Source organism: Burkholderia sp. APQ4-4ca (assembly GCF_057837105.1).
The window spans coordinates 7,512-59,304 of the sequence record NZ_JBYQCG010000135.1 but is presented as its reverse complement, the minus strand read 5'-3'; the positions used below and the strand labels follow the sequence as shown (position 1 = coordinate 59,304).

The following is a 51,793-nucleotide window of genomic DNA, read 5'->3' as shown; positions in this document are numbered from 1 at the left end:
CGAGCAGGACGCCGTAGAGCACTTTTCTCTGCATCATTTTTCCTTGCCGAAGAGGCCCGCCGGGCGGAACAGCAGCACGATCGCCATGATCACGAACACGACGGTGGCCGACGCTTCGGGATAGAACACGCGCGTGAAGCCTTCGATCACGCCGAGCAGCAGGCCCGTGACGATCGAGCCGAGGATCGAGCCCATCCCGCCGATCACGACCACCGCGAACACGGTGATGATCATCGGCTGGCCCATCAGCGGCGACACCTGGATCACCGGCGCGGCCAGCACGCCCGCGAACGCGGCGAGCGCGACGCCGAAGCCGTAGGTGAGCGTGATCATCATCGGCACGTTCACGCCGAACGCCTCGACGAGCTTCGGGTTCTCGGTGCCCGCGCGCAGGTACGCGCCGAGGCGCGTCTTCTCGATCACGAACCACGTCGCGAGGCACACCGCGAGCGACGCGACGACCACCCATGCGCGATAGTTCGGCAGGAACATGAAGCCGAGGTTGGTCGCGCCGGACAGCTGCGACGGCACGTCGTACGGCTGCCCCGACGATCCGTAGATCGACCGGAACACGCCTTCGACGACCAGCGTGAGGCCGAACGTGAGCAGCAGCCCGTACAAGTGATCGAGCTTGTACAGCCAGCGCAGCATCGAGCGCTCGATCGCGATCCCGAATGCGCCGACCACCAGCGGCGCCAGCACGAGCATCGCCCAGTACGGCAGCCCGAAATACGACAGCCCCATCCACGCGAGCATCGCGCCCAGCATGAACAGCGCGCCGTGCGCGAAGTTGATCACGTTGAGCAGCCCGAAGATCACCGCGAGCCCAAGGCTCAGGATCGCGTAGAACGAGCCGTTGACGAGCCCGAGCAGCAACTGGCTCAGCATCGCCGGCAACGGAATGCCAAAGATTTCCATCGACTTAGCCGTCAGAATGAGTTTCGTTGCGCGCGCAACTTCCTTGCGACGCGCATGCGGGCGGCGCAGCGGGCACGTCGCTGCGGGCGCCACCGTGCGGCGCGCCCGTGCGCGCCGCTATGCGATGCCTACTTCCACAACGCGCAGCGCGTCTCCTGCTTGGTGCCGAACGCCTGTTCGCCCGGAATCGTCGCGAGCACCTTGTAGTAGTCCCACGGCTCCTTCGATTCGGACGGCTTCTTCACTTCCATCAGGTACATGTCGTGGATCATGCTGCCGTCCTGACGGATGTAGCCCTTCGCGTAGAAGTCGTTGATCTTCATCTTCTTCAACTCGGCCATCACCTTGTCGGAGTCGGTCGTGCCGGCGGCCTGCACGGCCTTCAGGTACGTCGTCACCGACGAGTAGTCGGCCGCCTGCAGGCTCGACGGCATCTTCTTCATCTTGCCGAAGTAGCGCTGCGCCCACTGGCGCGACGCCGCATCGCGGTTCCAGTACCAGCTGTCGGTCAGCACGAGGCCCTGCGTCGTTTCGAGGCCGAGGCTGTGCACGTCGTCGATGAACATCAGCAGCGCGGCGAGCTTCATCGTCTTCGTGATGCCGAATTCCTTCGCGGCCTTGATCGAGTTGATCGTGTCGCCGCCCGCGTTCGCGAGGCCGAGGATCTGCGCCTTCGACGCTTGCGCCTGCAGCAGGAACGACGAGAAATCGGAGGCCGACAGCGGGTGGCGCACCGTGCCGAGCACCTGCCCGCCGTTCGCCTTCACGACGTCCGACGTGTTCTTCTCGAGCGCCTTGCCGAACGCGTAGTCGGCCGTCAGGAAGAACCACGTCTTGCCGCCCTGCTTCACCACCGCCGAACCGGTGCCCTTCGCGAGCGCCATCGTGTCGTATGCGTAGTGGACCGTGTACGGCGTGCACTGCTCGTTGGTCAGCGTGTCGGCGCCCGCGCCGATGTTGATGTAGACCTTCTTCTTCTCGGCCGCGACCTGGTTCATCGACAGCGCGGTGGCCGAGTTCGTGCCGCCGACCAGCAGGTCGAGGCCGCCGCGGTCCATCCATTCGCGCGCCTTCGACGCGGCGATGTCGGCCTTGTTCTGGTGATCGGCATAGACGACCTCGATCGGCTTGCCGAGCACCTTGCCGCCGAAGTCCGCGACCGCCATGCGGATCGCCTCGAGACCGCCCTGCCCGTCGATATCCGCGTAAAGCCCCGACATGTCGGTGATGAAGCCGATCTTCACGGTATCCGCCGCGTGGGCGGCGCCGGCGGTGAACGCGGCGGCCGCGAGCGCGAGACAGGCCTGTGCGAGGGTCTTCATTTTCATTGACGTCTCCTGTTGTTCTGATGCGTTGTGGTTGTTCGAGGGCCGCCACGGCTAGCGGCAAGGGGAACGAGGCGGCATCACACGCCGAGCAGGTCGTGCAGGGTCGGCATCTTGCCTTCCAGTTCGGATGCGCGGAAATGCTCGACGATGCTGCCGTGCTCCATCACGTAGAAGCGGTCGGCGAGCGGCGCGGCGAAGCGGAAATTCTGTTCGACCATCACGATCGTGTAGCCGCGCGCCTTCAGCGCGACGATCATCCGTGCGAGCGCCTGCACGATCACCGGCGCAAGGCCCTCGGAGATCTCGTCGAGCAGCAGCAGGTTCGCGCCGGTGCGCAAAATCCGCGCGACCGCGAGCATCTGCTGCTCGCCGCCGGACAGCCGCGTGCCCTGGCTCTGCCGGCGCGACGCGAGGTTCGGAAACATCGCGTAGATCTCGTCGAGCGACATCGCGTGCTCGCGCGGCCCGATCAGCGGCGGCAGCATCAGGTTCTCCTCGCACGACAGGCTCGAGAAGATCCCGCGCTCCTCCGGGCAATAGCCGATGCCGTAATGCGGGATGCGATGCGTCGCGAGGCCGATCGTCTCGTGGCCGGCAACCTTGATCGACCCGCTGCGGCGGCCCGTGAGGCCCATGATCGCGCGCAGCGTCGTCGTGCGGCCCGCGCCGTTGCGGCCAAGCAGCGTGACGACCTCGCCGCGATGCACGGTCAGGTCGACGCCGTGCAATATGTGGGATTCCCCGTACCAGGCCTCCAGGCCCGTGATTTCCAGCGCAGGCGTACCGCTCTCGACGCCGCTCAATTCGCGTTCCTCCCGTTCGCTGTGCTTCATGCGTGCGCCCCCGCGAGCGCCGCGTCGGCGCTGCCCATGTAGGCTTCGATGACGAGCGGATTCTTCGACACTTCCGCATACGAGCCTTCGGCCAGCACCTCGCCGCGTTGCAGGACGGTGATCGTGTCGGAGATTCCCGCGATCACGTTCATGTTGTGCTCGACCATCAGGATCGTGCGGCCGTTCGCGACCTTCTTGATCAGCGCGGTCACGCGGTCGACGTCCTCGTGGCCCATCCCCTGCGTGGGCTCGTCGAGCAGCATCAGTTCGGGCTCCATCGCGAGCGTCGTCGCGATCTCGAGCGCGCGCTTGCGGCCATAGGCCAGCTCGACGGTCGGCACGTGCGCGAAATCGGTGAGGCCGACCTGCGTGAGCAGGTCCATCGCGCGATCGTCGAGCCGCTTCAGCGTGCGTTCGCTGCGCCAGAAATGGAATTCGGTGCCGAGCGCGCGTTGCAGGCCGATGCGCACGTTCTGCAGCGCGGTCAGGTGCGGAAACACGGCCGAGATCTGGAACGAGCGGATGATGCCGCGCCGCGCGACCTGCGCGGGGCGCTCGTCGGTGATGTCGATGCCGTTGAAGACGATCTGGCCGGCCGTCGGCGTCAGAAATTTGGTGAGGAGGTTGAAACAGGTGGTCTTGCCCGCGCCGTTCGGCCCGATCAATGCATGGATCGCACCGCGCCGCACACGCAGGTTGACGCCGTTCACGGCGGTGAAGCCCCTGAATTCCTTCGTCAGTCCGCGTGTTTCCAGAATCGTGTCGCCGAGAATCATGTTCCCTTCCGTACGAAGTCAGGCGAAGCACCGGGAAGCCTGGCGCAAGCGGCCGCGAACAGGTCAGCGGATCAGCCGGCTGCCCCGGGCGCCGTGGTACGCCTCGAGGGTGGTCTCCCGCGCCGACGCGTATGCACATTGCGGGACATTGTCGCGCCGTTGGTGCAGTGCAATCATCGGGATTTGCACTTATAGGGGTCGCCGCCATATCGGGCGCGACGGCGCGCGGTTATTCACCGTGCTTTTTTGATACGTGCATCATCACGCGTTGACCTGCGGCAGGACCCGGCACGCACGCGACGAAAAAAGCCGCGCGACGGCGCGGCTTGCACGGATCTCGCCGTTCGCGCGCAGGCGCCGGCGGCTTGTTTCGCATAGCGAATCAGCGGGCGTTCGCATGACGGCCCGCTGGCGCGCGGATCAGCGAGCCGTCATGCCGCCGTCGCCGCGGCCTCGGTTCGGACCGACGTCGTTTCGCGCGCCGCACGGCGGTCGGCACGAATCATGTCGCTCGCGCGCTCGGCGATCATCAGCGTCGGCGAATTGGTGTTGCCCGACGTGATGAACGGCATCACCGATGCGTCGACGATCCGCAACCCCGCGATGCCGCGCACGCGCAGCCGGCCGTCGACCACCGCGCGCGCGTCGTCGGCGCGCCCCATCCGGCAGGTGCCCACCGGATGGAAGATCGTCGTGCCGACGACGCCGGCCGCGTCGATCAGTTCGGCCTCGGTCCGGTACCGTGTGCCCGGCAGGATTTCCTCGGGGCGATAGCGCGCGAGCGCCGGCGCGGATGCGATCCGGCGCGTGAGGCGCAGCGCGTTCGCGGCGACGTGACGATCGTGATCGGTCGACAGATAGTTCGGCGCGATCGCCGGTGCGCTGCCCGGATCGGCGCTCGTGACGTGCACGCTGCCGCGCGAGGTCGGCCGCAAATGGCAGACCGACGCCGTAAACGCGTTGAAGCCGTGCAGCGGCTCGCCGAAGCGTTCGAGCGACAGCGGCTGCACGTGATACTGGAGATCGGGGCGCGTGAGCGCGGGATCGTCCGGATCCGATTTCGCGAACGCGCCCAGTTGCGACGGCGCCATCGACATCGGCCCACGCTGCAGCAACGCATATTCGGCGCCGATCATCAGCTTGCCCCACCAGCGTGCGGACAGCGTGTTGAGCGTGCGCACGCCATCGACGCGAAACGCCATCCGCAATTGCAGGTGATCCTGCAGGTTTTCGCCGACGCCCGGCAGATCCTGCACGACGTCGATGCCGAGCGCCTGCAGCCGCCGGCCATCGCCGACACCCGACAGTTCGAGCAGTTGCGGCGAATTCACCGCGCCGGACGTCAGCAGCACTTCCGAGCGCGCCCGCGCGACGTAGTCGGTGCCGCCGCCGTGGTACTCGACGCCGACCGCGCGCCGCCCGTCGAAGATCACGCGCTGCGCATGCGCGCCGGTGATCACCGTCAGGTTCGGGCGCGCCATCGCGGGCCGCAGGAACGCCTTCGACGTATTCCAGCGCACGCCGCGCTTCTGGTTCACTTCGAAGTAGCCGACCCCGGCATTGTCGCCGCGGTTGAAATCGTCGGTGGCGGGAATGCCGGTCTGCTGCGCGGCCTGCGCGAACGATTCGAGGATCTCCCAGCGCAGCCGCTGCTTCTCGACGCGCCAGTAGCCGCCCGTGCCGTGCGCGTCGCTCGCGCCCGCATGGTGATCCTCGCTGCGCTTGAAGATCGGCAGCACGCTGTCCCACGACCAGCCGGCGTCGCCGGTTTCCTGCGCCCAGTTGTCGTAGTCCTCGCGCTGGCCGCGCATGTAGATCATCCCGTTGATCGACGAGCAGCCGCCGAGCACGCGGCCGCGCGGATACGACAGCGCGCGGCCGTTGAGCGCCGCCTCCGGCTGCGTCTTGTACAGCCAGTCGGTGCGCGGGTTGCCGATGCAATACAGATAGCCGACCGGGATATGAATCCAGTGATAGTCGTCCTTGCCGCCCGCTTCGAGCAGCAGCACGCTGATGTCGGGATCCTCGGTCAGGCGGTTCGCGAGCACGCAGCCCGCGGTGCCCGCGCCGACGATCACATAGTCGAATTCGCCCTCGAGCGTGCGTTGAGTACTCACGGCGTGTCTCCTGTCGGCTCGGGTCAACGCTTCGCGCTTACCTGAGCCGCATGCTTCGCGGTCGGCCCGAATGAGCGCTTCAGCGCTGACTCCGGCCCCCCGTGCGAAGCTCGTTGTTGTGTACCGCGCGGCGCGGTGCCGCGCGTCATTTCCAGCATAGTGCGTCGCATCGCGCGCCGCGCCTGCGGCCCCGCGCGCCCGACCCGATGAAGCGTACTCCCGCGCGCGGCCACCGATCCAATGAGTTATGCTGAACTGCGTTATAAGCCGCGCTCATATCACGACGATGGATCTCACCCTGCTTCGCGCGTTCGCGACGGTCGCCCGCGAAGGCAACCTCACGCGCGCCGCCGTGCAGCTGCATCTGACGCAGCCGGCCGTCAGCCTGCAGATCAAGCATCTGCAGGAAACGCTCGGCGTCGTGCTGTTCACGCGCACGTCGCGCGGGCTCGCGCTCACGCGCGACGGGCAGACGCTGCTGCCGCACGCGGAGCGCGCGCTCGCCGCGGCCGCCGACGTACAGCGCGCCGCTGCCGCGCTGCGTCACGAGGTGCGCGGCCGGCTGCGGATCGGCACGATCCTCGATCCCGGTTTCCTGCGGCTCGGCGGCTTCCTGCGCGCGCTGGTCGAGACCCATCCGCAGATCGAAACGGCGCTGCGCCACGGGATGTCGGGCTGGGTGCTCGAACAGGTGCGCGCGCAGGCGCTTGACGTCGGCTACTACATCGGCCGGCCCGAGGACGATTCGCCGCGCGACGGCGCGCTGTTCCACACCGTCACGCTCACGCGTTTCGAATACCGCGTGCTCGCGCCGGCCGGCTGGAAGGAGCGCGTGCAGCGCGCGCACGACTGGCGCGCGCTCGCCGCGCTGCCGTGGATCTGGACGCCGCCGGCGTCCGCCCACCACCGGCTGCTGTCGCGCCTGTTCGCCGCGGCCGGCGCGCAGCCGGCGAAGGTCGCCGAGGTCGACCAGGAGCAGTCGATGCTCGATCTCGTCAAATCGGGGATCGGGTTGACGCTCGCGCGCGATTCGACCGCGCTGGCCGAGGCGCACGCGCATGCGCTGACGATCGTCGAACGCGTGACGGTGCCGACCGAGCTGACGTTCGTGACGCTCGCCGAGCGACGCGACGAGCCGGCGATCGCGGCCGCGCTCCGGCTGATCGAGGCGCAGTGGGCGATATGAGGGTTGCTGATGACGATGCGGCCGGTGACGCAGCGGGTTTCGGCACCTGACGCATGCCGCGGCTCGCCGTCACGAGCCGAATCGCGCGCCCCGCGTCGTGTCGCCGCGCCCCGTCCGCTCGTCACGCCACCATCGCAGGCTTTTTGCTAGATTGTGCGTTCGCACACCGCGAGACCCCGATTGAAGGAGACCCGCATGGCCCGCAACATCGAGATCAAAGCCCGCGCCCGCGAATTCGACCGGCTGCGCGAACGGGCGGCGCAGCTCGCGACCGAAGCGCCGCTCTTCTACCGCCAGCAGGATTTCTTCTATGACGTGCCGCGCGGCCGGCTCAAGCTGCGCCGCTTCGAGGACGGCACGCCGGCCGAGCTGATCTTCTACCAGCGCGACGATCGCGACGGCCCGAAGGCGTCGTACTACACGCGCAGCCCGGTGACGAACCCCGACGCGATGCATTCGCTGCTCGCGACCGCGCTGACCACGCGCGGAATCGTGACGAAGGAGCGGCACGTGTACCTCGCCGGCCGCACGCGCATCCACCTCGACCGCGTCGACGGTCTCGGCGATTTCATCGAGCTCGAAGTCGTGCTCGGCCCCGACGACGACGAAGCGGGCGGCGAAGCCGAAGCGCACGAGGTGTTCGGGAAACTCGGCGTGGCGCAGGACGATCTTGTCGCGGTTGCGTACGTCGATCTGTTGAACGCCGACGCGCAGCCCGAAACGGTCTGATCGAGCCCATCGAAGGCGGTACGTCGTGCCGCCTTCAGCGCCGATGCCGCGGCTGCCTCCCCGTCACGCGGCACCCGGCGCCAGATGCGCGAGCGGCAGCGCACCGTTTCGCTTGAAGGTCGTCAGTACGATGTTCGAGCGCACGCTGTCGACGCCCGGCACCCGCATCAGCTTCTTCATCACGAACTGCGACAGCGCGTTGAGATCCGGCGCGACGATTCGCAGCAGGTAGTCGGCATCGCCCACCACCGCATGGCATTCGAGCACCTCGGGCAGCACGTCGATCTGCTGCTGGAACTGCTCGATGATCGAATCGCCGTGATGCTTGAGCTTCAGGCTCGTGAACGCGGTCACGCCGAGCCCGAGTTTCTCGGGCCGCAGCATCACGCGATAGCCTTCGATCACGCCGGCCGCCTCCAGCCGCTGCAGCCGCCGGCCGATCTGCGACGGCGACAGCGGCACTTCCTCGCCCAGCTGCTGATGCGTCGCGCGACCGAAGCGCTGCAGCACGTCCAGCAGCGCAAGATCGAAGTGGTCGAGTTCCAGCATGAGCATTCTCCGCATTGATTCGTAATTTGATGCGCGATTATCGCATCTTCCGACGAATAAACGCCAACTATGCGCCCAATCCGCGCACAGCCCGCTCTACACTTGCATGGTCCCCACTACAGCGTGCAGAGCCTGATCATGTCCACCGTCGTCACCGCGAAACTGCAGGAACAGTTCGACGCGGGCCTCGAAACCCGCGCCGATTTCACCATCGACCAGCCGCTGCATCGCTACGGCCAGGTCGACCACGCGGTGTGGAAGCAGCTCTATGCGCGCCAGTCGGCGCTGCTGCGCGGCCGCGCGTGCGACGCGTTCGTGGCCGGGCTCGGCAAGATCGCGCTGCCGGCCGATCGCATGCCGTCGTTCGCCGACGTGAACCGCCAGTTGAAGCCCGCGACCGGCTGGGAAATCGTCGCGGTGCCCGGCCTCGTGCCCGACCGCGTGTTCTTCGCGCACCTCGCGAACCGGCGTTTCCCGGTCACCTGGTGGATGCGCCGCCCCGACCAGCTCGACTACCTGCAGGAACCCGACTGCTTCCACGACCTGTTCGGCCACGTGCCGCTGCTGATCGACCCGGTGTTCGCCGACTACATGCAGGCGTACGGCCGCACCGCGCTCGCGGTCGCCGACGACGAAGCGGCGCTGGCGCGGCTCGCGCGCCTCTATTGGTATACGGTGGAGTTCGGGCTGATCCGCGACCCGCGCGGCACGAACGGGCTGTCGATCTACGGCGCCGGGATCGTGTCGAGCAAGGGCGAAAGCCTGTACAGCCTCGAAAGCGCGGCGCCGAACCGGCTCGGGTTCGACCTCGAGCGCGTGATGCGCACGAAGTACCGGATCGACACGTTCCAGAAGACCTACTTCGTGATCGACGATTTCGCGCAACTGTTCGCGCTCGCCGACGTCGATGGCCGCGCGCTGGCCGACCGGCTCGCGGCGTTGCCCGAATTCGCGGCCGGCGCGGTGCTCGACACCGACCGCGTGCTGCATCGCGGCACGGGCGAAGGCTGGCCCGACGACGCCGACGCGTGACACGTCGGGCGCCCCCCGCCGGCTGCCCGTCGCCCGTCGCCCTTTCCGCAACTATGAAACAATAAACGATGCCGGCTTCGCCGCGCGGCGCAACCGCGCGCGGGCGCCGTTACCGAACGAGAGGTGCAAGATGATCCACAAGCTCACATCCGAAGAACGCAAGACCCGGCTCGAAAACCTGCCTCACTGGACCGCCGTGCCGGGCCGCGACGCGATCCAGCGCCGCCTGCGCTTCGCCGATTTCAACGAGGCATTCGGCTTCATGACGCGTGTCGCGATCAAGGCGCAGGAGATGAACCATCATCCGGAATGGTTCAACGTGTACAACCGCGTCGACGTCACGCTGTCGACCCACGACGCCGACGGCCTGACCGAACGCGACATCGAACTCGCGCGGTTCATCGACGGCGCCGCCACGCATGCGCAACCGGGCGCCTGAATCCCGAGTCCCGCCTCCACCGCCGCGCATCTTTCCGTGCGCGGCGCGTCAACTTTTCATTTCGCTGAACGTTTTCTAGGATGTACTCAGCGAAAGCCTTCAGCTTTCCAAGCCATCCTTAAGGCGCACGTAAGTCTCGTACGCTTTCCGCGCCTTGGGGTCCAATCGTTCCAGTTGCAGCGCGCTTTCGCGCTGTACAATCAGCAGCGCATACGGCTTGGAAAGCGCGCTGGCCTCTTCGCAGAGTTTGAGTTCGTCGCCGCTCGACGGCGAGCGGGCGCGCCAGAAATTGATCGCGGCTTCTAGGTCGTGGATCGAAATATCGGACATGTTTGGATTTAATCGTTCGCTGGCCGCCATGCTTGATGTCAGGCGATGCGGCGTTCCTGTGGAAACGGCGTCGTGCTGTCCGCGTGCCTGAACCGCCAACCCATTGTACTTGAGCGAACTTCATGCGACTCCTTCTGATCGAAGACGACCGCCCCATCGCACGCGGTATCCAGAGCAGCCTCGAGCAGGCTGGCTTCACCGTCGACATGGTGCATGACGGCATCTTTGCCGAACAGGCGCTGGCACAGAACCGCCACGAACTCGTGATCCTCGACCTCGGCCTGCCGGGCATCGACGGCATGACGCTGCTCACGCGCTTTCGCCAGACCAACCGCCACACGCCCGTGATCGTGCTGACCGCCCGCGACGAGCTGAACGACCGGATTCAGGGCCTGAACTCCGGCGCCGACGACTACATGCTCAAGCCGTTCGAGCCGGCCGAGCTCGAAGCGCGCATCCGCGCGGTGATGCGCCGCAGCGGCCCGCACAGCGACATGCCGCGCCCGGAAGTGTCGCTCGGCGGCGTGCGCCTGTCGGGCGTCGACCGCCGCATCTTCAACGACGACAAGCCGCTCGAACTGTCGCCGCGCGAATTCGCGGTGCTGGAAATGCTGCTGCTGCGTCACGGCCGCGTCGTCAGCAAGGCGCAGTTGCAGGATCACCTCACGCACTTCGGCGGCGATCTCGGCGACACCGCGATCGAAGTCTACGTGCACCGCGTCCGCAAGAAACTCGAGCAGTGCCGGGTCGAAATCGTCACGGTGCGCGGCTTCGGCTACCTGCTGCAGGAAATCCGCCAGACGGCGAGCGTCTGAGCGACGCCGCGCGCCGGCCGGCCGCGTGCCGCCGGTGCATGCGTGCCGCTCCACGTCGCCGCTCCCGGCGCACGACCGCGCCGCTCCCCGTGAGCGGCGCTTATCCCTTTGCCCGTCGAAATGTCTCCTGATCCGGCTGTGACCACCAGCCTGCGCCGCTCGCTGCTCCGGCGCCTCGCCGCCCCGCTGTCGATGCTCGCGCTGATGAGCGGCCTGATCGCCTACTGGCTCGCGTGGCAATACACGCAGCACGTGATCGACCGCTCGCTCGCCGATCTCGCGACCGCCATCTCCAAGCAGATCCAGATCGCCGGCCCCGACGCGCCGTTCACGGTGCCGCCGCTCGCGCAGGCGATGTTCTCCGATCCGGCCGAAGCGCTGATCTACCGGATCAGCGACGGCGAGGAGGAACTCGCCGGCGATCCGAAGCTGCCGCTGCAGGGCATCAACGTGCGCCGCATGCATCATGCGTACGTGTTCGAGGCCGAATACGACAACCGCGCGGTGCGGGTCGCGCAGGTGCGCGTCGACAACGTCGAGGGCGGCCGGCCGATGGTCGTCGAAGTCGCGCAGCCGGTGCGGCACCGCTACCGGATCGCGGCCGAATTCCTCGTCGCGATCATGATGCCGCTGCTGCTGCTGCTGCTCGCGGGCTGGGGCATCGTATGGCGGGTCGTGAACCAGCAGCTGGGCCCGCTCACGCATCTCGCCGATTCGCTGAACCGGCAAACCCACACGTCGCTGGAACCGGTCGACGAAACCGACGTGCCGCTGGAGATCCGGCCGCTGACGAGCGCGATGAACGCGCTGCTCGGCCGTCTGAAGACCGCGCTCGACGCACAGCGCAAGTTCATCGCCGATGCCGCCCACCAGTTGCGCACGCCGCTCACGGCGGTGAAGCTGCATGCCGAACAGGCGGCCGTCGCGCGCGACCCGCACCAGACCTACGCCGCGGTGCGCGAGTTGCGCGCAGCGGCCGACCGCGCGGTGCGGCTGTCCAACCAGTTGCTGTCGCTCGCGCGGGCCGAGCCGGGCGAACAGGCCGCCCGCTTCGTCGACGTCGATCTCGCGGCGATGGCGTTCGAGACGGGCGCCGAATGGGTGCCGCGCGCGCTCGCGTCGCACGTCGACCTCGGCTTCCAGCGCAGCGACGAGCCGGGCGACGACGAGAAGCTGATCGTGCGCGGCAACCCGGTGCTGCTGCGCGAGGTGATCGCGAATCTGCTCGACAATGCGCTGAAGTACGTGCCGCTCGCGCGGCCGAACGGCGCGCGGATCACGGTGAACGTCGCGCGCGCCGCGCTCGAGGACGGCCAGCCGGCCGCCGAGATCGTCGTCGAGGACAACGGCCCCGGCGTGCCCGCGAACCAGCAGGCCGACCTGTTCAAGCGCTTCTTCCGCGGCGACGCGCAAAGCGGCAACGGTGTCGAAACCGGCGCCGGGCTGGGGCTCGCGATCGTGCACGACATCATCGCGATGCATGGCGGCACCGTGTCGTACGAGGATGCATCGGAAGGCGGCTCGCGGTTCGTGGTGCGGGTGCCGCTCACGACGCGAACGGAAAAGCCGGCCAGCGAAACGCCGGCTGCGGCGCCGACGCACTGAGCGATCGCCGAGCGAGCCGCGGCGGGCAACCGCCGGCCCGTCGACCGGGCCGCCCGCCCGCGCAAAGCGAATGCCGGGCCGCCACCACGCGGCAGCCGCCGGCTGAAACGACAGCGGCAGCGCGCGATGCGCTGCCGCCTGCCTCACTTCCTGTTCTTCTTGTCCTTCGAACCGGACGCGGGCTTGCCGTCCTTCTTGTCCTTCTTCTTTTTCTTCTTCCCGCCTTCGTCGGACGTCGCGAGCAACGTGCCGCGGCACGACGCCGCACCGCAGTGGCACGCGTATTCGCGCTTGAGCTTCTTCGTCAGCTTCGCGTCGATCACGAGGCCGTAGTCGTAGAACAGCTCCTCTTCCGGGCCGATGTCGCGCAGCGCGTGAATGTACACGCGGCCCTTGACTTCCTCGGCTTCGCAGTTCGGCGCGCACGAATGGTTGATCCAGCGCGCGCTGTTGCCGTCGACCTTGCCGTCGATCACGCCGCCTTCGTCGAGTGCGAAGTAGAACGTATGATTCGGCTCGCTCGGGTCGTGCGGATGGCGGCGCAGCGCTTCCTTCCACGAGATTCGCTCGCCCTTGTATTCCACTACGCGTTCGCCGGCCTTGATCGGCGCCACGGCGAACACGCCCTTGCCGTGTACTCCCGAGCGGCGCACCGCGATCCTGCGTGAACTCATCGAACCAATCCTTGTGAAGACGACTTGAACGGAAGCGACCGCCATCGCGGCCGGGCGCCGCGCCAAACGAAAACGCGGCACCGGTCGGTGCCGCGTCGGGGCATGCGGCGAATCACCCGCATCCTACACGTTCGCGATTGCTTCGTTCAACATCGCGCGCAATATTGCGCGATGCGCTCAGCGCTGGCCGAACGACACGTCGCCGAACAGCGCCTTGTGCTCGCGCGGCTGCGAGCGCCAGTACTGCGGCGGCGCCGTCACCTGCGCGCCGAGCTCGGCCGCCGCGTGCCACGGCCAGCGCGGGTCGTACAGCATCGCGCGCGCCATCGCGACGAGATCGGCATCGCCGGCCTCGATCAGCCGGTTCGCATGCTCGGGTTCGTTGATCAGGCCGACCGCGATCGTCGGCATGCCGACCGCCCGCTTCACGGCCTGCGCGAACGGCACCTGGTAGCCGGGCGACAGCGGAATCTTCTGCAGTGGCGACACGCCGCCGGACGACACGTCGATCCAGTCGCAGCCGCGGCGCTTCAGTTCGTGCGCGAACGCGATCGTATCGTCGAGCTCCCAGCCGCCTTCGACCCAGTCGGTCGCGGACACGCGCACGCCGACCGGCCGATCCTCCGGAAACGCGGCGCGCACGATCTCGAAGATCTCGAGCGGAAACCGCATCCGGTTTTCGCGCGATCCGCCGTATTCGTCGGTGCGCCGATTCGCGAGCGGCGACAGGAACTGATGCAGCAGGTAGCCGTGCGCCGCGTGCACTTCAATCGCATCGATGCCGAGTCGTGCGGCACGTTTGGCCGACGCCGCGAAGGCTTCGCGGATACGATTCAGGCCCGCGGCATCGAGCGCGAGCGGCGGCGTCTCACCGTCCTTGTGCGGCACGGCCGACGGGCCGTGCGGCAGCCAGCCGCCGTCGGCGACCGGCACGAGCTGGCCGCCCTCCCACGGCGCCGCGCTCGACGCCTTGCGCCCCGCGTGCGACAACTGCATCGCGATGCGGATCGGCGAATGCTTGCGGATCGCGGCCAGCACCGGCTTCAGCGCGGCTTCGGTCACGTCGTCCCACAGGCCGAGATCGCCATGTGTGATGCGTCCGTCGGGTTCCACCGCGGTCGCCTCGATGCACAGCAGCCCGGCGCCCGACAGCGCGAGATGGCCGAGGTGAATCATGTGCCAGTCGGTCGCTTCGCCGCGTTCGGCCGAGTACTGGCACATCGGGGAAATCACGATCCGGTTCGGAAGGGTCACGCCGCGCAGCGTGAACGGAGAAAACAGCGCAGTCATGGAAGCCGCTCGCCAGGAAAGGGAAAGAGCGGACGAGCGTAGCACGCACGCCTGAAGCGTGCAGATGGCGCGCTCGGCAGTAAGCGGATGGTCAGGTACGGCCGGCCGGATGCCGGCGGGACGTGGAACAAACGGCGTGCGCGACGGACGGCGATGCGCCGGCCCGCGACGTCAGAGCCCGACGCTGCCGAGCCACTCCGCGAACATGTGCCGGGCGGCCGTCTCGAGCACGGGGCCGTGCTGCATGGTTTCGGCGCGCAACTGGCGCGCGTCGATGCCGGGCGTCGCGGCGATTTCGCCGGCGTTCGCGATCAACCACGGTTCGAAGCGATCGGTACGGATCTCGGGATGGCATTGCAGCGCCAGCACGTGCTGCCCCCATGCGAATGCCTGGTGGCGGCAAGCCGGCGTCGACGCGAGATGGATCGCACCGCCCGGCAGGTCGAACGTATCGCCATGCCAGTGCAGCATCGACGTCGTCGCGCCGTCGAGATGGCGCAGCGGCGACGCGCGGCCGGCGTCGGTGAGCGTCAGCGGCGCCCAGCCGAGCTCGTGCCGCGCGGCCGGATAGACGCGCGCCCCGAGCGCCCGCGCGATGAACTGCGCGCCGAGGCAGATGCCGAGGATCGGCAGCCCCGCGTCGATGCGCTGGCGCACGAGCGCCAAGAGCGGCGCGATCGTCGGATACTGCGCGTCGTCATACACGCTGAGCGGCCCGCCGAGCACGACGAGCAGCGACGGCTCGTGCACGTCGAGCACCTCGACCCGCGACGATCCGACATCGACATAGCGCACCCGTCGACCGCGTTCGCCGAGCACCTGCTCGAAGCTCCCGAGATCCTCGAAATGCACGTGGCGGATCGCCACGACTTCAGCGTTCATCATCGGCCTCCCGGTCGATCGACGGACGTCAGCCGGCGAAAATCTTCCAGGTCTTCTTCTGCGTCGCCGCGTCGGCTTCTTCCTGCACCGAGCAGTCGAGACGCAGATCGCTGTCGGACATCGAGATGTCGAGCACCGCGCAGTGATGCACGGTCTTCTTCGACGGCTTGCCCGGCTGGAAGTGGGTGCACGTCAGGCACATGCGCTGCGGCGGCGTCGCGCCGGCCACCTGCAGCTCGCGCAGCGTCTTCAGCAGCGCGCGATGCAGCGTGCCCTGCTCGTCCGCGCCGAGCTTGCCGACCGCTTTCGTCAGGAATTCAGGCCATTGCAGCGCCTTCTTCGCGGCCGTGCGGCCACGTGCCGACAGGCGCACGGCCAGGGCGCGGCCGTCGTCCAGCGCACGGCGCTTCTCGACGAGCCCCTTCGTCTCGAGCGTGCTGACCGCATCGCTCGTGGTGGCCGCGGTGAGCTGCGTCTCGCGCGCGATCTCGCCGAGCCGCATCGGGCCCTTGCGCTGCAGCAGCAGCACGAGGATTTCGCCTTGCGTCGGCGTGAGGCCAGCGCCTTCCGCCCAATCCCATGCCTCGCTCCGCATGGCCGTGCTCAACCGCAGCAGGCTGTGGGTCACACGTCCCGCAGCCTGGTTCCCGTAAACGCCTTCGCTCATAGTCTTTTCGCTTTGCCGCCGCCCGGATGGCCGAGCGGCCGTAGTGTGGAGATCGAATCTATCTCAAAACAGACGCCTCTCTCGAGTGCGTCAGCACGGCCGTCGCGAGGCACACGCGGCGGTCGCGTTCGCGGCGACCGGAGAGACACGCACCGTTCCGGTGTCCGCAAAGCCGACATTCTAAGCGAGAGCGGAAAATCGCACAGCTAAGTTATCCCCTGCATGCTGTGGAAAATCGCTGAATAACCGGATTTTTTCGTTGTGCGCGCAATGTCGCGCGCCGGCGAAAGGGGCGCGCCGGTATTTTCCTGTTCAAATCGGCCATCGGCCGTGCGGTGACGATCCACCGGGTTATCCCGCCTGCAGGGCATTGACTTTGCAGCGGAATATCCGGTTATCCACAGATTTCGACGGCGCCCGGCAACGATTTCGTCGCGACCGGGCGCCGGTAACCGTTCAGCGAATCGCGGCGCGGTCGATTCTGCAATCTGCAAAACATATTTTCACTCGCGCCAACGTAAGCACTGCTGCCGGACCGTCTCGTTCAGCGATTTTTCCTGTTTGAAAACGGTTCTCAACCACGATGCGTCGTTTACGCGCGCCTTCGCGAGCGCGCCGATCTCGTCGAGCGCCGCGCGCGAACCGAGCGCGGCCGCATGCGGCGCGATCCGGTCGAGCGTGTCGAGGATGTCTTCCGCGATCGTGCGGCGTTCGCCCGTCTGAGGATTCACGCAGGTGCCCTCGAGCCCGAAGCGGCACGCTTCGAAACGGTTGAACGTGTAGACCAGGTAATCGTCCTCGGACAGCTTCAGCGGCCGGTCGGTCAGCAGGTAGCGTGCGAGCGTCTGGATGTAGCAGGCGATCGCGGCCGCGCGGTCGACCGACAGCGGCGTGTCCATCACGCGCACCTCGATCGTGCCGTAGCCGGGCTTCGGCCGGATATCCCAGTAGAAGTCCTTCATCGAGTTCACGACGCCCGTGTTCACCATCTTCGTGAAGTACTCCTCGAAGGCGTCCCAGGTCAGCACGAACGGCGCGCGGCCCGACAGCGGGAACGCGAACACCGAATTCAGGCGTGCCGAATGGAAGCCCGTGTCGACGTTCTGCACGAACGGCGACGACGCGGACAGCGCGATGAAGTGCGGAATGAAACGCGACATCGAGTGCAGCAGGAACAGCGCGCTGTCGGGATCGGGGCAGCCGATGTGCACGTGCTGGCCGAACACGGTGAACTGCTTGGCGAGATAGCCGTACAGCTCGGAGATGTACTGGAAGCGCGGCGCATCGTAGATCTGCCGGTCGCTCCATTGCTGGAACGCATGCGTGCCGCCGCCGGCCAGCCCGACGTTGAGCTGGTCGGCCGCCTTCACGAGCACGTCGCGGATCGCATGCAGTTCGCTGACGGCCTGCTCGTGCGAATGGCAGATGCCGGTCGACAGCTCGATCATGCTTTCGGTGATTTCCGGCGTGATGTTGCCGGGAAAAGTCTCGCCCTGGATCAGGCGCATCAGGTCGGACGCCGCTTTGGTCAGGTCGTAGTTGTGCGTGTTGACGACCTGGATCTCCAGTTCGACGCCGAACGTGAACGGTTCGGAATTGACGAAGGTTTCGAGTGCCATGGCAGGTTCCGGAATCAGTTGCCGTCGCTGCGTTCGCCGACCGCCGACAGGCAGCGATAGACGACGAACGGGCTGACGAGCTGCAGGATCACGATCGAGCACATCACGATCGCGCGCAGGTGCGGGTCGAAATTGGGATAGAGCTGGTAGGTATCGTCGACGAGCAGGTACGACAGCGCGGACATCGGCGTGAGCGCGATGCCGAGCGCGATGCCCTGCTTCATCCCGAGGCCGCTCGGCTTCGCGAACGCGACGACGCCGGCCAGCTTCGCGGCGAGCCGCGTGATGATCAGCACGATCGCGAGCAGCCCGCCGAGCGCGATGTCGCCCCACGTGAACGACGTGAGCGTCAGCACGAACAGCACCACCGTCAGCAGCCAGCCGGCCGTGCCGAAGTGCTCGGGCCACAGCTGCGGCCGCGCCTCGAGGTTCTTCACGATGATGCCGGCAAGCAGCAGCGTGAGCAGCGTCGACAGCTTCAGCGCCTGCGCGACGGCGATCGCGAGCATCACGAGCCCGAACAGCGCGACGAACGAATGCTCGTCGCGCATCGTCGCGGTCATGTGACGGAACAGGTAGTTGCACGAACGCGCGACGAGATACGCGACGATGAATGAACCGGCGAGCAGGTAGAGCGGTTGCAGGATCGTCGCGAAAACGTTGCCGTACGCTTCCTGGTGCAGCCAGCTCGTCACGAGCTTGGTCAGCACAATCGCGTACACGCTGTTGAGCGCGGTGAGCGTGATCAGGCGCTGCGACACCTGCCCTTCCGCGCGCAGTTCGGTCTTGAGCTGAATCACCATCGACGGCGACGTCGCGATCGCGATCGCCGACAGCACCAGCGCGACCATCCCCGATACGCCGAGCGCGAGCATCACGAACAGCACGAGCACGAACGTGAGCGTGGCTTCCGCGAGGCTCGACGCGACGAGCCACGGATTGCGCCGGATCCAGCGCAGGTCGAGGCGGCTGCCGAGTTCGAACAGCAGCAGGCCGAGCGCGACGTCCATCAGCAGCCGCGAGGTTTCGTCGGTGCTGGTGTCTATCACGCCGAATCCGAACGAACCGGCGATCAGGCCGATCACGGCATAGCCGGTGATGCGCGGCAGGCGCCACGCGCGATAGCACAGCTCGCCGCACAGGCCCGCTGCGAACAACGCAAGCCCGGCCCAGAACACGGCATCCGGCGCGAGCGGCCAGTTGGGCAGGAATGAGAACGCCGACTTCATCGTGGTGACTTCTCCTTTGGAAGCAACCGCCAGCGACGCGGGATCAAGCGACAGGAATGGATGCGCCGGCTGGGTATTGCCCCGAATGTGATTGTTGTGCTCGACGATGGCGATACATGGGGTCCGCCTGTTCCGCCACCAGGCGGAACGTCGTTCAGGTTGCCGATCTGGATTGTCGGCCTGGTGTGTGAACGGACTGCGCAGTCTCGAAGATTCAGATTCGAAATCGTGCCGACCGTTCCATTGAAGCATGTCCGGCGCTGGGCCGAACGAACGCGAAGGAAACCGATTGTGCCACAGCTTTTTCGCTCCGGAACCGATTGAATCGACCCGCGGGCTGTGCGCCGCTGCAGGTCTTTGGTTTCAAAGGTTTACTTGTATATATACATAGTAGAAGTTAACAAAGGATGCACAGTTCTGTGGATAACTCCGGTTTACGCTGGCAGATCAAGGTGTTGGCGAAACCATAACCGGTTGCACAGGCTGTTCGTGCACAGAGATTCGAGTCGAGCAACTTTCGGGCCGTTTCACAGCTGTGCCGGGTTACCCAGTTTACGTCCACTGTGATTGCACACGGAGTGCGCAGGGATTTCGCGCGGTTATCCACAGCGTCGCGTGGATAACCTTGCGCGGAAAAATCGGAAACCTGTGATCGATGCGCGCGGCCGCTCAGCCGTCCGAGCCGACGCGGCGGGCACGCAGTGCGCGGATCAGGAAGCGGGCGGGATCGATCGCGTCGGCGAGTTCGCGCTCGAGCGGCCACGGCTCGCCTTCGAGTTGCGACGCGATCAGCTCGGCGCCGAGCGCAGCCCATACGAGGCCGCGCGAACCGAAGCCGAATGCGCCGTAGAGGCCCGGCAGGCGCGGCAGGTCGCGCGCCTGCGCACCGCCCAGCGCGCGTGCGTTCGCGGTGGCCTGCGCTTCGTCGGCGAGCGGGCCGACGAGCGGCAGGCGATCGCCGACGACCCAGCGGAACGCCACGCGGCCGCGTAGCGCGGCGGGGTCCGGCAGGTCGCCGATCAGGCCCGGCAGCAGGTGCCGTACGCGGTCGAGGTTTTCGATGTGGCCGGCCGCGCGCATCGCGGGATCGGTATCGTCGGGTTCGAACGTGGCGCCGATCAGCAGCGTGCCGCCGTCGAGCGGGACCGCGTAACCGTCGCCGATCGCCGGGCATGGCAGCGGCGCCGTCGTGCCCGGCGGCAGCAGCGTGAGCTGGCCGCGTACCGGTTGCAGCGCGACGTGCCGCAGCCCGGCCAGACGCGCGGCGTCGCCCGCGTTCGCGAGCACGACGACGGGTGCATCGGCGAGCGTGGCGCCCGCATCGTCGAGCGCATGCCAGATGTCGCCCCGCCGTTCGAGCCGCGCGACGCGGGTGGACGCGAGCAGGCGCACGCGCTCGCCGGCCGCCGTGTATTGCGCGGCGCACAGCCCGGCAGGCCACACTGCGCCGCCGTGCGGAAACAGCAGGCCGCCGTGCGCGACCGGCAGATTCAGATGCGCGCGCGCGGCATCGGCATCGAGCAACGTCACGTAGTCGGACGGCGCGCCGAATGCATCGAAGGCATCGCGCATCCGCGCGAAATCGTCGGCCGATTCGGCAAGATGGATCATCCCGTGCGTGCTGCGCGCGAATGCATGCCCTGCGTGCTCGAGCGCGCGCCAGCGTGCGATCGCGTGCAGGAAGCCGCCGCGCGTGAGCCGGCTCGCGACGTTGTCGTCGCGCGTCATCAGCGGATGGAACACCCCGGCCGGATTGCCTGACGCTTCGCTCGCGATCCGTTCGTGCCGCTCGATCAGCGTGACGTCCCAGCCGCGCGCGGCCAGACGTTCGACGACCGCGCAGCCGGCGAGGCCCGCGCCGACCACGATCGCACGGCGCGCGGTAACGGGCAGCGCACGCGGCGGCTCGTGCCGGCGCGCGCGCCAGCGCGGCGCATAGTCGCCGACGAGATGATCGTCGACCTCGCGGAACGTGAAACCTGTTTCGCCGAGCGCGTGCTTCACGTCGTCGGACTTTGCATGTGTCGCAAACGTCGCGTGTTCGCCGGCGAGTTTCGCGAGTGCGCGGATCCCGTCGCTCGATGCCGCGGCGCCGTCGAGAAAAAACGTATCGGCACGCGCGACGAGCTTCTTCAACAGGCCGATCGGATCGCCGAACGCGAGCGTGAGCACCACGCGCCCTTCGTCGAATTCGAGCCGATGCACGCCCGGCACCGGCATCGGCCATGCATCGACCAACGCATCGACGTCTGCCGATATGGTTGTGTCCGCAACCATGTGCGAAACCGCGCGACGCAGGTCGTCGCGCGAGAACGGGTGCGACTCGACTGCAACGACATGCAACCGTTCGCAGCGCGCGGGATCGTCGCGCCACGCGGCCCACGCCGCGAGGAAGCCGGCGCCCGCGCCGAATTCGGTCGCGACGATCGTGAACGTCCGGCGGCGCTGCCAGCGTGCGGGCAGCCCGTTGCCCGCGACGAACGCGCGACGCGCGTGCGCGAGCGTGCCGGATGCACCGCGATGAAGCTCGCCGAACTCGGGCGAGACGAGCGTGCCGTCGTCGCGAAGCGCGAGCGTGGCGTAAACAAGTCGGTCGGGCATGCGAAACAAAAAACGTGGAAGCCAAGCCTGGCAAGGGATTGCGGCAGGCCGTCCGATCGGCCGTTGGAAAAGGGCAACGGGGCGACGGGCGGGCGGACCACGCTGCGTATCCTGTCCGGTTGGCGCAGGTCAAAAAACCGGCAATCGACGATTCATTCGGCGAAATACCGATGAAAATCTTTGAAACCCTTGTCGTTATTGGGTTTGCGCTGCGCTATCATAGCAACGCCGTACCGCGGGGTGGCCGCCGGCAAACCGGAGGGCGCGTCGCGCGGGCCAGGATTCGGCGCTGTGTCGTCGGAGTCTGACTCTCGACGGCACGGTTCGCGCACGTATAATCGGCGCGTTCGCGCTGTTCGTGTCAACCTAACCTGATAAAGGAACCTTAATGAACAAACAGGAACTGATCGACGCCGTCGCCGCCCAAACGGGCGCCAGCAAGGCTCAAACCGGCGAAACGCTGGACACGCTGCTCGAAGTCATCAAGAAGGCCGTGTCGAAGGGTGATGCGGTTCAGCTGATCGGCTTCGGCAGCTTCGGTTCGGGCAAGCGCGCAGCACGTACGGGCCGCAACCCGAAGACGGGCGAAACCATCAAGATCCCGGCAGCCAAGACGGTCAAGTTCACGGCTGGCAAGGCGTTCAAGGACGCCGTCAACAAGCGTTAAACCCGCGCCTGTTCCAGGAAAAACCCGCCTCTCGGCGGGTTTTTTGTTGGGCGCGCGCGGCATTTTCGCCACAGTTCGCGCGGCGCTTGCAAAAGTTAACGGTTGTTTTTACAAGCCGTTACCACGCGCGCATGTGTGCACGATCACGCGTGCACGATCTGCGTGTCGCCGTGATCGTCGTCGTGCGAATCGACGTCCCACGCGGGGAACGGATCGTCGAACGCGGCCCATCCCGCTGCGCCGAGCGCGAACTCCGCATCGGTCAGCAGGCATGCATCGAGTTTCGCGCGCCACGCATCGGCGTCGAGCGCGATGCCGATCAGCACGAGTTCCTGTCGGCGATCGCCGACCGTGCGATCGTCGAGATCGCCGAGCCATTCGGTGCGGATTTCAGCGAGCAGCTCGTCGTCGTCCGGCCATTCCGCGCGATCCTGCGCCGCCCACCACAAACCCGCCGGGCCATGCCGGCATACGCCGCCCGCCTGGGACAGCGAACCCGCGATGTCGTTACGCGTCGCGAGCCAGAAGAAACCCTTGCTGCGCAGCACGCCCGGCCACTCCTGATGCAACAGCGCCCAGAGACGTGCCGGGTGAAACGGCCGGCGCGCGCGGTAAACAAAATTGCCGATCCCGAATTCGTCGGCTTCGCCGTGCACGTGCGCATGATGCGCGTCATGACAGTCGGGGTCTTCGCAATGCGTGTGATCGTGATCGAGCGACGCGAGCCAGCCCGGCGCATTCGCGGCTTCGTCGAAATCGAAGCGGCCGGTGTTCAGCACTTCGTCGAGCGGCACGTTGCCGAACGTCGATACGACCTGATGCGCGCGCGGATTGAGGCGTGCGAGGATGTGCTGCAGGCGCGCGAGATCGTCCGCGCCGACGAGGTCGGCCTTGTTGATCACCAGCACGTCGCAGAATTCGATCTGCTCGATCAGCAGCTCGACGAGCGTGCGATCGTCGTCTTCCGACGCGGCGATGCCGCGCGTCGCGAGCGCGTCGTCGGAGCCGTAGTCGCGCAGGAAGTTGTACGCATCGACCACGGTGACGAGCGTGTCGAGCCGCGCGATCGACGACAGCGACGCGCCGTCGTCATCGACGAACGTGAACGTTTCGGCGATCGGCATCGGCTCCGCGATGCCGGTCGATTCGATCATGATCGCGTCGAAGCGGCCTTCGGCGGCGAGGTTGCGGATCTCGACGAGCAGATCGTCGCGCAGCGTGCAGCAGATGCAGCCGTTCGACATCTCGACGAGACGCTCCTCGACGTGCGACAGCGCCTGCGCATCGCGCACGAGCGACGCGTCGATGTTGACCGCGGCGAGATCGTTGACGATCACCGCGACTTTCAGCCCCGCGCGATTCGCGAGCACGTGATTGAGCAGCGTGGTCTTGCCGGCGCCGAGGAAACCGGACAGCACGGTGACGGGCAACGGCTGTTTCATTGCCGGATTCATGATGATATGCACCAACGGAAAAGATGAAAAAGCGGCCGCGGCGCCCTGCCCGGGCGCGATCGGCCCGCGCGCGGGTGAAACGGCGGCGTCAGCCCGCATTGTGCATCAAACGCGCGCAGGCCGGCCCGGCGTCGGCCGGCGACGCGGCGCCGAATCACCGAGCGGCGGCTTGCGTGGCCTGAGCAGCCTGAGCGGCCTGAGCAGGCTGCGCGGGCGGCAGCAGCTTCCATTGCGTCAGGATGCCGGCGATCTGCCGCGCGTACTTGTCGCGCAGCGACGGCGTTTCCGAATGATAGGCGCCGACCGCCTGCCACGTGTTGCCGTAGCGGTTCATCTTCTGTTTGAGATGCCACGCGGCGATGTACACGTTCTTGCACGGCTCCATCAGCGTGTCGCGGCCGATCCCGTAGCGCGACAGCGTCGGCAGGTGGATCGAATTGATCTGCATCAGGCCGTAGTCGACCGAGCCGTTCGTGTTCTTGTTCAGCGCACCGGGCCGGTTGCGCGACTCCTGCCACGCGATCGCGCGCAGGATCAGCGGATTGACCTGCTGATATTTGGCCGCTTCGTCGAAACAATCCGCGCGTGCGTTGCCGCTGGCGAACCACGCGCCGGCGGCGATCAACGCGAGCGAAGCGAATCGTCTGTTCATCGGGCGGAAACGGAAAGGAATTAATTGCGCGAAGCTCGGGAAAACCCGTGCCTGTTATTCATGCGACGAGAAACGCGCCGCCCGTATCATACCGGCAGACCGTCCGATTGCGACAGCAGGAATACGGCCGCCCGGTTATACCGCATTTCCGTGTCGATTCATCTCGAAATCGGGGCGACGGCCGGTATGCGGAGAGGCGGGCCGATCCTTACATATTGCATACGATTCGCCGAATACATGTCGTATGTGAGACAGTCTTCGGATCAATGTGATATTTCGGACATGAAAAACTGCTAATGTCGCCTCTTTCGGACCTGGATCCCAGCACTACCGCCGGAAGTGGCCTGAGCCGGCATCGACCCATTCATCCATGACAAGAAATCGCTTCGTTATGCGGCGTATCGCCACGACCCTGTTCGTGGCCGGCATCATCGTCTCGCAGGCGGCCTACGCTCAGGTCACGCTCAATTTCGTGAATGCGGACATCGACCAGGTCGCGAAAGCGATCGGCGCCGCGACCGGCAAGACCATCATCGTCGACCCCCGCGTGAAGGGGCAGCTCAATCTCGTGGCCGAACGGCCGGTGCCGGAAGACCAGGCGTTGAAGACGCTGCAGTCGGCGCTGCGCATGCAGGGCTTCGCGCTCGTGCAGGATCACGGCGTGCTGAAGGTCGTGCCGGAAGCCGACGCGAAGCTGCAGGGCGTGCCGACCTACGTCGGCAATGTGCCGCAGGCGCGCGGCGACCAGGTGATCACGCAGGTGTTCGAGCTGCACAACGAATCGGCGAACAACCTGCTGCCCGTGCTGCGGCCGCTGATCTCGCCGAACAACACGGTGACGGCCTACCCGGCGAACAACACGATCGTCGTGACCGACTATGCGGACAACGTGCGCCGCATCGCGCAGATCATCGCGGGCGTCGACAGCGCCGCGGGTGCGCAGGTGCAGGTCGTGCCGCTGCGCAATGCGAACGCGATCGACCTCGCCGCGCAGATGCAGAAGATGCTCGACCCGGGTGCGATCGGCAACAGCGACGCGACGCTGAAGGTATCGGTCACGGCCGACCCGCGCACCAACTCGCTGCTGCTGCGCGCATCGAACGGCTCGCGCCTCGCGGCCGCGAAACGCCTCGCGCTGCAGCTCGATGCGCCGAGCGCGGTGCCCGGCAACATGCACGTCGTGCCGCTGCGCAACGCCGATGCGGTGAAGCTCGCGAAGACGCTGCGCGGGATGCTCGGCAAGGGCGGCAACGACAGCGGCTCGTCGGCGTCGTCCAACGATGCGAACAGCTTCAACCAGAACGGCGGCTCGTCGGCGAGCGGCAACTTCTCGACCGGCACGTCGGGCACCCCGCCGCTGCCGTCGGGCGGCCTCGGCGGTTCGTCGTCCTCGTCCTACGGCGGCGGTTCTTCGTCCAGCGGCGGAATCGGCAGCGGCGGCCTGCTCGGCGGCGACAAGGACAAGAGCGGCGACGACAACCAGCCGGGCGGGATGATCCAGGCCGACTCGGCCACCAACTCGCTGATCATCACCGCGTCCGATCCGGTCTACCGGAACCTGCGCTCGGTGATCGACCAGCTCGACGCACGGCGCGCGCAGGTCTATATCGAAGCGCTGATCGTCGAACTGAACTCGACGACGCAGGGGCAACTCGGTATCCAGTGGCAGGTCGCGAGCGGCCAGTTCCTCGGCGGCACGAACCTGGCCGCGGCGGCCGGCAACGTCGCGGGCAACAGCATCATCAACCTCACGACCGGTAGCGCGGGCAGTACCGGCGCCGGCCTCGCCGCCAATCTTTCGGGGTTGAACCAGGGGCTCAACATCGGCTGGCTGCACAACATGTTCGGCGTGCAGGGCCTCGGCGCACTGCTGCAGTATTTCTCGGGCGTGAGCGACGCGAACGTGCTGTCGACGCCGAACCTGATCACGCTCGACAACGAGGAAGCGAAGATCGTCGTCGGCCAGAACGTGCCGATCGCGACCGGTTCGTACTCGAACCTGACGAGCGGCACGACGAGCAATGCGTTCAACACGTACGACCGTCGCGACGTCGGCCTGACGCTGCACGTGAAGCCGCAGATCACCGACGGCGGGATCCTGAAGCTGCAGCTCTATACGGAGGACTCGGCGGTCGTCAGCGGCACCACCAACGCGCAGACCGGCCCGACCTTCACGAAACGCTCGATCCAGTCGACGATCCTGGCCGACAACGGCGAGATCATCGTGCTCGGCGGCCTGATGCAGGACAACTACCAGGTGTCGAACAGCAAGGTGCCGCTGCTGGGCGACATTCCGTGGATCGGGCAGTTGTTCCGTTCGGAATCGAAGCAGCGGCAGAAGACGAACCTGATGGTGTTCCTGCGCCCGGTGATCATTTCCGATCGCAACGTCGCGCAGGAAGTCACGGCGAACCGCTACGACTACATCCAGGGCGTGACGGGCGCGTATAAATCCGACAACAACGTGATGCGCGACAAGGACGATCCGGTCGTCCCGCCGATGCCGATCGGTCCGAGCCAGGGTGGCACGGCCGCGGGCAACCTGTTCGATCTCGACAAGATGCGTCGCCAGCAGTTGCAGCGCCAGGTCGCGCCGGTGCCGGCGCAGCCGCTGCCCGAGGCGACGCCCGCGCAGCCGCAAGGCGTGCCGCAGCAGGCGGTGCCGCAACAGCCGCTGACCGCCGCGCCGGGAGCGTCGCAGTGAGCGACGTGCTCGCGTCCTCCACCCACGACGGCGCGCCGGGCGAACGCCAGCCGCCGTCGCCGCTCGCTGCGCGCCTGCTGCCGTACGGCTTCGCGAAGAGCGGCCAGGTGCTGATCGCGCACCAGCTCGACGACACGCTCGAGGTGTGGATCAGCGAACGCACGAGCGACGCCGCGCTCGCGGAGATCGCGCGCAACTTCGGCTCGATTTCCGTGCATCGCGTGCCGGCCGACGAGCTCGCGCAGGCGATCAACCAGGCCTATGCGCGCCAGGACGGCAGCGCCGCGCAGGTGGTCGGCGAGGTCGAAGGCGAAGTCGACCTGTCGCGGCTGATGCAGGACATCCCCGAAGTCGAGGATCTGCTCGAATCGGAAGACGACGCGCCGATCATCCGGATGATCAACGCGCTGCTCACGCAAGCGGCGCGCGAACAGGCGTCGGACATCCACATCGAGCCGTTCGAGAACGCGTCGGTCGTGCGCTTTCGCGTCGACGGCACGCTGCGCGACGTCGTGCGCCCGAAGAAGGCGCTGCACGGCGCGCTGATCTCGCGGATCAAGATCATGGCGCAGCTCGACATTGCCGAGAAGCGCCTGCCGCAGGACGGCCGCATCACGCTGCGCGTCGGCGGCCGGCCGGTTGACGTGCGCGTGTCGACGCTGCCGACCGGGCATGGCGAGCGCGCGGTGCTGCGTCTGCTGGAAAAGGACGCGCAGCGGCTGAACCTCGAAGCGCTCGGGATGGGGCGCGACACGCTCGTCCAGTTCGACAAGCTGATCGGCCGCCCGCACGGCATCGTGCTCGTCACCGGCCCGACCGGTTCGGGCAAGACGACCACGCTGTACGCGTCGATGTCGCGGCTCGAAACCGCGACGACCAACATCATGACCGTCGAGGACCCGATCGAGTACGACCTGTCCGGCATCGGCCAGACGCAGGTGAACGAGCGGATCGGGATGACCTTCGCCCGCGCGCTGCGCTCGATCCTGCGCCAGGACCCGGACGTGATCATGATCGGCGAAATCCGCGACCTCGAAACCGCGCAGATCGCGGTGCAGGCGTCGCTGACGGGCCACCTGGTGCTCGCGACGCTGCACACGAACGATGCGGCGTCCGCCGTCACGCGCCTGACCGACATGGGCGTCGAGCCGTACCTGCTCGCGTCGTCGCTGCTCGGCGTGCTCGCGCAGCGCCTCGTGCGCCAGCTCTGCCCCGTCTGCAAGGAAGAGCGGCACGAGGACGGCCGCACCGTATGGCATCCGGTCGGCTGCGCGAAGTGCGGACATTCCGGTTATGCGGGCCGGCGCGGTGTGTACGAGCTGCTGGTGATCGACGATTCGATCCGCTCGCTGATTCACCGTAACGCGGCCGATGCTGAAATTCTCGCCGCCGGCCGCGCGGAAGGGATGCGCACGCTGCGCGACGACGCGGAGCGCTGGCTCGCGTCCGGCGCGACGTCGCTCGAGGAAGTGCTGCGCGTGACGGGAGGCGCATAGCGCGATGCCGGCATTCCGTTTCGAAGCAATCGATTCGGCGGGGCGCGCGCAGAAAGGCGTGATCGATGCCGACAGCGCGCGCGCCGCGCGCGGCCAGCTGCGCACGCAGGGGCTCACGCCGCTCGTCGTCGAGCCGGCCGCCAGCGCGACGCGCGGCGCGCGTTCGCAGCGGCTCGCGTTCGGCCGCAAGCTGTCGCAGCGCGAACAGGCGATTCTCACGCGCCAGCTCGCGAGCCTGCTGATCGCGGGGCTGCCGCTCGACGAGGCGCTCGGCGTGCTGACCGAGCAGGCCGAGCGCGACTACATCCGCGAACTGATGGCCGCGATCCGCGCGGAAGTGCTCGGCGGTCATTCGCTCGCGAATGCGCTCGGCCAGCATCCGCGCGATTTTCCGGAGATCTACCGCGCGCTCGTTGCCGCGGGCGAGCACACCGGCAAGCTCGGCATCGTGCTGTCGCGCCTGGCCGACTACATCGAACAGAGCAATGCGCTCAAGCAGAAGATCCTGCTGGCGTTCACGTATCCGGGCATCGTCACGCTGATCGCGTTCGGCATCGTCACGTTCCTGCTGAGCTACGTCGTGCCGCAGGTCGTCAACGTGTTCGCGAGCACGAAGCAGCAGCTGCCGATCCTCACGGTCGTGATGATGGCGCTGTCCGAATTCGTGCGGCACTGGTGGTGGGCGATCCTGATCGCGGTCGCGCTCGTCGTGTGGTTCGTGAAGGCGACGCTGTCGCGTGCCGGGCCGAGGCTCGCGTTCGATCGCTGGGTGCTGACCGCGCCGCTCGCGGGCAAGCTCGTGCGCGGCTACAACACGGTGCGCTTCGCGAGCACGCTCGGCATTCTCACCGCGGCCGGCGTGCCGATCCTGCGCGCGTTGCAGGCGGCCGGCGAGACACTGTCGAACCGCGCGATGCGCGCGAACATCGACGATGCGATCGTGCGCGTGCGCGAAGGCTCCGCGCTGTCGCGCGCGCTGAACAACGTGAAGACGTTTCCGCCGGTGCTCGTGCACCTGATTCGCTCGGGCGAGGCGACGGGCGACGTGACGACGATGCTGGATCGCGCGGCAGAAGGCGAAGCGCGCGAACTCGAGCGCCGCACGATGTTCCTGACGAGCCTGCTGGAGCCGCTGCTGATTCTCGCGATGGGCGGCATCGTGCTCGTGATCGTGCTGGCCGTGATGCTGCCGATCATCGAGCTGAACAACATGGTGCAGTGACGATGCGGCCCGGTTCCGACTGCCGGGCCGCTACCGTTCAGCGCATGTAGATCGCGGGGGACGGCGTGTTCGCCGGGAGCTGGATTTCGGCGCGGGCGCCGTTGCGGTCGATGATGATCGAGCGCGGGCGGACTTCGGCGAGCTTCGCGCCGGACGTGACGTCCGCGCCGAGCGACACGGCGCGCGGCGGTTCGCCGCCGACGCTGACGATCGCGGCGCCGCCGTGGTCGAGCGCGAGAATGCCGAACAGGTGGATGTCCTGCACGGGATTCTTGTCGAGCTGGCCGCCGAAGAGCGCGGCGGCGTCCTCGGTGCGGATCGGCGGCCGCGCGGCGGCGGCGGGCAGCGGCGCTTCGCGGGCCGACAGCGTGACGACCCAGTAGGTGGCCGTCGCGCACAAACCCGCGAAGAGGGCGAGGGAAAGGATCCGGATCGAGAGCGCGTTCATGCGCGCTATTGTACGGATGTATATGAAATTTGCGTTGGGTGAAAGCCCTCGGCGATGCGCGCCTTACAATGCGTGCTCCGCGCCCGCCGGTCCGGAAGGTTGCTGTCAGGCAATCGTCCGGTGCGCCGGGTGCGTCACTCAATCGACGACATTTTTTGGAAAGAGGTAGTCAGTCATGCAAACGTGGATCACTCGCCGCAACGCGGCCGTGCGTCGTCAGCGCGGTTTCACGCTGATCGAGATCATGGTGGTGGTCGCGATCCTCGGGATCCTGGCGGCGCTGATCGTGCCGAAAATCATGAGCCGCCCCGACGAGGCGCGCCGCATCGCCGCGAAGCAGGACATCGGCACGATCATGCAGGCGCTCAAGCTGTACCGCCTGGACAACGGCCGCTATCCGACCCAGGAGCAGGGCCTGAACGCGCTGATCCAGAAGCCGACCAACGATCCGATCCCGAACAACTGGAAGGACGGCGGCTATCTCGAGCGCCTGCCGAACGATCCGTGGGGCAACGGGTACAAGTACCTGAACCCGGGCGTGCACGGCGAGATCGACGTGTTCAGTTACGGCGCCGACGGCAAGGAAGGCGGCGAAAGCAACGACTCCGACATCGGCTCGTGGCAATAGGCCGGCGCTGATCGACCCGACGTTTCATTTCCGTTCTTCATGCTCGCCATTCGCACGACCTTCCGCTGCGGCCGCGATTGCCGTGTGCGTCGCGGTGCGGTGCCGTCCGTACCGGCACGTGCCGATGGCGGGTTGACGAAGCCCCGCGCGGCGCGGCGTCGCGCGCGCGGCTTCACGCTGCTCGAAATGCTGGTCGTGCTCGTGATCGCGGGGCTGCTCGTGTCGCTCGCGTCGCTGTCGCTGACGCGCAATCCGCGCACCGACCTGCGCGAGGAAGCGCAGCGCCTCGCGCTGCTGTTCGAGACGGCCGGCGACGAAGCGCAGGTGCGCGCGCGGCCGATCGCGTGGCAGCCGACCGCGCACGGTTTCCAGTTCGACGTGAGCTCGCCAGACGGCTGGCGCACGCTGCGCGACGACCTGCTGCGCCCGCGCGACTGGGACGGCGGCGTCACGGGCGCGGACATCGATTACCCGGGCTCGGACACGCGCGCGAATCGCCTCGTGTTCGGCACCGAGAGCATCGACACGCCGGTGCGCGTGACGCTGCATTCGGCCGCCGGCAGCGCGACGATCGTCGGCACCGGCAACGGCCGCTACGAGGTGCAATGACGATGCGTCGTCGCCTGCCCTTCCCCGTTTCTTCCTCCCGCGGCTTCACGATGATCGAGGTGCTGGTCGCGCTTGCGATCATCGCGGTCGCGCTCGCGGCGTCGATTCGCGCGGTCGGCACGATGGCGACCAATGCGTCCGACCTGCATCGCCGGCTGCTGGCCGGCTGGAGCGCCGACAACGCGCTCGCGCAGTTGCGGCTCACGCATGCGTGGCCGGAAGTCGGCGAACAGAGTTTCGACTGCTCGCAAGGCAACGTGCAGCTCGTCTGCACGCAGCGCGTGAGCACCACGCCGAACCCGGTGTTCCGGCGCGTGCGGGTTTCGGTGAGCATGCCCGGCCGTGCCGGCGTGCTCGCGCAGATGGTGACGGTGGTCGCGAATGAAACCAGCCGTCCGCTCTGACGCGCCGATGCGCCGCCCGTCCGCCCCCGTGGCCCGCCCCGCCCGCGGCTTCACGCTGATCGAGCTGATGATCGCGATCGCGATTCTCGCGGTGGTCGCGATCCTCGCATGGCGCGGGCTCGACCAGATCATGCGCGGTCGCGACAAGGTCGCGGCCGCGATGGAAGACGAACGCGTGTTCGCGCAGATGTTCGACCAGATGCGCATCGACGCGCGCCTCGCCGCGACCGACGACGAGGCCGGCCAGCCGGCGATCGGCGTCGCCGGCAACACGCTGCAGATCGTGCGCGAGCTCGACGTGCCGGGCGTCGCGCCGCGGCTGCAGGTGGTCCGCTACCGGATCGCCGGCGGGCGCGTCGTGCGCTATGCGTCGCCGCCGATCGACGACACGAACCGGTTGCGCACGCTGCTGAAGGACAGCAGCGTCGAAGGCTGGAGCTGGGTCGCGCTGATGGGCGGCGTCGGCGCGATCGACGCGAAGCTTTACGTGCCGCGCGTGGGCTGGACCACCAACCTGCAGACGGCCGACGAAGCGCTCGCGCAGAACAACGACGCGCTCAAGGTGCCGCAGATCGGCAATGCGCCGCCGGCGCGCGCGGTGACCGGGCTGCAGGTCAGCATCGGCGCCACGTCGCTGCGCGTGCCGGTCACGCGCATCTTCCTCGTCGGGGAATGACGATGCGTGCGCGCCCTGTCCGTCGAATGCGTGCCCGCCGCCAGCGCGGCGCCGCGATCATCACCGCGTTGCTCGTGGTCGCGCTGTCGGCGATCCTGGTCTCGGGGATGTTGTGGCGCCAGCAAGTGCAGATCCGCCGCATCGAGAACCAGCGCGTGATCGCGCAGGCGCAGTGGGTCGCGCGCGGCGCGCTCGACTGGACGCGGATGATCCTGCGCTCGGAAGGCGATACGGCGCCCGGCATCACGTATCTCGGCGGGATCTGGGGCGTGCCGATCGCGAAGACGAAGCTGTCGGATTTCCTCGGACGGATCGGCGCGCCGAACGACACCGACGCCGAAGACACCTATCTGTCCGGCTCGATCGAGGATGCGCAGGCGAAGTTCAACCTGCGCAACCTCGTGTCGTCGCCGGCGCCCGGCGTGCTGCAGCTGAACGTCACGCAGATGCAGGTGTTCCAGCGCCTGCTGACGACGCTCGGCTACGACAGCGCGTTCGCGAAGCGCATCGCGCTGCAGGTGCGCGCGGGGCTGCTGCATTCGGCCACGCGGTTCCAGATGCCGAACCTGCCCGGCGGCGGCGGGACCGCCGCGAATGCCGCGACCGCGCCGGTGACGAGCGGCGACCTGCAGGGCAGCGGCTTCACCGACGATCCGGGGATGGCCGGCGGCGACCGCGGGCCCGCGCCGCTGATGATGACGCGCGTCGACAGCCTGCTCGACGTCGACGGCGTGACGCCCGAGATGGTCGCGCGGCTGCGCCCGTTCGTCACCGTGCTGCCGACCACGACGCCGGTGAACATGAACACCGCGCCGGCCGAAGTGATCGCCGCGCTGATACCGGGAATGAGCGTGTCGTCCGCGCAGGCGCTCGTGGCGCGCCGCGAGACGGTGTTTTTCCGCAACGTCGGCGACGTGCAGCTCGCGCTGCGCGGCGCCGGCGCGCCGCCGAACGTGACGATCGACTCGAGCCTCGTCGACGTCAATTCGAGCTATTTCATCGTGCACGGCCGGATCCAGCACGAACGCGCGGAGGTCGATCGCACCTCGCTCGTGTATCGTGATCCGACCACGCACTCGACACGGGTCGTGCGCATCCGCGACCAGCTATAACGACGCCAATCGGGAGAGGAGCTCTTGTGAGCACGTTGATTGTTTCTTTGCCGCCGCGCGAGCCTGCCGTGCCGTTGCAGGAATGGCAGTGGCCCGAGCTGCCGTTCGCGCTCGTCGACAAGGCCGGCCAGGTGCAGCGCGCGGGCCGCGCCGCGCTCGCGCTGCTGCCGCGCGCGAACGCCACGGTGCTGATCGTCGCCGCGCGCGACGTGCTGCTGCTGGCCGCGACCGTGCCGCCGCTGAAGGGGCCGAAGCTGCGCCAGGCGCTGCCCAACATCGTCGAGGATCAGCTGATCCAGGATCCGCTCGGCTGCCACATCGCGCTCGATCCGGCCCCGCTGCCCGACGGGCGCCGCGTGCTGGCCGTCGTCGATCGCGCGTGGTTTCGCGCGATCTGCGACGCGTTCACCGCGGCCGGCCATCGGCACCTGAGCGCGGTGCCCGCGACCCGCTGCCTGCCGGCGCCGCGTGGATCGGCCGAGGCCGCATCGGCCGCGCTGGCCGACGGCGAGCCCGCCGCCGCGCTCGTCGCGGATGCGATCGAGCCGCCTGCCCGCCCGGCGACGGTCGCCGCGGTGCTTGGGCTCGCTACGGCGATCGAGCCGGTGCTCGTCGAAGCCGGCGCGCTGCCGGCCGCGGCCGCGGCCGGGGCGCCGCGCCTCGAGCTGGCGGTCGCGCGCGGCGCGCTCGGCGAAGGTTTCGCGGCGCCCGCGTCGCGCGCGGCCGGCACGCTGGCCGCGCTCGCGGGCGGCGGCGACGTCGAACTGTACGAGCTCGGCGAACCGGGCGCGGAGCCGCGGCTCGCGTCGGTCGGCCGCACCGACGGCCCGCTGCTGCCGGGCGCCGCGCCGCTGTCGTTCGACACGTTCGCGCGCCGGGCGCTCGCCGAGAAATTCGATCTGTGCCAGTTCGAGTTCGAATCGCAGCCGTGGCGCTTCGACCGCGCGACGGTGAAGCGCCTGCGCGTGCCGATCGCGCTGGCCGCGGCGACGCTCGGCGTCGCGGTGATCGGGATGAACCTGCACTGGTGGAAGCTGTCGCGCGAGCGCGATGCGCTGTCCGCGCAGATCACCGAGACGCTGCTGTCTGCCTTCCCGAAGACGACCACCGTGCTCGACCCGCCCGCGCAGATGCAGCGTCAGCTCGACCAGCTTCGGCTGGCTGCCGGCGAGCTGTCGCCCAACGATTTCCTCGCGCTGTCGAGCGGCTTGTCGCGCTCGATGGGCGCGCTGCCGCTGAACGGCATCGCGTCGCTCGACTATCACGACCGGCGGCTCGACGTCGGCTTCAAGCCGGAGGTCAAGGTCGATCCCGATTTCACGCAGCGCCTCGCGCGTAACGGACTGTCCGGCGAAGTCGACAGCAACACGGGCAAATGGACGATCCGGAGCCGCTCATGAAAACCGAACAACTGAACCAGACGCTGGCCCAGTTCTGGGGCGAGCGCTCGCCGCGCGAGAAGACACTGCTCGGCTGGGGCGGCGCCGTGCTGGCGGTCGCGATCGCGTATTCGGTGCTGTGGTCGCCCGCGCAGGAGGGCCGTGCGCGGATCCAGCGCGCGTTGCCGACGATGCGTCACGAGCTCGCGCAGATGACCGCGCAGGCGAACGAGGCGAAATCGCTGACGGCCGCCGCTCAGGGCGTCGCGCCGACCGGTCTCGCGCTGAAGGATGCGCTGAGCGCGTCGCTGTCCGATCACGGGTTGCAGGGCGCGCAGGTGCAGATCGTCGGCAACGGCGTGCAGATCCAGATGAAGAACGTGTCGTTCCCGGCATGGACCCAGTGGCTCGACGATGCGCGCCGGCAGTTCAAGGTGCAGGTCGGCGAAGCCCACGCGACGGCGCTGAAGGAAGACGGCCAGGTGGACCTGACGGCCGTGATGCAACCTTCCGTCCAGAAATAGATGACGGCAGTGGATGACGCAAACGAAGGCCGGCCGATGCGGCCGTGGGTGAGACGGCTCGTCGCCGTGTTGCCGTGGGCGCTGGCGGGCGGTGTGGCGACGGCGGTGACGCTCGTCGCGCTCGCGCCGGCCGCGTGGATCGCGCCGCAGTTCGCCCGGGCGACCGGCGGCCATGTGAATCTGGTCGATCCGGACGGGTCGCTGTGGCACGGCTCCGGCACGCTGATGCTCGCGCCGGGCGCCGACCAGAGCGCGGCGACGCTGCTGCCGGGACGGGTCGAATGGACCACGCGCTTCTGGCCGCTGCTGACCGGGCGCGTGCAGATGCGCATGCGGCAGACCGAAGCGATGCCCGATGCGGTCACGCTCGATGCGACGTGGCGCGGCGCGGTGCTGTCGGCGGGCACGATGGCCGTGCCTGCGTCGCTGCTCACGGGGCTCGGCACGCCGTTCAACACGCTCGACCTGCAGGGCGACGTGCGGCTCGGCTGGACCGACTGGCGGCTGATCGGCAACAACGCGTTCGGCCAGTTGACGGTGACGATCGATTCGATGAGTTCGCGCGTGTCGCGCGTGAAGCCGCTCGGTTCGTACCGCGCGGTATTGCAGGCGAAGGGCGCGGGCGCCGATCTCGACCTGTCGACGACGCAGGGGCCGCTGTTCCTCGACGGGCACGGCAGCTTCGGCCCCGGCCAGGGATCGTTCCGCGGGACCGCGCATGCGGCGCCTGAGCAGCAGGCGAACCTCGCGGGGCTGCTGAACCTGCTCGGTCACCCGATCGGCAACAACCAGGTTTCGCTGATCTTCGGCGACGCGCAGCGCTGAGTGCGCGCGTCGCCCGCCTCCCTTCCTACTTCTGCGCGAGCGGCGCGGCCGACGGTGCGGTGGCCGCGGCCGCACCGGACGCCGGCAAAGGCGCCGGCGCCGCCATGTCGCCGTTCTCGCGCGCCATCTCCGACACGTCCCAGCCGCCGCCGAGCGCCTTCACGAGCCCGACCGACGACACCATCCGCTGCCCGGCGATCGTCGCGAGCTTCTGCTGCGCGGTGAACGCGGTGGTTTGCGCGGTCAGCACGTTCAGGTACGCGACCGTGCCGGCCTTGTACTGGTTCGTGACGATCGCGAGCGCGTGTTCGGCGCTGTCGACGGCCTGCCGCTGCACGTCGATTTCCTGCGCGAGGATGCGCTGCGACGCGAGGTTGTCCTCGACGTCCTGGAACGCGGTGAGCACCGCGAGGCGATAGGCGGCGACGTCCTGGTCGTAGGTCGCGCGCGCGGCGTCGGTCTGCGCGGCGCGCAGCCCCGCGTCGAACAGCGTGGCCGCGAGTTGCGGGCCGACAGTCCAGAAGCGTGCCGGCAGCGTGAACAACTGCGACCACACCGAGCTCTGGAAGCCGCCGCTGGCCGACAGCGTCAGCGTGGGGAAGAACGCGGCGATCGCGACGCCGATCTGCTCGTTCGCGGCCGCCGCGCGGCGCTCGGCCGCCGCGACGTCGGGCCGGCGCTCGAGGATCGCGGACGGCACGTCGACCGGCGTGATCGGCGGCTCGGCCGCGAGCGGGTTCGGCGGCAGCGAGAAGGTCGACGCGGGCTCGCCGATCAGCGTCGCGATCGCATGCTCGTACTGCGCGCGGGCGACGCCGTTGTCGATCTGCGCGGCCTGCGCGCTCTGCAGCTGCGTCTGCGCCTGGATCACGTCCGCGCGGGCCGCGACGCCCTGCGCATACTGGTTCTGCGTGAGCTTCAGCGACTGTTCGTACGACTTCACGGTGTCGTCGAGCAGCTTCTGCAGCGCATCGGACGTGCGCAGCTGGAAATAGGTCTGCGCGAGCAGCGCCTGCTGCGACAGCCGCGCGTTCGCGAGATCGGCCGCGGCCGCCGCTTCGCCGGCGCGCTGCGCACTGACGGTGCGGCTCACCTTGCCCCACAGGTCGGGTTCCCAGCTGGCGTCGAGGCCGACGCTGTAGCTGTTGTTGATCGACCCGGTCGACCCGCTGCCGAAATTCGACGACGCGCCCGACGACAGCGACGTGCGCGGCGACCGCGCGCGCGAGCCCGATGCGGTCAGCCCGACGGTCGGGAAATACACGGCGCGCGCCTCGGTGACGAGCGCGCGCGCCTGCCGGTAGGCGGCCGCCGATTGCGCGATGGTCTGGTTCGATGCGTTGAGCTTGCCGATCAGCGTATCGAGCTGCGGATCGTTGTAGACCGTCCACCACGCGCCGCGGTCGGCGCGATCGGCGGGCTGCGCGACTTTCCAGCCGGCAGGCGCTTCCTTGAAGGCGGCGGGGATCGACGTGTCGGGCCGGTGGTAGTCGGGCCCGACGGCGCAGCCGGCGAGCAGCACGGCCGTCGCAAGGGCGACGGCGGCGCTCAGCGGGCGAACGGCGCGCGGGAGGGGGGCGTACGGCATGGTGGTTTTCCTGTCTGGGCGTGACGGCCGGCGAGCGGCGCCGCGCGATGCGGTCGTCATGCCGCTGGCGGACAAATGGTAACTGACGGCGGGAAAGCTGCGCAGCCCTAAGGGTACGGTGCGCGGCGGCCCGAATGTGTTACCGGCGCGGCCGGCCGGTTTACCGGCCATTACGGCTGGCTTGCGGGAAAACGGGCGTGCGAACGGGCGACGACACCGGCCGCGTGTGGCGCGGCCGACGATCGGGCGGGACAGGCGGGACGTTCGGAAAGCGGAAGCGGTGCCGGCATCAATGGCAGCGCGCGGGCAGCGGGGCGGGCTCGGCGGCGGCCCGCCATGTCGACGGCTCGGTTGCGGCCGGCTGGCTCGTGCGGCGGGCGCCGCCCTTCGCGTTGCGCTGCCGGCGATGATCGAACCATGCGAACCCGAGCGCCACGAGCGAGCCGCCAGGCACGACCAGCATCGTCACGTACAGCGCGATCTTCCAGCCGCGGTGCGGCCCGGAGAACACATGATGAGCGGTATCGGTCAGGTTGCGGCGCAGCGCGCCGGCGGCATTTTTCAGGAACAGCATCGCGAACATCCTCGGTGCCCGGCAGTGCGGGCCAATCGGTCAGAACATAGTCTCCGGCAGTGCAACATGCACGTCGTAACTGGTTGACTCAAATAATATTGACTAAGCAATCATTTTTCAAGATACTGGGCGCGTTCAAACCCGAAACGCACTATTGCTGCGCGCGCAATCGTATGACCAGCGGCCTCTACGATCCCCAGAACATCGCGCTGGAAACGAGCCTCGGCTATTACCTGTCGAAGGCGAAGCAGGCGCTCGTCGAGCGGATGGATCGCGCGCTCGAGCCGCTCGACCTCACCGCGCAGCAGATCGGCGTGATCCTGCTGCTGTCGCGCGGCTACGCGCGCACGCCGTTCGAACTGTCGCGCAAGATGTCGTACGACAGCGGCTCGATGACGCGCATGCTCGACCGCCTCGAACGCAAGGGGTTGATCGCGCGCGCGCGCAGCGAGCAGGACCGCCGAATGATCGAGCTGTCGCTGACCGAGCGCGGCATCGAAGCCGCCCGCGCACTGCCGTCGCTGGTCGCGACCGTGCTGAACGCGCAGCTCGAAGGCTTTTCGGCCGACGAACTGGCGACGCTCATCGCCCTGCTGCAGCGCTTCATCGCCAACGGGCCCGCTTCGACCGGCTGCCCGAAGCCCGACGAACCCGACTGCTGATGTGCGCGGAGCCTTCATGTCTAGGTTAAGCATTCGCTTATTTCTCTGTCTGGGCAGAAGATGACGCGGCACGCGCTCCGCTTTTCCCCTTTTTCATTCCACCCGGCCGGGCCGCGCTGCGTCGCGCGCCCGTGCGTTGTGCCGGCGCGCCCCGCGCGCCGCATCTAGGAGATTCCGATGTCCGCCACTACGGCATCCGCCCCCTCCCCCGCCGCCGAACCGGCGCCGCTGACCGGCGGCGCGCTCGCGCTGCTGACCGTCGGGCTCGCGCTCGGCACCTTCATGGAAGTGCTCGACACGTCGATCGCGAACGTCGCGGTGCCGACCATCTCGGGCAGCCTCGGCGTCGCGACGAGCGAGGGCACGTGGGTGATTTCGTCGTACTCGGTCGCGTCCGCGATCGCGGTGCCGCTCACCGGCTGGCTTGCGCGCCGGGTCGGCGAGGTGCGGCTGTTTACGCTGTCGGTGCTCGCGTTCACGATCGCGTCGGCGCTGTGCGGCCTGGCGACCAACTTCGAGACGCTGATCGCATTCCGGCTGCTGCAGGGCCTCGTGTCGGGGCCGATGGTGCCGCTGTCGCAGACGATCCTGATGCGCAGCTACCCGCCCGCGAAACGCGGGCTCGCGCTCGGCCTATGGGCGATGACGGTGATCGTCGCGCCGATCTTCGGGCCGTTGCTGGGCGGGTGGATCAGCGACAACTACACGTGGCCGTGGATTTTCTACATCAATTTGCCGATCGGCGTGTTCTCGGCGACCTGCGCGTATTTCCTGCTGCGCGGCCGCGAGACGAAGACGTCGAAGCAGCGGATCGACGCGATCGGCCTCGCGCTGCTCGTGATCGGCGTGTCGTGCCTGCAGATGATGCTCGACCTCGGCAAGGACCGCGACTGGTTCAACTCGTCGTTCATCGTCGCGCTCGCGCTGATCGCGGTCGTGTCGATCGCGTTCATGCTCGTGTGGGAGGCGACCGAGAAGGAGCCGGTGGTCGACCTCACGCTCTTCAAGGACCGCAACTTCGCGCTCGGCGCGCTGATCATCTCGTTCGGCTTCATGGCGTTCTTCGGCTCGGTCGTGATCTTCCCGCTGTGGCTGCAGACGGTGATGGGCTACACGGCCGGCAAGGCCGGCCTCGCGACCGCGCCGGTCGGGCTGCTCGCGCTCGTGCTGTCGCCGCTGATCGGGCGCAACATGCCCCGGCTCGACCTGCGGATGGTCGCGAGCTTCGCGTTCATCGTGTTCGCGGGCGTGTCGCTGTGGAACGCGACGTTCACGCTCGACGTGCCGTTCAACCACGTGATCCTGCCGCGGCTCGTGCAGGGCATCGGCGTCGCGTGCTTCTTCGTGCCGATGACGACGATCACGCTGTCGAGCATTTCCGACGAGCGGCTCGCGAGCGCGTCGGGGCTGTCGAACTTCCTGCGCACGCTGTCCGGCGCGATCGGCACCGCGGCCAGCTCGACGTTCTGGGAGAACGACGCGATCTACCATCATGCGCGGCTGTCGGAATCGGTGAGCGTCTACGCGCAGAACACGACCGACTATCAGGGCGCGCTCGCGCAGCTCGGCATCGTCGGGCAGACGGCCAATGCGCAGCTCAACCAGCTCGTCACGCAGCAAGGCTTCATGATGGCGACCAACGACTTCTTCCACCTGTCGGCGGTGATGTTCATCGCGCTCGCGGCGCTCGTGTGGATCACGAAGCCGAAGCAGGGCGCGGGGCCGGCGATGGGGCATTGACGATCCGGCGGGTGGCCATGACGGCCGCCCTTTTCGTTTCGCCGTTCGCTTCGTCGCCCGGCGGCCCCGCCCTCACTCCCTCGCCCGCAATCCCCCGAACGCCAGATCGTCGCTCGGCGCGAGCGGCAGCGTCGCCCGCGCGACGTCGAGCCACGCGCGCGCCGCGTGCGACAGGTAGCCCTTCTTCAGCCAGCCGAGCGCGATCGCCCACGTGATTTCCGGCTCGACGATCGGCCGGCACGTGAACTGGCCCGCATCGAGCCGCCGGCAATACGGCTCCGGCAGCAGCGCGATGCCGACGCCCGCATGCACGAGCGCCGCCATGAAATCCCAGTGGCCGCTGCGGCTCACGATCGACGGCGTGAAGCCGGCCTGCCGGCACGCATCGAGCACCGCGTCGTGCAGCGCGAGGCTTTCCGCATAGAACACGAACGATTCGCGCGCGAGATCCGCGAGCGGCACGGCCGCGTGATCCTCCCAGCGCGACTCGCGCGGCGCGACGAGCCACAGCGGCGCGCGCACCATCGGCAGCCGCTCGAACGTGCCGGGATCGACCGGCTCCAGCAGCCCGCCGAGCTCCAGCTCGCCCGACGTCAGCGCGGCCTCGATCATCCGCGCGCCCTGCTCGAACAGCTTCAGCTCGATGTTCGGGTAGCGCTGCTTGTACGCGGCGATGATCGGCGTGAACAGCGAACCGCCGAGCGGCGGGATGCCGATCGTCAGCTCGCCGCGCCCGAGCGTGCCGAGATCGTTCAGCTCCGACTGCAGCTGCGCCTGCGCGGCGAGCACGTCCTGGCCGCGCTGGAACACGATCCGCCCGGCGTCGGTGAGCACCATCTGCCGGCCGTCGCGCAGCAGCAGCGGCGACCCGATCTCGTCTTCCAGCGCCTTCACCATCTTGCTGATGGTCGGCTGCGTGACGAACAGCTTGTCGGCCGCCGCCGTGAAGCTCTGCTGACGAACCACCTCGACGAAGTACCGCAGCGCGCGCAATTCCATCGATCACTCCCCAGATTGGTGCAGCTGAATGCAAGCGAATTCCGAATTGGAATGACAAGGATAGAGACAAGTCATTTTATTTATGGTTAGGGGAAACCCTATACTTGCTCCATTGACAGAAACATCCGTAGGGAGCCCCGCCATGAACAAGCCGACCGCCACTGCCGCCGCCCGCCCTGCCGCTTCGGGCAGCCTCGCGCACACGGGCCGGATCGTGCTGCAGGCCGCCGCACTCGGCGTGCTGTGGATGGCGGTGGATTGGGCCGTGCGCAAGGTCGGGCTGCCGATTCCGTCGGGCGTGATCGGCCTTGCCGTGCTGCTCGTGCTGCTGTTTTCGGGCCGCGTCGCGCCGGCATGGGTGAAGGACGGCGCGAACTGGCTGCTGTCCGACATGCTGCTGTTCTTCGTGCCAGCCGCCGTCGCGGCCGTGCAGTACGGCGGGCTGTTCCGCGAGGACGGCTGGCGCATCGCGCTGGTGATGCTCGCCGGCACCGCGTTCGTGATGGTCGCGGTGGCCGTCGCGGTCGATCTCGCCGCGAAGCTCGAACGCCGGCTCGCCGTGCAGCGCGTGTTCGCCGAACGCCGCCGCGCGCGCCTGAGCGCCGTCGCGCACTGAGCCGGAGCCGCCCATGCTCGCCGCGCTAGCGAACCTGCCCGCCGACCGCGTGAATACCGCGATCTCCGTCGGCTGCTTCGTGCTGACGATCGTGCTGTATTTCGCGTCGAAGCGGCTCTATGCGTACAAGAAGACGCTGCTGTTCTCGCCGCTCGTGTTCGTGCCCGGCGTGCTGGTGCTGCTCGTGCTGCTGACCGGCATCCCGTATTCGGTCTATTTCCGCGACACGCGCTGGCTGATGTGGCTGCTCGGCCCGGCGACGATCGCGTTCGCGGTGCCGATCTACGACTATCGCGAGCTGATCCGCCGCCACTGGCTGTCGCTGTCGGTCGGCGTCGCGGTCGGGATCGGCGCGGGCGTGTGCGGATCGCTGCTGCTCGCGAAGCTGCTGCACCTGTCGCCCGAGCTGCAGCGCTCGCTGATGACGCGCTCGGTGTCGACGCCGTTCGCGCTCGCCGTATCCGACAAGATCCACGCGCCGAAGGATCTCACGGCGCTCTTCGTGATCGCGACCGGCATCTGCGGGATGCTGCTCGGCGAACTGGTGCTCGCGCTCGTGCCGATGCGCACGCGGCTCGCGCGCGGCGCGCTGTTCGGCGCGGCCGCCCACGGCGTGGGCACCGCGAAGGCGCGCGAGATCGGCAGCGAGGAAGGCGTCGTGTCGAGCCTGACGATGATGATCGCGGGCGTCGCGATGGTGCTGATCGCGCCGCTGCTGTCGCTGCTGCCGATCTGACGAGGGATGCGCGGGCGGGCGCCGCTGGCCGCCCCGTCGCGCCGCTCGCCTGACGGCCCCCGGCTTCGGTCCCGCCGGCCGCATTCCGCCGCGCCCCCGCCCGATCGTTTCCCCGCCGTTCCTGCCCCGCATCGCGCCGACATCTGGCCGACACCCGGCCGACAATCGGCTGAGATAGCCGCAATTCCCCCCTCTTTTCCGCCCATCGGCCTCGGCCCGGATGCCGAACAATGCATGCTACGAGACATCACGCACGCATTCACATGGCCACGACTGCAACCCCGACCGCCGACAAGCCGGCTTCCTCCGGCAAGTTCAAGCGCATCGCGCTCATCGCCGTCATCGCGGTGGGCGCGGCTGCCGCCGCCGCCGGCGGCATGTACGTGTTCCTGAGCAAGGCAGGCGTCGGCCACGCGAGCGCGCCCGCCGAGCCGGCGCCGCTTGCCGCGCCGGTGTTCTTCCCGCTCGACCCGCTGACCGTGAACCTGCAGTCCGACGACGGCGTGCAGCACTACCTGCGCGTCGGCCTGTCGCTGAAGCTCACCGACCCGAAAGCGCAGGAGCAACTGACCGCGCGGATGCCGGAAATCCGCAGCCGGATCCTGCTCGCGCTGTCGAACAAGCATCCCGAGGACCTCGCGACGCCGGACGGCAAACGGTCGCTCGCGACGGAGCTGCGGGAGCTGATCGAGCAGCCGACCCAGCCGGGCAACCAGCGCGCGAAGGTCGACGAAGTGCTGTTCACCGAGTTCGTCGTCCAGTAACGCGGCCGCAAAAGGAGCGCGTATGGGTCACCAGGAGTTCATGTCCCAGGAGGAGGTCGATGCCCTCCTCAAGGGCGTCACGGGCGAAACCGATTCGGTCGACGAGCAGCGCGACACATCGGGCGTCCGCCCCTACAACATCGCGACGCAGGAGCGGATCGTCCGCGGCCGGATGCCCGGCCTCGAGATCATCAACGATCGCTTCGCGCGCCTGCTGCGGATCGGCATCTTCAACTTCATGCGGCGCACGGCGGAAATCTCCGTCAGCCAGGTGAAGGTGCAGAAGTACAGCGAGTTCACCCGCAACCTGCCGATCCCGACGAACCTGAACCTGGTGCACGTGAAGCCGCTGCGCGGCACGTCGCTGTTCGTGTTCGACCCGAACCTCGTGTTCTTCGTCGTCGACAACCTGTTCGGCGGCGACGGGCGCTTCCACACGCGCGTCGAGGGCCGCGATTTCACGGCCACCGAGCAGCGGATCATCGGCAAGCTGCTGAACCTCGTGTTCGAGCACTACACGGTCGCGTGGAAGAGCGTGCGGCCGCTGCAGTTCGAATTCGTGCGCTCGGAGATGCACACGCAGTTCGCGAACGTCGCGACGCCGAACGAGATCGTGATCGTCACGCAGTTCTCGATCGAGTTCGGGCCGACGGGCGGCACGCTGCACATCTGCATGCCGTACTCGATGGTCGAGCCGATCCGCGACGTGCTCAGCTCGCCGATCCAGGGCGAGGCGCTCGAAGTCGACCGCCGCTGGGTGCGCGTGCTGTCGCAGCAGGTGCAGGCCGCCGAGGTCGAGCTGACCGCGAATCTCGCCGAGATCTCGTCGACGTTCGAGAAAATCCTGAACCTGCGCGCGGGCGACGTGCTGCCGCTGGAGATCGAGGACACGATCACCGCGAAGGTCGACGGCGTGCCGGTGATGGAATGCGGCTACGGAATTTTCAATGGTCAATATGCGTTGCGCGTGCAGAAGATGATCAGCGCGAGCGATTCGATGAAGGAAGGTGGATATGAGTGAGCTGAACCAGACGCCCGACGACGACATGCAGGCGATGGCCGATGCGGCCGTCGCGGCGTCGGCCGCCGACGCGAAGGCGCCGGCCGCGGCCGACGAAGAGCAGGGCCTCGACGACTGGGCGGCCGCGCTCGCCGAGCAGAACGAGCAGCCGGTGCAGGCGGGTGCGACGGGCGCCGGCGTGTTCCAGCCGCTGTCGAAGGCCGCGGCGAGCTCGACGCACAACGACATCGAGATGATCCTCGACATCCCGGTCAAGATGACCGTGGAACTCGGCCGCACGAAGATCGCGATCCGCAACCTGCTGCAGCTCGCGCAAGGGTCGGTCGTCGAGCTCGACGGCATGGCCGGCGAGCCGATGGACGTGCTCGTGAACGGCTGCCTGATCGCACAGGGCGAAGTCGTGGTCGTCAACGACAAGTTCGGTATTCGCCTGACCGACATCATCACGCCCGCCGAACGCATCCGGAAGCTGAATCGATGAATGTCGTGAAGTCCGGCCGGCGCGTGTGCAACGCGATTGCAGCGGCGGCATTCGCCACTGCCGCGTCGCTCGCGTGCACGCCGGCCGGCGCCGCCGACATGAACGCGGTGAACCACGCCGGTTCGATCGCGTCGAGCGTGACGGTCGGCTCGGCCGTGCCGTCGCTCGGCATCGGCGCGGTGCTGCAGACGCTCGTCGGGCTCGCGGTCGTGATCGGCCTCGTATTCGCGTGCGCATGGCTCGCGCGCCGCTTCGGCTTCCAGCCCGCGCGACGCGGCGGCCCGCTGAAGGTCGTGTCGAGCGTCGGGCTCGGCGCGAAGGAAAGCGCGACGATCGTCGAGATCGGCGACACCTGGCTCGTGCTCGGCGTCGCGCCGGGCAACGTACGCCTGCTGCATACGCTGCCGGCCGGTTCGGTGGCGGCTACCGCGACCGCGGGTTCGACCTCGGCCGACGCGCCCGCCGGCGGCCATCCGTCCGACGGCGCCCTGCCCGGCACGTTCGGCGCGCGGTTTCGCGACGCGCTCGCGGGCGAAGCCGCGAAACGCCTCGGTCGCGGCAAGGACCGCTGACATGGCGCCGCGCCCTCTTTTCGTCCCCGCATTCCGATGAAACACGCATTCCTGCGTCACGCGTCGCGCGTCGCGCCCGTGCTGATCCTCTGTCTCGCCCCCGCGCTCGCCTGCGCGCAGGCGAACGGCCTGCCCGCGTTCAACGCGAGCCCGGGCCCGCACGGCGGCACCACCTATTCGCTGAGCGTGCAGACGATGCTGCTGCTCACGATGCTGTCGTTCCTGCCGGCGATGCTGCTGATGATGACGAGCTTCACGCGCATCATTATCGTGCTGTCGCTGCTGCGCCAGGCGCTCGGCACCGCGACGACGCCGCCGAACCAGGTGCTCGTCGGCCTCGCGATGTTCCTCACCTTCTTCGTGATGTCGCCGGTGCTCGACCGGGCGTACAACGACGGCTACAAGCCGTTCTCCGACGGCTCGATGCCGATGGAGCAGGCCGTGCAGCGCGGCGTCGCGCCGTTCAAGACCTTCATGCTGAAGCAGACCCGCGAGACCGATCTCGCGCTGTTCGCGAAGATCTCGAAGGCCGCGCCGATGCAGGGCCCCGAGGACGTGCCGCTGTCGCTGCTGGTGCCCGCGTTCGTCACGAGCGAGCTGAAGACCGGCTTCCAGATCGGCTTCACGGTATTCATCCCGTTCCTGATCATCGACATGGTCGTCGCGAGCGTGCTGATGTCGATGGGGATGATGATGGTGTCGCCGTCCACCGTGTCGCTGCCGTTCAAGCTGATGCTGTTCGTGCTGGTCGACGGCTGGCAACTGCTGATCGGCTCGCTCGCGCAGAGCTTCAGTTAAGCGGAGGAACACGCGCGATGACGCCCGAACAAGTGATGACGCTGGCGCACCAGGCGATGATGGTCGGCCTGCTGCTCGCGGCCCCGCTGCTGCTGGTCGCGCTCGCGGTCGGCCTCGTCGTGAGCCTGTTCCAGGCCGCGACGCAGATCAACGAAGCGACGCTGTCGTTCATCCCGAAGCTGCTCGCGGTGGCCGCGACGCTCGTGATCGCCGGCCCGTGGATGCTGACGACGATGCTCGACTACCTGCGGCAGACGCTGCTGCACGTCGCGACGCTCGGCGCCGGCTGAGTCGCGCGTCCGGCTCTCCTTTCCCGCGATGTTCTCGGTTACCTACGCGCAGCTCAACGGCTGGCTGACCGCTTTCCTGTGGCCGTTCGTGCGGATGCTCGCGCTCGTCGCGACGGCGCCCATGGTCGGTCACGCGGCCGTGCCGGTGCGCGTGAAGATCGGCGTGGCCGCGTTCATGGCGCTGGTCGTCGCGCCGACGCTCGGCGCGATGCCGGACGTCACCGTGTTCTCCGCGCCGGGCATCTGGATCCTCGTCACGCAGTTCCTGATCGGCGTCGCGATGGGTTTCACGATGCAGCTCGTGTTCGCGGCCGTCGAGGCGGCCGGCGACTTCATCGGGCTGTCGATGGGGCTCGGTTTCGCGACCTTCTTCGATCCGCATTCGAAGGGCGCGACGCCCGCGATGGGCCGGTTCCTGAACGCGGTCGCGATGCTCGCGTTCCTCGCGGTGGACGGCCACCTGCAAGTGTTCGCGGCGCTCGCCGCGTCGTTCCAGTCGCTGCCGGTATCGGGCGACCTGCTGCACGCGCCGGGCTGGCGCACGCTCGCCGCGTTCGGCGCGACCGTGTTCGAGATGGGGCTCCTGCTGTCGCTGCCGGTGGTCGTGGCGCTCTTGATCGCGAACCTCGCGCTGGGCATCCTGAACCGCGCGGCGCCGCAGATCGGCATGTACCAGATCGGCTTTCCCGTCACGCTGATCGTCGGGCTGTTGCTCGTGCAGCTGATGATTCCGAACCTGGTGCCGTTCGTGTCGCACCTGTTCGACATGGGGGTCGATGCGATGGGGCGGGTGCTGATCGGGTGGCGGTAGGCGCGCTGCCGACGCACATAGACCTCTTCCGCCTCATGCGGGCCGCACTCGTCGTGCCCGTGCCGCACTTTCCTTCCGCGATTCTCCCTGCTGGCATCCCGGCATTCGATTCCGACCGTGCCCCTTTTTCGTCCTTTCCGCAGCCGCGACGCGCCCGCCCCGTGCGACAACCGGCCGGCCCCCCGCTCCCGCCCCGTCCGGCGGTCGATCGCGGCCGATACCAGCACGTTCGGCTCACATCGGTGCTTGACCTGCGCCGACCGACTCGCTAGCGTTTCGGGTTTGCCCGGGCGGCCATTGCCGCCGGTGCCGTGAGCGCGCCCGACGTCCTGGCGCGCGCGGCCGGGCTCCGATGGAAAAGACGATGCAGAAACTCGATGCGGCCAGCCCGCAGGCGATGTCGACGGATTTCACCGCCGACAACGTCGCGCGCCTGAAGGCGCTGTTCCCCGAACTCGTGACCGAAGGCCCGGACGGCGCGTCGGTCGACGTCGACGTGCTGAAGGCGCTGGTCGGCGACCGCACGGTCGGCGATGCCGACGAGCGCTACGGCTTTCACTGGCACGGCAAGCGCGCCGCGCGCCAGGCCGCGCTCACGCCGTCGACGGGCACGCTGCGGCCCTGCCCCGAAGACAGCGTCGCATGGGACGACACGCGCCATCTGCTGATCGAGGGCGACAACCTCGACGTGATGAAGCTGCTGCACAAGAGCTACGCGGGCAAGGTGAAGCTCGTCTACATCGACCCGCCGTACAACACCGGCAGCGATTTCGTCTATCCGGACGACTTCAGCGACAGCATCCGCCACTACCTGGCGATGACGGGCCAGACCGACGCCGGCGTGAAGCGCAGCACCAACACCGAGGCGAACGGCCGGTTCCACACCGACTGGCTGAACATGATGTATCCGCGCCTGAAGCTCGCGCACGCGCTGCTGTCCGACGAAGGGCTGATCGCGGTGCACATCGACGAGCACGAAGTGCATGCGCTCGTGCTGATGCTGCGAGAGATCTTCGGCGAGGAAAACGAGCTCGGCGTGGCCGTGTGGGACAAGCGCAATCCGAAGGGCGATGCGCGCGGCATCGCGTATCAGCACGAATCGCTGGTGCTGTTCGCGCGCAACGCCGAGACGCTGCTCGAGCAGGCGCCGCTCAAGCGCCCGAAGCGCAACGCGCAGCGCATGCTCGACGCCGCGCACGACGCGGTGTACCGCAGCGGCAACCCGAAGGACGCGCAGAAGGCGTACCGCGCGTGGATGAAGGCGCAGACCAACCTGTCCGGCGGCGAGGTGATGTACGACCGGCTGTCGCCGGAAGGCCGCGTGTACCGCCTCGTGTCGATGGCGTGGCCGAACAAGAAGAAAGCGCCGGACGAATATTTCACGCCGCTGATCCATCCGGTCACCGGCAAGCCGTGCGCGATGCCGGCGCGCGGCTGGCGCAACCCGCCCGCGACGATGCAGGCGCTGCTCGAGCGCGGCCAGATCGAATTCGGCCCGGATGAAACCACGCAGCCGCAGCGGATCTACTACCTCGACGAGAACATGTACGAGAACGTGCCGTCGGTGCTGCCGTTCGCGGGCTCCGACGACGCGCTGCTGAAGGCGCTCGGCATCCCGTTCGACCTGCCGAAGCCCGTCGACTTCGCGGCGGCCGTGATCGGCTGGTGCACGCGCGGCGACGACATCGTGCTCGACTGCTTCGCCGGCTCCGGTTCGACCGGCCACGCGGTGATGCAGGTGAACGCGACCGACGGCGGCGCGCGCCGCGCCATCCTCGTGCAGCTGCCCGAGGCGCTCGACCGCCGCGACAAGACGCAAGCCGCGGCCGCCGATTTCTGCGCGAAGCTGAAAAAGCCGCTGACGCTCGCCGAAATCACGAAGGAACGCCTGCGCCGCGCCGCGCAGCAGGTCGCGCGCGACTATCCGGAAAGCTATGGCGACCTCGGCTTTCGCGTGTACCGGCTCGACACGACCAACGTGATCGAGTGGGACCCGCGCCGCGACGACTTCGACCATGCCCTCTTCGCGTCCGTCGAGCACGTGAAGACCGGCCGCACCGAGGACGACCTGCTCGCCGAGCTGACGCTCAAGCTCGGCCTCGACCTGTGCACGCCGGTCGAGCATCACCAGGTGGCCGGCAAGACGGTGCACCTGATCGGCCGCGCGATCGTCGCGTGCTTCGACGCGCGCATCTCGCGCGACGACGCGGGCCCGCTCGCCGACGGCATCGTCGACCTGCTGGATGCGACCGGCGCGTCGCACGACGTCACGTGCCTGTTCCGCGACAGCGGCTTCGTCGACGACGTCGCGAAGCTCAATCTCGCCGCGCTGCTCGAACAGCACGGCGTGAAGCGCGTGCGGAGCCTGTGATGCGGCTGCATTTCGAAGCGGATCTCGACTACCAGCGCGAGGCGATCGACGCCGTCTGCGACCTGTTTCGCGGCCAGGAATCGTATCGCGGCGACTTCAGCGTGCTCGCGAACGCCGCGCCCGGCACGACGGCCGCCGCGCAAGGCTCGCTCGGCTTCGCGGTATCGGAGCAAGGCGTCGGCAACCGGCTGTCGCTGACCGACGACGCGCTCGCGCGCAATCTCGCCGACGTGCAGCTGCGCGGCGGCCTGCCGCCGTCCGGCCTGCCCGGCTCGCGCGACTTCACCGTCGAGATGGAGACCGGCACCGGCAAGACCTACGTGTACCTGCGCACGATCTTCGAGTTGAACCGCCGCTACGGCTTCACGAAATTCGTGATCGTCGTGCCGTCGATCGCGATCAAGGAAGGCGTGCACAAGACGCTCGCGATCACCGAGGATCACTTCCGCGCGCTGTACGCGGGCGTGCCGTACGACTACTTCCTGTACGACTCCGCGAAGCTCGGCCAGGTGCGCCATTTCGCGGCGAGCGCGGCGATCCAGATCATGGTGATGACGGTCGCCGCGATCAACAAGAAAGAGATCAACAACCTCTACAAGGACAGCGAGAAGACCGGCGGCGAGAAGCCGATCGACCTGATCCGCGCGACGCGGCCGATCGTGATCGTCGACGAGCCGCAAAGCGTCGACGGCGGCCTCGAAGGGCGCGGGCGCGAAGCGCTCGGCGCGATGGCGCCGCTCTGCACGCTGCGCTATTCGGCCACGCACGTCGACCGGCACCACATGGTGTACCGGCTCGATGCGGTGGACGCGTACGAGCGCAAGCTCGTCAAGCAGATCGAGATCGCGTCGGCGATCGTCGAGGATGCGCACAACAAGCCGTACGTGCGGCTCATCGGCGTGTCGAACCGGCGCGGCGCGATCAGCGCGCGCGTCGAGCTCGACGTCGCGACCGCGGCCGGCGTGAAGCGCCAGATCGTGTCGACCACCGACGGCGACGATCTGGAGCGCCTGACCAAGCGCGCGCTGTATGCGGGGCTGCGGATCGGCGAGGTGCATGCGGTGAAGGGCGCCGAATACGTCGAGCTGCGTCACCCGGAAGGCGAGGCGTTCCTGTCGCTCGGCGAGGCGTTCGGCGACATCGACACGCTAGCCGTGCAGCGCGAGATGATCCGCCGCACGATCCGCGAGCATCTCGACAAGGAATTGCGCCTCGCCGAGCGCGGCGTGAAGGTGCTGTCGCTGTTCTTCGTCGATTCGGTCGAACGCTATCGCCGCTACGACGAGAACGGCGTGCCCGTGAAGGGCGACTACGCGCTGATCTTCGAAGAGGAATATGCGCGCGCGGCGCG

51 protein-coding genes are annotated in these 51,793 nt (G+C 67.9%); 31 read left to right on the top strand and 20 right to left on the bottom strand.

Annotation, left to right across the window (positions count from 1 at the left end):
• Positions 1–33: 33 nt before the first annotated feature.
• The 5 genes from AC3IFE_RS17000 to AC3IFE_RS16980 form a co-directional block, all read right to left on the bottom strand.
• A complete protein-coding gene (locus tag AC3IFE_RS17000) occupies positions 34–918 on the bottom strand; it encodes a branched-chain amino acid ABC transporter permease (RefSeq protein WP_034188182.1) in 885 nt (294 codons plus the stop codon).
• Between the two features lie 128 nt (positions 919–1,046).
• Positions 1,047–2,246, bottom strand: a complete 1,200-nt coding sequence (locus tag AC3IFE_RS16995) for an ABC transporter substrate-binding protein (RefSeq protein WP_301739565.1) — start codon at positions 2,244–2,246, stop codon at positions 1,047–1,049.
• A 77-nt stretch (positions 2,247–2,323) separates the two neighbouring features.
• Positions 2,324–3,079: an ABC transporter ATP-binding protein gene (locus AC3IFE_RS16990; protein WP_089466305.1), complete on the bottom strand. Its 756-nt coding sequence runs from the start codon at positions 3,077–3,079 to the stop codon at positions 2,324–2,326.
• Positions 3,076–3,855 carry an ABC transporter ATP-binding protein gene (locus AC3IFE_RS16985; RefSeq protein WP_089466304.1) on the bottom strand — a complete coding sequence of 260 codons (780 nt, stop codon included), beginning with the start codon at positions 3,853–3,855 and terminating at the stop codon, positions 3,076–3,078. The genes AC3IFE_RS16990 and AC3IFE_RS16985 overlap by 4 nt, the downstream gene beginning before the upstream one ends.
• A gap of 431 nt (positions 3,856–4,286) precedes the next feature.
• Positions 4,287–5,972: a GMC family oxidoreductase gene (locus AC3IFE_RS16980; protein ID WP_489191240.1), complete on the bottom strand. Its 1,686-nt coding sequence runs from the start codon at positions 5,970–5,972 to the stop codon at positions 4,287–4,289.
• Between the two features lie 286 nt (positions 5,973–6,258).
• On the opposite strand from AC3IFE_RS16980, the gene AC3IFE_RS16975 reads away from it, so the two are divergent.
• Together AC3IFE_RS16975 and AC3IFE_RS16970 are read left to right on the top strand one after the other, a co-directional pair.
• A complete protein-coding gene (locus tag AC3IFE_RS16975) occupies positions 6,259–7,158 on the top strand; it encodes a LysR family transcriptional regulator (protein WP_089466302.1) in 900 nt (299 codons plus the stop codon).
• Between the two features lie 195 nt (positions 7,159–7,353).
• On the top strand, positions 7,354–7,887 hold the full coding sequence (locus AC3IFE_RS16970; protein ID WP_089466301.1) for a class IV adenylate cyclase: 534 nt from the start codon (positions 7,354–7,356) through the stop codon (positions 7,885–7,887).
• 63 nt (positions 7,888–7,950) lie between these two features.
• Here the strand turns inward: AC3IFE_RS16970 and AC3IFE_RS16965 are convergent, their stop codons facing one another.
• Positions 7,951–8,436, bottom strand: coding sequence for an Lrp/AsnC family transcriptional regulator (locus AC3IFE_RS16965; protein WP_006408082.1), 486 nt, complete (start codon positions 8,434–8,436; stop codon positions 7,951–7,953).
• 138 nt (positions 8,437–8,574) lie between these two features.
• Between AC3IFE_RS16965 and phhA the strand changes: the two genes are divergently transcribed.
• A complete protein-coding gene (gene phhA / locus AC3IFE_RS16960; RefSeq protein ID WP_218828338.1) occupies positions 8,575–9,468 on the top strand; it encodes a phenylalanine 4-monooxygenase in 894 nt (297 codons plus the stop codon).
• A gap of 130 nt (positions 9,469–9,598) precedes the next feature.
• Positions 9,599–9,907, top strand: a complete 309-nt coding sequence (locus tag AC3IFE_RS16955) for a 4a-hydroxytetrahydrobiopterin dehydratase (RefSeq protein WP_089466442.1) — start codon at positions 9,599–9,601, stop codon at positions 9,905–9,907.
• A 99-nt stretch (positions 9,908–10,006) separates the two neighbouring features.
• On the opposite strand, the gene AC3IFE_RS16950 is transcribed toward AC3IFE_RS16955, so the two are convergent.
• The gene (locus AC3IFE_RS16950; protein ID WP_489191238.1) at positions 10,007–10,237 is read right to left on the bottom strand and encodes a DUF3717 domain-containing protein; all 231 of its coding nucleotides are present in this window, start codon (positions 10,235–10,237) and stop codon (positions 10,007–10,009) included.
• A gap of 122 nt (positions 10,238–10,359) precedes the next feature.
• Here AC3IFE_RS16950 and AC3IFE_RS16945 point away from each other — a divergent pair, with 122 nt between their 5' ends.
• Together AC3IFE_RS16945 and AC3IFE_RS16940 are read left to right on the top strand one after the other, a co-directional pair.
• Entirely contained in the window at positions 10,360–11,052 is a 693-nt protein-coding gene (locus tag AC3IFE_RS16945; protein WP_006401494.1) for a response regulator, read from the top strand.
• A gap of 120 nt (positions 11,053–11,172) precedes the next feature.
• Positions 11,173–12,657, top strand: a complete 1,485-nt coding sequence (locus tag AC3IFE_RS16940) for a sensor histidine kinase (protein ID WP_089466299.1) — start codon at positions 11,173–11,175, stop codon at positions 12,655–12,657.
• Positions 12,658–12,800: 143 nt separating this feature from the next.
• On the opposite strand, the gene AC3IFE_RS16935 is transcribed toward AC3IFE_RS16940, so the two are convergent.
• From AC3IFE_RS16935 to mnmC, 7 genes are all read right to left on the bottom strand, one after another.
• The gene (locus AC3IFE_RS16935; protein ID WP_489191237.1) at positions 12,801–13,331 is read right to left on the bottom strand and encodes an SET domain-containing protein; all 531 of its coding nucleotides are present in this window, start codon (positions 13,329–13,331) and stop codon (positions 12,801–12,803) included.
• A gap of 177 nt (positions 13,332–13,508) precedes the next feature.
• Positions 13,509–14,621, bottom strand: a complete 1,113-nt coding sequence (locus AC3IFE_RS16930; protein WP_089466297.1) for an NADH:flavin oxidoreductase/NADH oxidase — start codon at positions 14,619–14,621, stop codon at positions 13,509–13,511.
• Between the two features lie 171 nt (positions 14,622–14,792).
• Positions 14,793–15,503: a glutamine amidotransferase gene (locus AC3IFE_RS16925; protein ID WP_089466441.1), complete on the bottom strand. Its 711-nt coding sequence runs from the start codon at positions 15,501–15,503 to the stop codon at positions 14,793–14,795.
• Positions 15,504–15,531: 28 nt separating this feature from the next.
• Entirely contained in the window at positions 15,532–16,170 is a 639-nt protein-coding gene (locus tag AC3IFE_RS16920; RefSeq protein ID WP_089466296.1) for a MarR family winged helix-turn-helix transcriptional regulator, read from the bottom strand.
• Positions 16,171–16,673: 503 nt separating this feature from the next.
• The gene (locus tag AC3IFE_RS16915; protein ID WP_089466294.1) at positions 16,674–17,789 is read right to left on the bottom strand and encodes a YbdK family carboxylate-amine ligase; all 1,116 of its coding nucleotides are present in this window, start codon (positions 17,787–17,789) and stop codon (positions 16,674–16,676) included.
• Between the two features lie 14 nt (positions 17,790–17,803).
• Positions 17,804–19,018: a cation:proton antiporter gene (locus AC3IFE_RS16910; protein ID WP_089466293.1), complete on the bottom strand. Its 1,215-nt coding sequence runs from the start codon at positions 19,016–19,018 to the stop codon at positions 17,804–17,806.
• Between the two features lie 669 nt (positions 19,019–19,687).
• The gene (gene mnmC / locus AC3IFE_RS16905) at positions 19,688–21,619 is read right to left on the bottom strand and encodes a bifunctional tRNA (5-methylaminomethyl-2-thiouridine)(34)-methyltransferase MnmC2/FAD-dependent 5-carboxymethylaminomethyl-2-thiouridine(34) oxidoreductase MnmC1 (protein WP_489191236.1); all 1,932 of its coding nucleotides are present in this window, start codon (positions 21,617–21,619) and stop codon (positions 19,688–19,690) included.
• 388 nt (positions 21,620–22,007) lie between these two features.
• Between mnmC and AC3IFE_RS16900 the strand changes: the two genes are divergently transcribed.
• Positions 22,008–22,286 (top strand): HU family DNA-binding protein, encoded by a 279-nt coding sequence (locus tag AC3IFE_RS16900; RefSeq protein ID WP_006401505.1) that lies wholly within the window; start codon positions 22,008–22,010, stop codon positions 22,284–22,286.
• Positions 22,287–22,429: 143 nt separating this feature from the next.
• Here AC3IFE_RS16900 and AC3IFE_RS16895 read toward each other — a convergent pair whose 3' ends face one another.
• Together AC3IFE_RS16895 and AC3IFE_RS16890 are read right to left on the bottom strand one after the other, a co-directional pair.
• A complete protein-coding gene (locus tag AC3IFE_RS16895) occupies positions 22,430–23,740 on the bottom strand; it encodes a GTP-binding protein (RefSeq protein WP_489191234.1) in 1,311 nt (436 codons plus the stop codon).
• Positions 23,741–23,894: 154 nt separating this feature from the next.
• On the bottom strand, positions 23,895–24,392 hold the full coding sequence (locus AC3IFE_RS16890; RefSeq protein ID WP_489191232.1) for a lytic transglycosylase domain-containing protein: 498 nt from the start codon (positions 24,390–24,392) through the stop codon (positions 23,895–23,897).
• A gap of 370 nt (positions 24,393–24,762) precedes the next feature.
• Between AC3IFE_RS16890 and gspD the strand changes: the two genes are divergently transcribed.
• Genes gspD through gspF form a run of 3 tightly spaced genes read left to right on the top strand, consistent with a single transcriptional unit; the run spans position 24,763 to position 29,814 of the window.
• Entirely contained in the window at positions 24,763–27,096 is a 2,334-nt protein-coding gene (gspD, locus tag AC3IFE_RS16885; protein WP_489191230.1) for a type II secretion system secretin GspD, read from the top strand.
• The gene (gene gspE / locus AC3IFE_RS16880) at positions 27,093–28,592 is read left to right on the top strand and encodes a type II secretion system ATPase GspE (protein ID WP_489191229.1); all 1,500 of its coding nucleotides are present in this window, start codon (positions 27,093–27,095) and stop codon (positions 28,590–28,592) included. Before gspD ends, gspE begins: the two co-directional genes overlap by 4 nt.
• 4 nt (positions 28,593–28,596) lie before the next feature.
• Positions 28,597–29,814 (top strand): type II secretion system inner membrane protein GspF, encoded by a 1,218-nt coding sequence (gene gspF, locus AC3IFE_RS16875; protein WP_050015775.1) that lies wholly within the window; start codon positions 28,597–28,599, stop codon positions 29,812–29,814.
• 37 nt (positions 29,815–29,851) lie between these two features.
• On the opposite strand, the gene AC3IFE_RS16870 is transcribed toward gspF, so the two are convergent.
• Positions 29,852–30,262, bottom strand: a complete 411-nt coding sequence (locus AC3IFE_RS16870; RefSeq protein ID WP_301739576.1) for a type II secretion system protein N — start codon at positions 30,260–30,262, stop codon at positions 29,852–29,854.
• Between the two features lie 175 nt (positions 30,263–30,437).
• Between AC3IFE_RS16870 and gspG the strand changes: the two genes are divergently transcribed.
• Genes gspG through AC3IFE_RS16830 form a run of 8 tightly spaced genes read left to right on the top strand, consistent with a single transcriptional unit; the run spans position 30,438 to position 36,419 of the window.
• A complete protein-coding gene (gene gspG, locus AC3IFE_RS16865; protein WP_012492990.1) occupies positions 30,438–30,890 on the top strand; it encodes a type II secretion system major pseudopilin GspG in 453 nt (150 codons plus the stop codon).
• Between the two features lie 39 nt (positions 30,891–30,929).
• Entirely contained in the window at positions 30,930–31,499 is a 570-nt protein-coding gene (locus AC3IFE_RS16860; RefSeq protein WP_489191226.1) for a GspH/FimT family pseudopilin, read from the top strand.
• 2 nt (positions 31,500–31,501) lie between these two features.
• Positions 31,502–31,903: a type II secretion system minor pseudopilin GspI gene (gene gspI / locus AC3IFE_RS16855; RefSeq protein WP_489191241.1), complete on the top strand. Its 402-nt coding sequence runs from the start codon at positions 31,502–31,504 to the stop codon at positions 31,901–31,903.
• Positions 31,881–32,579 (top strand): PulJ/GspJ family protein, encoded by a 699-nt coding sequence (locus AC3IFE_RS16850; RefSeq protein WP_489191225.1) that lies wholly within the window; start codon positions 31,881–31,883, stop codon positions 32,577–32,579. The genes gspI and AC3IFE_RS16850 overlap by 23 nt, the downstream gene beginning before the upstream one ends.
• A gap of 2 nt (positions 32,580–32,581) precedes the next feature.
• A complete protein-coding gene (gene gspK, locus AC3IFE_RS16845; protein ID WP_089466439.1) occupies positions 32,582–33,691 on the top strand; it encodes a type II secretion system minor pseudopilin GspK in 1,110 nt (369 codons plus the stop codon).
• A gap of 26 nt (positions 33,692–33,717) precedes the next feature.
• On the top strand, positions 33,718–35,091 hold the full coding sequence (gene gspL, locus AC3IFE_RS16840; protein WP_489191224.1) for a type II secretion system protein GspL: 1,374 nt from the start codon (positions 33,718–33,720) through the stop codon (positions 35,089–35,091).
• A complete protein-coding gene (locus AC3IFE_RS16835; protein ID WP_301739580.1) occupies positions 35,088–35,594 on the top strand; it encodes a type II secretion system protein M in 507 nt (168 codons plus the stop codon). Before gspL ends, AC3IFE_RS16835 begins: the two co-directional genes overlap by 4 nt.
• A 36-nt stretch (positions 35,595–35,630) precedes the next feature.
• Complete coding sequence (locus AC3IFE_RS16830; RefSeq protein ID WP_089466437.1) at positions 35,631–36,419, top strand: type II secretion system protein N; 789 nt, start codon at positions 35,631–35,633, stop codon at positions 36,417–36,419.
• 25 nt (positions 36,420–36,444) lie between these two features.
• Here AC3IFE_RS16830 and AC3IFE_RS16825 read toward each other — a convergent pair whose 3' ends face one another.
• Positions 36,445–38,007 (bottom strand): efflux transporter outer membrane subunit, encoded by a 1,563-nt coding sequence (locus AC3IFE_RS16825; protein ID WP_489191222.1) that lies wholly within the window; start codon positions 38,005–38,007, stop codon positions 36,445–36,447.
• A 289-nt stretch (positions 38,008–38,296) separates the two neighbouring features.
• A complete protein-coding gene (locus AC3IFE_RS16820) occupies positions 38,297–38,581 on the bottom strand; it encodes a multidrug ABC transporter ATPase (protein WP_489191221.1) in 285 nt (94 codons plus the stop codon).
• A gap of 173 nt (positions 38,582–38,754) precedes the next feature.
• Here AC3IFE_RS16820 and AC3IFE_RS16815 point away from each other — a divergent pair, with 173 nt between their 5' ends.
• Together AC3IFE_RS16815 and AC3IFE_RS16810 are read left to right on the top strand one after the other, a co-directional pair.
• Positions 38,755–39,243 carry a MarR family winged helix-turn-helix transcriptional regulator gene (locus tag AC3IFE_RS16815; protein ID WP_489191219.1) on the top strand — a complete coding sequence of 163 codons (489 nt, stop codon included), beginning with the start codon at positions 38,755–38,757 and terminating at the stop codon, positions 39,241–39,243.
• Between the two features lie 177 nt (positions 39,244–39,420).
• Positions 39,421–40,983: a DHA2 family efflux MFS transporter permease subunit gene (locus tag AC3IFE_RS16810; RefSeq protein ID WP_489191217.1), complete on the top strand. Its 1,563-nt coding sequence runs from the start codon at positions 39,421–39,423 to the stop codon at positions 40,981–40,983.
• A gap of 72 nt (positions 40,984–41,055) precedes the next feature.
• Here the strand turns inward: AC3IFE_RS16810 and AC3IFE_RS16805 are convergent, their stop codons facing one another.
• Positions 41,056–41,982, bottom strand: a complete 927-nt coding sequence (locus AC3IFE_RS16805) for a LysR family transcriptional regulator (protein WP_089466281.1) — start codon at positions 41,980–41,982, stop codon at positions 41,056–41,058.
• 142 nt (positions 41,983–42,124) lie between these two features.
• Here AC3IFE_RS16805 and AC3IFE_RS16800 point away from each other — a divergent pair, with 142 nt between their 5' ends.
• The 11 genes from AC3IFE_RS16800 to AC3IFE_RS16750 form a co-directional block, all read left to right on the top strand.
• On the top strand, positions 42,125–42,598 hold the full coding sequence (locus tag AC3IFE_RS16800) for a CidA/LrgA family protein (RefSeq protein WP_089466280.1): 474 nt from the start codon (positions 42,125–42,127) through the stop codon (positions 42,596–42,598).
• A gap of 13 nt (positions 42,599–42,611) precedes the next feature.
• Positions 42,612–43,334 carry an LrgB family protein gene (locus tag AC3IFE_RS16795; RefSeq protein ID WP_489191215.1) on the top strand — a complete coding sequence of 241 codons (723 nt, stop codon included), beginning with the start codon at positions 42,612–42,614 and terminating at the stop codon, positions 43,332–43,334.
• Between the two features lie 263 nt (positions 43,335–43,597).
• The gene (fliL, locus tag AC3IFE_RS16790; protein WP_089466279.1) at positions 43,598–44,098 is read left to right on the top strand and encodes a flagellar basal body-associated protein FliL; all 501 of its coding nucleotides are present in this window, start codon (positions 43,598–43,600) and stop codon (positions 44,096–44,098) included.
• A gap of 22 nt (positions 44,099–44,120) precedes the next feature.
• The gene (gene fliM, locus AC3IFE_RS16785; protein WP_089466278.1) at positions 44,121–45,119 is read left to right on the top strand and encodes a flagellar motor switch protein FliM; all 999 of its coding nucleotides are present in this window, start codon (positions 44,121–44,123) and stop codon (positions 45,117–45,119) included.
• A complete protein-coding gene (gene fliN / locus AC3IFE_RS16780; protein WP_489191214.1) occupies positions 45,112–45,600 on the top strand; it encodes a flagellar motor switch protein FliN in 489 nt (162 codons plus the stop codon). The genes fliM and fliN overlap by 8 nt, the downstream gene beginning before the upstream one ends.
• The gene (gene fliO / locus AC3IFE_RS16775; RefSeq protein WP_089466276.1) at positions 45,597–46,172 is read left to right on the top strand and encodes a flagellar biosynthetic protein FliO; all 576 of its coding nucleotides are present in this window, start codon (positions 45,597–45,599) and stop codon (positions 46,170–46,172) included. The genes fliN and fliO overlap by 4 nt, the downstream gene beginning before the upstream one ends.
• Before the next feature lie 36 nt (positions 46,173–46,208).
• Entirely contained in the window at positions 46,209–46,970 is a 762-nt protein-coding gene (gene fliP, locus AC3IFE_RS16770) for a flagellar type III secretion system pore protein FliP (RefSeq protein ID WP_489191213.1), read from the top strand.
• 17 nt (positions 46,971–46,987) lie between these two features.
• Positions 46,988–47,260, top strand: a complete 273-nt coding sequence (gene fliQ / locus AC3IFE_RS16765) for a flagellar biosynthesis protein FliQ (RefSeq protein ID WP_006401718.1) — start codon at positions 46,988–46,990, stop codon at positions 47,258–47,260.
• Positions 47,261–47,288: 28 nt separating this feature from the next.
• On the top strand, positions 47,289–48,071 hold the full coding sequence (fliR, locus tag AC3IFE_RS16760; RefSeq protein WP_489191212.1) for a flagellar biosynthetic protein FliR: 783 nt from the start codon (positions 47,289–47,291) through the stop codon (positions 48,069–48,071).
• Positions 48,072–48,423: 352 nt separating this feature from the next.
• Complete coding sequence (locus AC3IFE_RS16755) at positions 48,424–50,442, top strand: site-specific DNA-methyltransferase (protein WP_489191211.1); 2,019 nt, start codon at positions 48,424–48,426, stop codon at positions 50,440–50,442.
• Positions 50,442–51,793 (top strand): DEAD/DEAH box helicase family protein (locus AC3IFE_RS16750; RefSeq protein ID WP_489191210.1); only part of this gene is annotated, 1,352 nt, incomplete at its 3' end. The genes AC3IFE_RS16755 and AC3IFE_RS16750, both read left to right, overlap by 1 nt.

What these genes read in the sequence shown, in the direction of transcription:
- AC3IFE_RS16890 (WP_489191232.1), bottom strand. Translation starts at nt 24,392, where the DNA reads ATGAACAGACGATTCGCTTCGCTCGCGTTGATCGCCGCCGGCGCGTGG.
- AC3IFE_RS16955 (WP_089466442.1), top strand. Translation starts at nt 9,599, where the DNA reads ATGATCCACAAGCTCACATCCGAAGAACGCAAGACCCGGCTCGAAAAC.
- fliL (WP_089466279.1), top strand. Translation starts at nt 43,598, where the DNA reads ATGGCCACGACTGCAACCCCGACCGCCGACAAGCCGGCTTCCTCCGGC.
- AC3IFE_RS16835 (WP_301739580.1), top strand. Translation starts at nt 35,088, where the DNA reads ATGAAAACCGAACAACTGAACCAGACGCTGGCCCAGTTCTGGGGCGAG.
- AC3IFE_RS16910 (WP_089466293.1), bottom strand. Translation starts at nt 19,018, where the DNA reads ATGAAGTCGGCGTTCTCATTCCTGCCCAACTGGCCGCTCGCGCCGGAT.
- AC3IFE_RS16985 (WP_089466304.1), bottom strand. Translation starts at nt 3,855, where the DNA reads ATGATTCTCGGCGACACGATTCTGGAAACACGCGGACTGACGAAGGAA.
- AC3IFE_RS17000 (WP_034188182.1), bottom strand. Translation starts at nt 918, where the DNA reads ATGGAAATCTTTGGCATTCCGTTGCCGGCGATGCTGAGCCAGTTGCTG.
- AC3IFE_RS16755 (WP_489191211.1), top strand. Translation starts at nt 48,424, where the DNA reads ATGGAAAAGACGATGCAGAAACTCGATGCGGCCAGCCCGCAGGCGATG.
- AC3IFE_RS16925 (WP_089466441.1), bottom strand. Translation starts at nt 15,503, where the DNA reads ATGAACGCTGAAGTCGTGGCGATCCGCCACGTGCATTTCGAGGATCTC.
- AC3IFE_RS16930 (WP_089466297.1), bottom strand. Translation starts at nt 14,621, where the DNA reads ATGACTGCGCTGTTTTCTCCGTTCACGCTGCGCGGCGTGACCCTTCCG.
- AC3IFE_RS16800 (WP_089466280.1), top strand. Translation starts at nt 42,125, where the DNA reads ATGAACAAGCCGACCGCCACTGCCGCCGCCCGCCCTGCCGCTTCGGGC.
- AC3IFE_RS16975 (WP_089466302.1), top strand. Translation starts at nt 6,259, where the DNA reads ATGGATCTCACCCTGCTTCGCGCGTTCGCGACGGTCGCCCGCGAAGGC.
- gspG (WP_012492990.1), top strand. Translation starts at nt 30,438, where the DNA reads ATGCAAACGTGGATCACTCGCCGCAACGCGGCCGTGCGTCGTCAGCGC.
- gspI (WP_489191241.1), top strand. Translation starts at nt 31,502, where the DNA reads ATGCGTCGTCGCCTGCCCTTCCCCGTTTCTTCCTCCCGCGGCTTCACG.
- fliQ (WP_006401718.1), top strand. Translation starts at nt 46,988, where the DNA reads ATGACGCCCGAACAAGTGATGACGCTGGCGCACCAGGCGATGATGGTC.
- mnmC (WP_489191236.1), bottom strand. Translation starts at nt 21,619, where the DNA reads ATGCCCGACCGACTTGTTTACGCCACGCTCGCGCTTCGCGACGACGGC.
- gspF (WP_050015775.1), top strand. Translation starts at nt 28,597, where the DNA reads ATGCCGGCATTCCGTTTCGAAGCAATCGATTCGGCGGGGCGCGCGCAG.
- AC3IFE_RS16945 (WP_006401494.1), top strand. Translation starts at nt 10,360, where the DNA reads ATGCGACTCCTTCTGATCGAAGACGACCGCCCCATCGCACGCGGTATC.
- AC3IFE_RS16935 (WP_489191237.1), bottom strand. Translation starts at nt 13,331, where the DNA reads ATGAGTTCACGCAGGATCGCGGTGCGCCGCTCGGGAGTACACGGCAAG.
- gspK (WP_089466439.1), top strand. Translation starts at nt 32,582, where the DNA reads ATGCGTGCGCGCCCTGTCCGTCGAATGCGTGCCCGCCGCCAGCGCGGC.
- AC3IFE_RS16915 (WP_089466294.1), bottom strand. Translation starts at nt 17,789, where the DNA reads ATGGCACTCGAAACCTTCGTCAATTCCGAACCGTTCACGTTCGGCGTC.
- AC3IFE_RS16830 (WP_089466437.1), top strand. Translation starts at nt 35,631, where the DNA reads ATGCGGCCGTGGGTGAGACGGCTCGTCGCCGTGTTGCCGTGGGCGCTG.
- AC3IFE_RS16850 (WP_489191225.1), top strand. Translation starts at nt 31,881, where the DNA reads ATGAAACCAGCCGTCCGCTCTGACGCGCCGATGCGCCGCCCGTCCGCC.
- AC3IFE_RS16920 (WP_089466296.1), bottom strand. Translation starts at nt 16,170, where the DNA reads ATGAGCGAAGGCGTTTACGGGAACCAGGCTGCGGGACGTGTGACCCAC.
- AC3IFE_RS16820 (WP_489191221.1), bottom strand. Translation starts at nt 38,581, where the DNA reads ATGCTGTTCCTGAAAAATGCCGCCGGCGCGCTGCGCCGCAACCTGACC.
- fliN (WP_489191214.1), top strand. Translation starts at nt 45,112, where the DNA reads ATGAGTGAGCTGAACCAGACGCCCGACGACGACATGCAGGCGATGGCC.
- AC3IFE_RS16940 (WP_089466299.1), top strand. Translation starts at nt 11,173, where the DNA reads ATGTCTCCTGATCCGGCTGTGACCACCAGCCTGCGCCGCTCGCTGCTC.
- AC3IFE_RS16795 (WP_489191215.1), top strand. Translation starts at nt 42,612, where the DNA reads ATGCTCGCCGCGCTAGCGAACCTGCCCGCCGACCGCGTGAATACCGCG.
- fliM (WP_089466278.1), top strand. Translation starts at nt 44,121, where the DNA reads ATGGGTCACCAGGAGTTCATGTCCCAGGAGGAGGTCGATGCCCTCCTC.
- AC3IFE_RS16825 (WP_489191222.1), bottom strand. Translation starts at nt 38,007, where the DNA reads ATGCCGTACGCCCCCCTCCCGCGCGCCGTTCGCCCGCTGAGCGCCGCC.
- AC3IFE_RS16900 (WP_006401505.1), top strand. Translation starts at nt 22,008, where the DNA reads ATGAACAAACAGGAACTGATCGACGCCGTCGCCGCCCAAACGGGCGCC.
- AC3IFE_RS16810 (WP_489191217.1), top strand. Translation starts at nt 39,421, where the DNA reads ATGTCCGCCACTACGGCATCCGCCCCCTCCCCCGCCGCCGAACCGGCG.
- fliP (WP_489191213.1), top strand. Translation starts at nt 46,209, where the DNA reads ATGAAACACGCATTCCTGCGTCACGCGTCGCGCGTCGCGCCCGTGCTG.
- AC3IFE_RS16870 (WP_301739576.1), bottom strand. Translation starts at nt 30,262, where the DNA reads ATGAACGCGCTCTCGATCCGGATCCTTTCCCTCGCCCTCTTCGCGGGT.
- AC3IFE_RS16805 (WP_089466281.1), bottom strand. Translation starts at nt 41,982, where the DNA reads ATGGAATTGCGCGCGCTGCGGTACTTCGTCGAGGTGGTTCGTCAGCAG.
- AC3IFE_RS16995 (WP_301739565.1), bottom strand. Translation starts at nt 2,246, where the DNA reads ATGAAAATGAAGACCCTCGCACAGGCCTGTCTCGCGCTCGCGGCCGCC.
- AC3IFE_RS16970 (WP_089466301.1), top strand. Translation starts at nt 7,354, where the DNA reads ATGGCCCGCAACATCGAGATCAAAGCCCGCGCCCGCGAATTCGACCGG.
- AC3IFE_RS16815 (WP_489191219.1), top strand. Translation starts at nt 38,755, where the DNA reads ATGACCAGCGGCCTCTACGATCCCCAGAACATCGCGCTGGAAACGAGC.
- AC3IFE_RS16895 (WP_489191234.1), bottom strand. Translation starts at nt 23,740, where the DNA reads ATGAATCCGGCAATGAAACAGCCGTTGCCCGTCACCGTGCTGTCCGGT.
- gspD (WP_489191230.1), top strand. Translation starts at nt 24,763, where the DNA reads ATGACAAGAAATCGCTTCGTTATGCGGCGTATCGCCACGACCCTGTTC.
- fliO (WP_089466276.1), top strand. Translation starts at nt 45,597, where the DNA reads ATGAATGTCGTGAAGTCCGGCCGGCGCGTGTGCAACGCGATTGCAGCG.
- phhA (WP_218828338.1), top strand. Translation starts at nt 8,575, where the DNA reads ATGTCCACCGTCGTCACCGCGAAACTGCAGGAACAGTTCGACGCGGGC.
- AC3IFE_RS16965 (WP_006408082.1), bottom strand. Translation starts at nt 8,436, where the DNA reads ATGCTGGAACTCGACCACTTCGATCTTGCGCTGCTGGACGTGCTGCAG.
- AC3IFE_RS16860 (WP_489191226.1), top strand. Translation starts at nt 30,930, where the DNA reads ATGCTCGCCATTCGCACGACCTTCCGCTGCGGCCGCGATTGCCGTGTG.
- fliR (WP_489191212.1), top strand. Translation starts at nt 47,289, where the DNA reads ATGTTCTCGGTTACCTACGCGCAGCTCAACGGCTGGCTGACCGCTTTC.
- AC3IFE_RS16950 (WP_489191238.1), bottom strand. Translation starts at nt 10,237, where the DNA reads ATGTCCGATATTTCGATCCACGACCTAGAAGCCGCGATCAATTTCTGG.
- AC3IFE_RS16990 (WP_089466305.1), bottom strand. Translation starts at nt 3,079, where the DNA reads ATGAAGCACAGCGAACGGGAGGAACGCGAATTGAGCGGCGTCGAGAGC.